The sequence below is a fragment of the Reichenbachiella versicolor genome, from assembly GCF_003171675.1.
GTDB classification, from domain to species: domain Bacteria; phylum Bacteroidota; class Bacteroidia; order Cytophagales; family Cyclobacteriaceae; genus Reichenbachiella; species Reichenbachiella versicolor.
In genome coordinates this window covers 173,014-230,684 of record NZ_QFZQ01000008.1, presented here as the reverse complement: position 1 = coordinate 230,684, position 57,671 = coordinate 173,014, and the positions used below count along the sequence as shown (strand labels likewise).

The window sequence follows — 57,671 nt, the reverse complement described above, 5'->3', positions numbered from 1 at the left end:
GATCGACTTAATATTTGAAAGCTTATAACTAATCTGAGCATCTAATGTCCCAAACTCAGGAATAACTCCATTTCCGTAGGATGATTCCCAGTAGAATGCTTGTTGCCATCTCCAAGTCAAATTGAAACCTAGATTATCTACTACCTCTCTATTACTCAATGAGACATTGAATTTGTACTTCGGTGTATTGTACTGAGCTCTGAACCCTTGGCTTTCGAGGTCTTTGGCATCTAGAAGATTGTCATAAGAGACATTACCTCCGACTCTATATCCTCCTGTCAAGAAATAGGCAGCTTCAATACCCCAGCCATGGGATTCTACTGTACCATCAGCATTGACATCAAAGCCAAATTCTTGTAAAGCTGTTCCTGTTGGTAGATTGCCGCTTGCTATATCAGACTTGCCTTCATCTGAGCTTGCATCAAAATTCTCAGGTGTGTTGTAACCATTTTCTCTTATACTAGCTTCTGATTGTGCAGGGTCAACTGATACAACTTGCTGAAACAAAATTTCTCCGATAAAGTCTTGATAAAAACTATGGTAGTAATATCCATCTAACATCAACTTGTTATCTAAATATAGTCCTCTATATCCCAATTCAAATGTGTTGACCTTCTCTGTCGTAAGTCCTTTGGCGATTTTATCAGATGTCTCTAATAGCGACGCGTCATTGTTTGCTTGAGCAGCTACTATACTAGCTGTAGAATAAACCAAAGACTGAGAATTTAAAAAGCCATATCTATCGATTAGCAACTGGTTACTACCTACTAGTCTTCTCACTGCTACGTCTAAGTCAATGAACTGATCTTGTGCTGTTGGGATTCTGAACCCTCTTTGGAATGACCCTCTAAAATTATGATCCTTAGCTACCGTTCCTACTACTGATACTCTTGGAGAAAACTGCCCATCAAAATTATCATTCTTGTCATATCTTCCTGATGCTTGAACTTTCAGTCGATCGTCTAAAAATCTTTTAGTGACCTGAACATATCCTCCATACTCATTATAAGATTGTTCATCTCCATTATCCTCCAATGCGAATAGCGTACCTTCAGAATTTAGATTGTATCTTCTAAAATTGGCTCCCACTTGAACCTCTGCCCAATCAACCAAATCCGAAAAACTATATCCCCCTTCTGCGTGAATTAGGTTAGAGTTATCCTTGAATTTTGAACCGCCATCTTTAATGGATAGACTATTCAATGAGTCAAACTTCTGTTGAAATACTGCGGTTCCTGGTGCATAAGCTTCTTGTCTTCCATCTGCATAGGCTCTAGCTTGTGCATGAGCAGCTTCATAACTTAAACCATTGTCTCTGCCTGCTTGAAAAGCACCTACATAGTCTGGAACATAGTTTTCGACGTTAATCAATGATGCAACTGTATTGGCTGCGTAAGAATCTCCTGAAGCTTCTTGAGTCATATAAGCACGACCATAATAATTTGTCCCTTTTACTTCAAGTTTTCCTGTCCATATAGAGAACCCATCCAAAACGAATCTGTCATTGGCTGTATATACTGTAGAACCATTACCCCAGTTAAATTGACCGATGACTTCCATGTCATCATTGACTCGGTAATGCAACGCTCCACCTAGCTTCACACTTGATATGGTATTATCCACAAATGAGCTTTCAGTAAATCCTGTTGGAGAGAATTGGCCTCTTGATCCATAGTGACCTAATGATTCTAAACCAATGGTAGGATCACCATATACATTGACTCCCTCATAAGCGCGGTTGCTTTCTCTATTTCTACCCTGAGTCTCGACCACATAGCCCTGTCCATCTCCTCTATTCGGCCAAACTGAACTTTTATCTCTTTCATCAACTCCTCTGAAATCCTGTGCTGTCAAATATGAGGCTGTTACTTTGACTGCCAATTTGTTATTAAAAGCCTTAGCGTATCTGATTCCGTAATCCTGATATAATGCAGGGTCATCATCTTCACCATCCACATGATTGACTCCCAGTTTGGTGTATGCACTTAAACCTTGATAATCAAATGGGCTTTTTGATCTCATGACCAATGCTCCATTTAGGGCATTGGGACCATACAGCGCAGAAGAGGCTCCAGGTAGAAGTTCTGCACTTTCTAGATCTAGATCGTTGATACCGACAATATTCCCTACCGCAAAGTTGAGACCAGGGGCAACATTGTCTATTCCGTCTATGGTCTGTACCAACCTTACGTTACCATTTGCACCAAACCCACGAATGTTAATAGACTTGAAGGTCATACTCTGCGCACTAAGGTCTACACCTTTAAAGTTTTGCATAGCATCATAGAAACTTGGAGCAGCTGTCTCCCTTATGGATAGGACATCCATTTTTTCTACAGAAACGGGGGACTCCATCACAGATTCTTCAAATTTGGATGCTGAAACTACCACTTCCTGTCCCATAATCGCACTCTCTTCCATCATCACTTCTAGACCTTGAATATTGGCCTGATTGACATCTAATTCTACAGTAGTATAACCTACCATAGAGAATACCAATGTCAAAGGAGGGGCGGAAGAAATATCAAGACTGAAATTACCTTGTGTATCGGATATCGTTCCGATTACTTTTCCCTTGACTAGGATACTTACTCCCAATAAAGGTGCGTTAGATTGGCCATCGACTACACTACCAGAAATGCTTGTCTGAGCGACGGCACTATAGCCCAACATCACCAAGCATAAAATACTCAGAGCGAACTGCTTAGTTAATCGTATCATCATATAGTTTGAATTAATAGAATTAAACGACCTGTGACTTTTAGGCCGTATTAGTTTTTATTAAAGTATTAGAAATTAATAAAAAAAAGGCTTAAAGTAGTACTTCAAGCCTTTTTTATCCTAGAATAAATAGTATTCTTATTGTTTTTTCAGATACTCAACAAATTTCTCACACATGTTGGCAATTTCTGTAGACATAAATTCGTCACCCGTGGCATTCAAAAGTGTATTAGATGCAGTCCCCAAGAGATTAACATAAAATTTCTTCATCTCTACTACATCCATTTCTTTGATCCAAAGATCAAGATTCAACGCCTCAGATTTTTCACCATCCCAAAATGATAAAGAAATCGCCTTGGCTTCCATCTCCTTACCTCCTTGATTGTCCTCGGCTGACCATGTGATCTTTTCAGGTATATTTTGGTCGTCTAATTCAACCTCAACATTAATTTTTGATTTTCTCACCTTCCCTCTTTTTTTGGTTTTTCAAAATTTCTTTAGCTGAATCCAGATCATCCTTTAATTGAGCTTTTAATAACTCAACTCCCTCAAACTTCTTTTCATCTCTGATCCGCTTGATAAAGCTCACTTTAATTTCTTCATTATAAATATCTTGATCCATATCAAAAATATTCACTTCTATAGACCTACCTGCTCCTTCAATAGTCGGTCTTTCGCCAATATTCAACATGCCTTCCCACACCTGTCCAGCTACTTCAACATTGACTGCATACACACCATCTTTAGGAACAAGCTTATAGGTTTCCTTTATTTCAATATTGGCAGTTGGAAAACCTATACTTTTCCCAACCTTTTGACCTTCAACCACTTTACCTGTTAACGAATAATTTCGACCTAAATAGTGGTTAGCATGATCAACTGCTCCAAATAATAATGCCTCTCTTACCTTCGTAGAACTAACACCTACATGATCAATATCTTGACGCTTGATTTCTTCGACATTGAAACCATAGTTACCACTATTTTCTTTTAGATAATCAAATCCTCCAGTTCTGTTTTTACCAAATCGATGATCATACCCTATTACCAATTCTTTAGTCCCTATTTTGTCTACTAAGATCCCTTGAATAAACTCTTCGGATGATAATTGGGAAAATTCTTTAGTGAAATTGATCTGTATTAAATAATCGATTCCAACTTGCTCAAGTAACTGAGCTTTTTCATCAAAAGTGGAGAGAAGTTTCAAATCCGACTTCCCATCTGATAATACGAATCGTGGGTGTGGCCAAAAGGTAAGGACCACACTTTTGCCATTAGACTTCTTGGCATGTTCTACTACTTGTCTGAGAATCTTCTGATGACCAAAATGTACTCCATCAAAAGTGCCACTGGTCACTACAGCCCCTTCTATACTAGGAATATCCTCAATGCCATAAATGATCTTCATCTCTCTTTTAATCGTAGGGCAGTAGCCATTTGGGTTGATTCCTCACCTCTTGGTCTTGAGCTGAGGAACTTAATTTGGCCGCAAATCTAGTCGCTTTTCAATTTCGCTATGAATTCTTCTAGATTATATGCGTCGTCTATTTTATGTTCACCTATCGCAGTTCGTCTTAGCTCAGACATATATGCTCCACATCCCAGTTTTCTCCCTATATCTCTCACTAAGCTTCTTATATAAGTCCCTTTGGAGCAATCGATTTCAAACTTGACTTCTGGCAAGTTAATTTCCGTGATTTCAAACTTGTCTACTATGACAGGACGAGGGTCAAGTTTTACATCTTCTTTTCTACGAGCCATTTTATAGGCTCTCTGACCATCTACTTTAATAGCACTGTATTCAGGTGGGACTTGCATCTGCGGTCCAGACAGTTCTTGAGCGGCTTTTTTTATTTGTTCTAATGTGACTTGAGAATAATCTGATTCCGAATCAAACTCTGTTTCAAGATCTATAGAAGGAGTTGTTTTACCTAAGACTAATGTTCCAGTATAGGACTTAGGCTTACCTTGAAATTCATCAATTTTTTTAGTGGCCTTACCTGCACAAACTATGAGTAAACCTGTCGCTAATGGATCTAAAGTACCGGCATGTCCTACTTTTTTGATTCTGAGTGTACCGCGAACTTTTTTCACAACATCAAATGATGTCCACTCATAAGGCTTATCTAACAAAAAAACCTCTCCCTTCTCAAAATCTAAGGAATCTCTAGAAATGTCTATCACAATACCAACCCTAAAATGATAGCCAAAGCACCGACTAAACCACAGTAAACCGCAAAATAGATAAGCTTACCTTTCTTAACGATGCTAATCATCCATTGACAAGCTAATAACCCTGATATAAATGCGGCTACAAAACCGACTACCAAATTCATGACTGATAAGTTTTGAATCACTTCAGGTGCTTCTATGACATCTTTAGTCTTCAAAAGCATCGCTCCGAGAATCGGTGGAAGTACCATCAAAAAAGAAAACTTAGCAGCTTTTGCTTTATCTACTCCTAATATCAATGCTGTAGATATGGTCGCACCTGATCTCGATACTCCAGGTAAAATAGCTATGGTCTGGGCTATACCGATGATGAATGCTTTAAAAAAACTCACATCACCTTCATTCTTCTTACTATAATAAGTTATTGAAAGAAGCACAGCGGTAAACAACAAATTACATCCTACCAAGATGACTTTCCCTCCAAAAAATGCTTCTACTTGATCTTCAAAAAAAACGCCTACTACTCCAACTGGTATCATAGACACTACGATCATAGTGGCATATTGCCATGATTCGTTCCACTTGAATTCTAATAAACCCTTGAAAATATCTCCAATGTCCTTTCTGAAAACTATTATCGTACTGAGGGCTGTTGCGCCATGCAATAGAATAGCAAATAATAGATTGTCTTCAGACTGAATACCAAGCAGGACAGAACCTAATTCTAGGTGACCGCTACTGCTGACTGGTAAGAATTCCGTAAGTCCTTGTATGATTCCAAGGATCAAGGCTTCTATAAAACTCATCTAGATTTCGGCTTGAGAAGTATCGCAAAGAATTCAATAATAAACCCTATCATAACTACGATTGGTCCCAAGGTCAATCCCATAAACCCAAAACCGTAGTCATCACTATCCAATGTCATAATAAAAAAGCCTACTATAATAGTAACTACACCTGCTATCATAAGCATATAGTTCGTTTTGCCAAAGGCCAATTTTTCTTTGTCGTTCATATCATTAATATAATTCATCAAGAGACATCTTCATATACTTTTTCATTGCCGCAAAAGTACTGAAGAATCCAACCATTGCACCAATAACTAGCAAGGTAGCACTTAGAATGCCTAATTGCTCTAATTTAACTAAGCTTAACAGTCCTTCGATTTGTGCATCGGCATAGTGGATTACCCCGGCTAACAGAACTATTGAAATAAATCCAGCAATTAATCCAAAACCTATTGCTCTATTTAAAAATGGACTGCGAATAAACCTAGCAGTAGCACCTACAAGCTGCATACTCCTAATTAAGAACCTCTGTGAAAAGAGTGCTAATTTGATAGTATTATGAATCAAAATCACAACAATCAACAGGAGTAAAATGGCAAAACCAACGAGCACAAGACCAATCTTTTGCACATTTTTATTGATACTATTAATCAAGGTCTGCATATACGATACTTCATATACACCTCGAATGAACTGTATCTCTTTTTTTATTTCTGACAAATTTTCTTCCTGATGAAATTCAGGACTTATCTTAACTGTAACTACATCTCGAAGAGGGTTATCTCCCAAGAAAGCCACAAAATCTTCACCTGTCTCTTTTGCAAATTGCTTGGCTGCTTGCTCTTTGGTGATGAGTTGTACTTGAGCTTCTCCGTCTTTTCTGACTACATAATCTTTAACGGAAAGTGTTTTTATAATTTTCGTCCTTTCGTTTGTACTCAGATTCTTATTGAGAAATACTTGAACCTCGACATTCTCCTGAATAATCTTTGACAAGTTGTTGGTTAGAAGTAGGAGTATACCAAATAGTCCCATGACGAAAAGAGCTAAAGTCACACTGAACACCACGCTAACGAATGGATAACTACCTAGCTTTTTCTTTTTGATTCTCTTCTCTCTGGACATGATTTGTCAAAAGTAGTTGTTAATGGTTTAATTATGAAAATAGCGAATAGCTATTCCCCTTCCATCTAATAGACAAAAAATTTTTAGTACTAGACCTTTTTAGAAAAATTCCTCTAACAGCAAAAAGGCTTGCTAGAAACAAGTCTTTTTAATTCTTTTAATTTTCCTTAGTTATTGTAATTGGATTTGAGCAAATCGAGCCTTTGAATCATATGGGTATCATTGATTCTGGAAAGTTTAGTAATGTCTGTAGCTCCTTTCCTCAAATGAAAAAAGTCTCCATTATAATAGAAGTAAATCTTCTTGTCATAGCGCCCGTTTACTTCTATAATCTCATATGGTGACTCATCAAATTTACCATATAGAAAAAGTCTGTTGTCTTCAATTCTATAGTGAAAATGGTACTTTCTTGAATTTACTTGATTGATACTAATTTTTTCAGGAACTGTAACTACTGTTTCTGTCTCTACTTTCTCTGTTGATTCTATTCCTAGATTAGGTGCATTAAAATCTTCTTCTTGCTCAGTTTCCATGTTTGGAATCTCAAATACTAAAGCTTGAGGTGCATCTATCTGATTCAGCACTTCTTTTTCTTCTTTAGTGGGAACATTCTTTATATCAACAGCCATCGATGCAATAGCTGAATACTCAATATCATTCTTGACAGGAGAAGGGTTATAGACAAAGTCTATTTTTTCTTTGAAGTCTATATTGATATTACTAGCTGTCAAGTACTCCATCTTTCCTTCAACAGCTTTCAGATGGATATTAGTTGCAGCCTTTGTATTATAAAATAAATATGTTCCGGTAACAAGCGTTAAAGATGTCAAGCCATAAATAACTGGCTTAACTAAACTACTTTGAAGAAAAGCCCCTATAAGTGTAGGCTCAACAGATATGTTGCTCAATCTAGTCTTGAGTTCCGACTTACGTCGCGACTTTAAGCTCTCAATGATATCCATTTGATAATCAAACTCTGCTTTGAGAATAGGATTGCTCTCCACATGCCCTTCGAAGACAAGTCTGTCTGCACCCTTCATTTCTCCACTAATGTAGGCTTCTAACTGTTCGTTGAATTGGCTCCTTATAGACATATCAATCTAAAAAATCACTCGAAGTGTATGTTCGTTTGATCATCATATCAAGCTTCTTTTTACACTTATATTTTTTTGTTTTAGCAGTATCTGCATTGGCAAAACCTAATTTTTCGGCGATATCTGGCATCGACAGTCCATCGAAATAATGATAGGTCAAAATCTTTCTGCATACATCTCCTAATTGATCTATACATTCATGAATTATTTTGACTTTTTCATTTCTTTCAAAATCCTGAAAAGTCACTTCCTCCACCATCTCACCAGAGTTTCTGGTTTTACGATCTAATTCTTTTCTCCAGAGATTTAAACAAATACTATAGAGATAAGTAGAGATTTTGGAGGTCAACACTAAATTTCCTGAAATGGCCTTTTGCCAAAAAACTAACAAAGCATCCTGATAAACGTCCTTAGCTTCGTCTTCAGTCCCGTTATTGTTTAGTACAATACGAGTCATCATCCGATAATGCTTAGTGTACAAGTAGTCAAGTGCACTTTCGTCTCCTCTACTTACTTTTTCTAGTATTTCGTGATCCTTCATTAATTAAAAAGCTCTCGCTTTGATTTTAAATACATCAAAATAATAAAATGTAACCTCTTTCCTTAAAGATTTTCTATGAACATACTGATAATGAGCTACCAATAAACGAATTTCTTTAGATAAATAAAGAACCAAACCATTACAAAAACCTTTCTTGAGATAAAAATGAAATACTAGTTTGGGTAAACTCTAGAAAAACAGCGAGCATTCTCAATACTCTATATTAAGTACAATCATTTCTGTGCTATTCTTTTACAGCTTTCCATCTCTGAGTCCTGTAGAAAAACGCAACATACCCTCTTAGCATTAAGTCTCCGTCTTCCATCCAAAGTTTACAGTTATATTCTGTGCCGTTCTCGGGGTCAAGAATTTTACCATTAACGTATTCATTGCCTTTCAAGACACACCCACGGAGGATTTCCATTCCTAAAACAGGTTTCTTGTATCTATCATCGTCTTCGTCACATTCTTTACAAATTGGGTTTGGTTCAGTTGGTTCAAGGATTTCGGCAACTTTACCATAGAACTTTTCCCCTTTTTTATAGATTTCAATAATGGATTTAGCTTTTCCAGTGTTATCATCTATAGTTTTCCAACTTCCGACTATGTCTTGAGCCATCATAAATTGGCATGAAAATGTCAAAATAAGACCTAACAATACTCTCTTCATAAAACTTGACTTTTGAAAAAATAACAAATTGACCAATTGTAAATGCAAAAAAGATACATCTAGCGCCTATGCATAGACAACTGTTGCGAAACTGCTAAAAATAGACAAAAAACATGACCTAAGTCGTCTCAAATGCCTGATCTTGTTTGGTATTCAATAGTTTGTTTTAGCGGTGTAGAATGTTAGTTTTGCTGCAAAATTTAAGAAACAAATTAAAGATTAAATCTAATGATCAAAGTTGCTATCAACGGTTTTGGGCGTATCGGTAGATTGGCGTTCCAAGCACTATTGAAAAAAGAGAATGTTGAGGTTGTTGCAATCAACGACTTGACTGACACTAAGACGCTTGCGCATTTGTTGAAGTATGACTCTACCCAAGGTAAATTTGACGGAACTGTAGAGGCTGCTGAAGATGGTATCGTAGTAAACGGAAAAAAAATCGGTATTACTGCTGAAATGGATCCTGCAAACCTACCATGGGGTAAATTAGGTATCGATGTTGTTTTAGAGTCTACTGGTAGATTCGTAAATGAAGAAGGTGCTGGTAAACACTTGACAGCTGGTGCTAAAAAGGTTGTTATTTCTGCTCCTGCAAAAGGTGATATCCCTACTGTAGTATTAGGTGTAAATGAAGATATCTTGACTGGAGATGAGACTATCATGTCAAACGCTTCTTGTACGACTAACTGTCTAGCTCCGATCGCTAAGGTTCTTCATGACAACTTCGGTCTTGAGCAAGGATATATCACTACTATTCACGCTTATACTGCTGACCAAAGACTACAAGATGCTCCTCATGCTGATTTGAGAAGATCAAGAGCTGCAGCTATCAATATGGTTCCTACTTCTACTGGTGCTGCTAAAGCTGTAGGGTTAGTTCTTCCTGAATTGAAAGGTAAATTGGATGGTAACTCAATGAGAGTTCCAACTCCTACTGGTTCTATTACTGACTTGGTTGCTACGTTGAAAAAAGAGGTAACTGTAGAAGAAGTAAATGCTGCTATGAAAGCTGCTGCTGAAGGACCAATGAAGGGTATTTTGAAATACACTGAAGATCCAATCGTTTCTAGCGATATTGTTGGAGATTCTCACTCTTCTATTTTCGATGCAGGTATCACTTCTACTAATGGTAAAATGGTAAAAATTGCTTCTTGGTACGATAATGAAGCTGGATACTCTAATAGAGCTGCTGATTTGATTGCTAAAATCGGATAATTCTCTCTTAGAATTTAAAATAACACAAAGCCTTGATTCTAAATCGAATCAAGGCTTTCTTATTTTAGATCGACTTTCAAATAATAACCATTATGCAATTGGTTATTATTGATCATTTCATAAAGATTCTTGTTCCTAGAATTCATTTCTATTGATACACTAAAAAAGAATCTAGATAGTTATTAAAAGTGACACTTGCTCAAATAAAAACCTTGGCGTAACGATCAAGAAGCAAAATTGTCAAACCAATAAGCACTAGTATTAGACTTTGCTTAACGAAAGTATCTACTATTTTTGCAATCCTCCTGAAATAAAATTTGTCGTAGATAGTTTTTACAAAATATACTTTGATAGCCAAGATTTAAATCCATTATTCTTTGGCATAAGATTTTTGAAACTCTGTCTCCCTATCAACTGCCCTATCCCAACAGAGATTTTTAGCTAATTCATAATTTAGTGATATGTCAAACAGCTTGAGGAAATTAAGAAACAAATGGCTGAATCAGACATTAATCATGATTTTGATTCTTTCATGTGTAGCTCAGGTTTTTCACCTCATAAGAGCCATTGAACAAAATGATTTTCTGCTTTTTGGAATTCAAATATTCGTTATTTCCTTATTGTTTTTAGTTACAATTCGAAGGAAAAAGATTCCTCTTGAATATAAGTTCTGGATGTTGCTAATTGTTTCATCTATTATGGTTTTCATAGGCTTATTTAAGTTCGGGTTCTTCTCTGCTGCCAAAGTCTGTGTACCACTTTTACCTATCTATTTTTCATTTATTATATCTTATCGAAAAGCTCTAATCATATTGACTGTCTATATATTAGTTTTTATGGCAGCAGGTACACTTTATGATCTAGGCTGGATACAATATAGCTTTGACACAAATGCTTATGCTAGTAATTGGTCTATATGGGTACTAGAGGCTTCAGTTATAGTATTGATGTCTTGTGGAATACTATACTTCTCCTATTCATATGGAAACTTTATTGATTCAAATCACATTAAGCTTCAAACGCAACACAATGAATTAATAAATAGTGGTGTAAAATTTAAAGTCCTTTTTGAAAATGCTTTTGAAGCTATAGCAGTATTTGACGATGAAAAAATAGTTGACTGCAACCTCAAAATGTGTGAATACTATGGGTATACAAAAGATAAACTGATTGGTCAAAAGCATAACTTTCTCATTTCATATCTCAGTGATGAAGGAGCCTACTTTATAGAAAAAGTTGAGAGTATGTTCAAAAACAACATTGATGAAGCACAGCAGTTTGAATGTAAGCATAAGCATCAATCTGAGAAATTATTTGATGTATCTGTCTCATTGAATATGATAAGTCTAAAAGACAAAAGACTGATGCAAGTAGTGATACGAGATATTACGGAAAGAAAAAAAGTAGAAAAAGAATTGGCTCTATATAGGGAGGATCTTGAGAAATTGGTAAAATCTAGAACCGACGAGCTAACTATTCTCAATGAAGGACTACGTTCAATTAGTCTTGATTTAGCCAACAAGTCCAAAACTATGGAAAAGGAAAATTCCGAATTGCTATCAAAAATTAATGCCCTAAAAAAAGGAGAGGTCTAGCTCAAGTTTTGATCAGCTGTATCCATATCAAACCAATATTAAGAGCATCTAGAGGTTATCTAAATGCTCTAATACTAATTATTTTTTGCTATACTATATTACTCAGCAATAAGTTCAAAACCATGAGTAAGCTCAATTTCTGGATCAAGCGATGATGCAACACTGCAGTAGCTACTTACTGCCAAATCAATTATTCTTTCCGCTTCTTTTTCAGTTAAATCAGGAGAAGTGATAATATACTTCACATGAATCTTGGTGAATTTTTTTGGATGAGTATCTGCTCTTTCAGCTGTAGTTTCAGCCTTCATATCTACGAAAGTTTTTCTACGCTTTTTGATCATCTGAACCATATCAACAGCTGCACAAGACGCTAGAGCAGATAGTACTAATTGCATAGGAGACTGTGCTTTCTTATCAGCAGGGTCATACATATCAATCGGTACAATATTTCCACTTTCATTGACGCCTTCAAACTCTTTATCGGCTTTATAATGCATTATTGATTTCATACGCTTCATATTTTAGGACGGCAAATATAGTTTCAATTTAACATCCTGAATGTTGACATCGATATACGCTAGAAGATACTTGCAAGTTCGGTACCATCAGACAATTTAACTCCTCTATACATTCCTTTTGTATTGAAGGGAAGAACCACCTTTCCTGTTTGGTCTATTCCTATCAAGCCTCCTCGCCCACCTAATTTCACTAACTTTTCATGAATAACATAGTTAGTAGCTTCTTGAAGCGTTTCACCCAAATATTCCATTCTTGCAGACACGTCATACGCTACAACTCCTCTCATGTAATATTCACCATGTCCAGTACAAGAAATGGCACAAGTTTCATTATTAGCATATGTACCTAGTCCAATTAAGGGGCTATCTCCGATACGACCGTATTTTTTATTCGTCATTCCTCCTGTAGAAGTAGCTGCCGCAAGATTACCTCTTTTATCAAGAGCTACTGCTCCGACGGTACCAAACTTCCTATCAGCTCCTTCGTCATGATCCAGTGTTGTCTTGTCAGAAGTCAGAGCTCTTTGAAGCTGCTTGTATCTAAATTCATCATAAAAATACTCTGCATCTTTTATCTGTAATTCGTGTTTCTTAGCATACTCTAAGGCTTGATCTCCGCTCAATAGCACATGACGAGATTTGTGCATAATAATTTCAGCAAGCTTAACTGGATTTTTCACAAATTGCACAGCTGCTACCCCTCCAGCTCTGAGCTTTTTGCCATCCATTATTGCTGCATCCATTTCATTTTTGCCTTCATGAGTAAAAACCGAACCTTTGCCTGCATTGAACAAGTGACTATCTTCCAAAACTATAACTGCTTCAATAACTGCATCAGTAGCCTTTCCTCCTCTGCGCAAGACTTGATATCCAAGACTATATGCATGTTTCAAAGCTTCGTAATAAGCTTGAGTTTTCCATTTATTCATCTTGGCCTTGGAGATCGTCCCTGCCCCACCATGTATTGCTATGCCATATGGGTTCATTACTTACTTTTGCTTCGTTTTCGAGGAGTGGATAGAATCTTATATAGTTCTTTGACATCCATATCTAAGCTATTAAATACAGGTATGTCAGTATATTCACTTAGCTCTTTTATATGCAAAGGGGAGCTACTACACACTCCTGATATAGCATCGGGAACCAAATCAAATTTTCGCTTTAAAATTTCTAATCCTCCAATCGCTCCGAATGAATCTGCTGCACAAAAGATCAGTTTGTGAATACGCTTTCTAACTTCTTCTGACCTAAGCAGCATAGCTGTCTCTCTTTGATTGATCCCATCTGCAAACTCAACTACCCAGTATTTATCTTTATTATTGGCGTACTTAAGATCTAGTTTATTAAAAACATCTTCTACTTCTGATTCTTTCAACATATAAGTAGAAGGATATCCTAAAAAAGAAAAATCGGAGAAATACTCTGCACCAGCATCGTTCATACTCAATATATCTTTTAAACTCGCCGTACCTGTCACCTTCGAAGCTCTTACCTCTTTGTCGTATGTAGTGAGAGAGTAGACGCATGCAGTAGCAGCAGCGCTTTTTCCCGAATTCATAGCTGTTCCTATTGCCAAAATCATCTTTGCTCTTGGTGACTTCTTTTCGGTGACTTTTGGTTTAATAATGTTAAAATTCTTAGTGTTAAGAATATTTCCACTTTTGTCACATGCATACCCTAAGGGTTTGATTTTAGTAGGCGATATGACTTTACCACTTTTAGAAAGTACAGTTCCTATCACACCCGATCTTGCTAAAAGGTCTATTTCTACGTTTAGAGAATTTGGAATAAGCCCTTCATAATAATCAGGAGCATAACGATTACCTAAAACGAATACGGCTTTAGTCCCTGGATGAATTGTATGAATTCTCCCTTCTCCATTTTCTAATGAGTTGTGTTGACCAATACTCAATACTTCTCCATAAACAACATCACCAATTTCAGGTTTTTTGTCTAAATCAGTATAACCTTTAACTGCCTTTCGTGGAAGGGTATACGCTGCACTAGGGATACGGAATCCTTTATCTAATTTTTTCATTAATAATCCATTTCTATTGCTATGCAATATTCCCATTAGAAGGGACATTGGACTAGTTTCAATTTAAAGGATCGATTAAGGAATTTTTAAATTAAACTACTTCGATTGCTCTTAGTTTACAAACCTGTTTGATAGGTAATGAGATAATAAAAGTACTTCCTTCATTAAGTTTTGATGATACTTGAAGCTCGCCTCCATGCTTTCGGATAAAATCATATGCTAACATCAAGCCTAGTCCTGTACCTTTTTCACCTTGGGTGCCTTGAGAGCGTTTTTTCACTAGAGAAGTGAACAGAGTTGATTGTGCCTCTGGTTCTATTCCAATACCACTGTCTTTTACCATAATTTTGATATGGCTTGTTGAGATTTCACTGCCTACTTTTATAAAGCCACTTTCGCTCGTGAATTTGATAGCATTATCTAACAAGTTCCTCAAGACCAGATCAATCATGTTTCGATCAGCAGATATTTCTAAATCATCATCCAGCTCATTTAAAAATGATATTGACTTGTCAGTCAAACGCTGAGATTGTAAAGATTGAATACTGTTTACTAACGACTTTAAATTGACGCATTCAAATTTTGGAATTAAAGAATCTGTCTGTGTTTTAGCCCACATAAGTAGGTTGTCAAGCAAAACCGAAATAGCGTCAGCAGAAGCAAGAATATTACTGGAGAATGTCGAAACTTCCTCCTTCGTCATGGTATTCATACTTTCTGACAATATTTGAAGTGACATAGTTAGATTACTCATAGGTCCTCTAAGGTCATGGCCAATTATAGAAAAGAACTTATCTTTTACTTGATTCGATTCTTCTAAAGACTTTTGAGACGATTCGAGTAGATTATTAATCTTAATCAACTCTTCATTATGCCATATCATCTGAGTTGTTTGCCTCTCAAGTTCATCAAACTGATTCCGAATGGTATAGAGTAATTGAATATAAGAATGATAAAGAGATTTAGTCTCCTTGGTAGCATAATTGCTAGGTTTCCAATTTGGCTCCTTAAAATTTGTTAATTGAGCTTGCTGCATAGTGGCTGCCAAACTCTTAATCGACTTAGTTACAAATCCTGCACTGAAATATCCCAAGATGATACTGGCACTTATACCACAAAACACGAAAATGACGAAGTTCCTAATTAATGCGGTAATTAACCGATCAGTCTTTGCATTTACTAGTGTCGAAACATGTTGAAAGGAAGATGTAACTGCAAAAGAGGCCTCATTTAATTCCCAAATTGCACCATAGTTTTCATTTCCAATAGCTTGTTCAGTTTTAACTATCTCTTGAAAGGAAAGCTGATAATTCTCTAATAGGACGAACAACTCCTGTCCGTCTTTAGACTTTGACTTTTTAAACTTCTTCTTAAGCTTATCTGCTTTTTGATTCAGAAGGTTAACATAAGCTAAATCCTTTCTAAGTATGTAATCTTTTTCATGCCTTCTTAAGGTTAATAATTCACTCAACTCAAGTTCACTAGGGTGATTTTCAAGCTCATGTGCAAACCTTCGCATCTGACCTTCCAAACCAAAATCTTTAAAGCCTTTCATTCTATAAAGAGCTAAAAGTCTCTGCTGACATTGATTGTATCGATTGATTTGATTTATTATTCCTTCAATTTCTTTTTGTAATTCAAAGGCTCCAGCGATCTTCCCGGTATTTACCTCTTGTAATTCTTTAATTATAGCATCAAATTTTTTATTTCTAATAGCTACACGCTTATAACCATCTTTATTATAAAAAGCTGCTTTATTGACCTCATCTCTCCTAATCATTTGATCTTCATTGATCAAAGTCATCATTTTAGAGTTAGTCAGGAAAAAATTACTCTGCAGGTCTCGAATTTTTGATGCTTTGTGAAGAAAGTTGAAGGTAAGAGTAGATATAGTTAGGAGTATAAGAAAAAAGATAGCATGACTAAAAAGTATGCGGTTACCAAGAGTGTTCATACCATTGCTATTAAAAACGCAAATGTATGATCAATTTGTGGCTTTTTGATTATCAGCTTTTTACCTCTATGTTAAAAGCTTCAAATTCATTTATCTCGAATCCATAACCACTTCCACAATGTCCTATAATTTACTTTGGTACCATGAACAAAAATACCTATCCGATAGATTTTACTAGCGATCATGGCAGTACCTATAAACCCTACACATAGCGCAAGCATCGAGACTACAATATGCCAAAGCGGAACATCAAAAGGTAGTCGCATCATCATAACAACTGGTGAAGAAAATGGGATAATAGAAAGCCAAAATGCAAGTGAACCATTAGGCTCTTGAAGTATAGAGGTCATCATGATCACAGACAAGATTAATGGAGCAGTAATGGGAAGCATGAACTGCTGTGTATCGGCGTCACTATCTACTGCCGAACCGACTGCTGCGAAAAGAGACCCATAGAACAAATAGCCTCCAATAAAGTAAAACAAAAAACAACCTATCAAAAGCGGGAAATCGAAATTAGAGACTGTCATCAAAGATTGCTCTAATACCTCATAATCGGCATTAGGCACTTTGCTCTCTAACATCGCTTGCTCCACAGCTTTCTGATCAGAAGAGTTTAATAGAAATGACGAAACCCCATAGACCAATCCAAAAGATAATAATAACCAAATCAGAAATTGAGTCAACCCAACCGCAGCAACTCCGACAATTTTTCCAATCATTAGCTCAATGGGTTTGACAGAAGCAATAATCACTTCAATAATCCTACTGGTCTTTTCTTCAATCACACCACGCATAATTTGTGCTCCATAGAGAAAGATGAAAAAGTAAATTAGAAAAGATCCTATATACCCAGCAGCTGTAGTCGCCTCAGCGTTACTCTGACTTTCATCCCCTGCTTTATTAAGTCGAATGGTCTTAAGTTTAAGTTTTTTCTTGAGGTTTTTAATTACACCTTCAGAAACTCCTGATTCTTTTAGACGAATATTCTCTATTCTAGACTGTAGTTTCCAATTCAAAGCATTCACTATTGAAAGACCAGGGTTTTGATATGAATATAGTTTTATGGCTTTAACATCATACATTCCCATTTTAGGAATATGTAAAAGGCCAAAAGCTTCATTTACCTCCAAACTTGATTTTGCAGACAACAAGTCTTCCTCTATAAAGTCAAAGTACAAAGTCTTATTCCCTTCGAGTTGACCTTTAAACATTCCTGTTTCATCAATAACTTGAATAATTTTTTGATCATCCGTACTGGTACTTGCCATCCAAACTGGGACTATAAATAGCGCAGCAAATATGAATGGTCCCAATACACTCATAATAATAAAGGATTTCTTACGCACCCTTGACAAGTACTCCCTAACTATGATCAAACCTATCTTATTCATGAGAAGATGATTTTACAGTTTGAACGAAAATATCGTGAATAGATGGAATCTTTTCATTAAATGATGTGATCTCCAAATCAGTTACACTTTTTAACAAATCAGTTGTTGTGTAGCCATTTTTTAATCTAACATGAGCTTGATATCCTTCTTCCAATTTAGCGGTAGATATCAAGTCAAAACAATCGGGTGAGGAATTAATTTCTCCTGATAAGTAGTCAATCAAATAGCTTCTATCTCTGTGCTCGTCTTTGATATTTTTCTTGGCACCATTTAATACCAATGAAGATTTATTAATTAAAACTATATGATCGCACAATTCCTCAACCGCCTCCATTCTATGTGTAGAATAAACAATCGTAGTTCCTTTCTCCTTGATTTCTTGAAGCTCGTCTTTAATGAGATCAGCATTAACAGGGTCGAAACCTGAAAATGGCTCATCTAAAATCAAAAGGTCTGGTTCATGTGCCACTGTTGCTACAAACTGCACCTTCTGTTGCATTCCCTTAGATAGATCTTCTACTCTCTTATTGATCCATGTACGCATGTCCATTTTATCTAACCAATAATTAATTTTTTTAATGGCTTCAGATTTTGACAGCCCTTTTAGTCGAACGAGGTAAAGTAGGTGCTCAGCTACTTTCATCTTTTTATAAAGACCACGCTCTTCTGGTAGGTATCCAATTCGTCGTACATCTTCATGGGTCATTGGCTGACCTTTAAAAATCACCGTTCCTTGGTCCGCCAAGATAATTTGAGTAATTATTCTAATTAAAGTGGTTTTACCTGCACCATTGGGGCCTAATAGACCTAATACTGCATGTTCTGGTATTTCAAATGAAATATCATTCAACGCAATATGATCATCATATCTTTTAGATACGTTCTGAATTTGAAGTATGCTCAACTGTAATGAATAAGAGTAGTTTACAATCGTTAGTAACAGATCAAAACTAAATATTACAACTGGTTATTCTGGATATAGAAAGATGATATTTCCTAGTGCTACATCTAGGTCAAAGGTTACGAGATTATCTGCTCCTGAAGTATATGCCGAATTAACAAATACTCCTTTCTCTGATTCTTTAAAATCTTGCTCAAAGGAAATTTTACAAAGAGGACTTGTTTTAAAATTGACTTTGGCGGGTACACCTTTATCTGGCATTAAAACTTTCAACTTCCCTGCACCGATCATTGCTTTAATAGTACAATTGGAGACTGGAGCTTGACGCAAGTCCAAAACCACAGTCCCAAATCCGACATCGGTAGTGACATACTTGGCTCTTGCCGCATGCATTTGATCTATTACAACCGTACCCATATCAACACTGACTTGCAGAGTATCCATTTCACAGCGGTTTTTTCTATCCGTATCGTATGTCAATTTAACATCTGCACTTCCAGTCTCTAATTTTAATCTAGACACGGCTACGTTAGACAAATTAACATTGGCATCACCTACTCCATATTGAAGGTTGAGATCATAAATTTTATCATTAGTTAGATATACCTTCCAGTAATTTTCCTCTATGTCTTCGCTACCAAACATAGAATAAGATATAGCTTGGCTTAGGCCTTTTTTATTGTAATCTTCAAGTTCTAAGGATACAAGTTGAGACTTTCCTGATTGAATGGCTGAAAAGCTAGGATTAACGTCTGAGAAGTCAGGATTACCATAGATGGTAAGTGGGTCGTCGTGATGAGATGGCTTGATAAAACAGGTGCCTGAGGTAGCCTTGAGCGAAAACCTCACTGTGTCATATGAAGTATCGTCTTTGACAGCGTAAAATTTTTTAAGCTGACAACTTCCTTCTAACCAATAACAACAGACCAACAACGTGGTCAACAAAATCCTGTTCATGTGCTAACCTTACGGTAATACCTTCAATGAAGTTTGAAACAAAGTCGAAAATATAGCTATTCGGTCAAAAACCGAAATTTTAGTTGCTTTCTGCTTTGTTGGTGACATTATATCAATCTTTCCAATCTGAATACCTTCCTTAATTTTTGGTCATTTCTTTTGATTTTGACCACAATCTTTTTCCCTGGTTTTTCTCTTAATATGGCATTGGCTCCAGCCAATTTAATTGACTCATAGTCTAGACCATTTATGGTTTTGATGATATCTCCTTTTTGGATCCCTGCCAAGTGAGCTGGTGAGTTTTCGCGAACGGAGCTTACTTCAAAATTTTCATATCTAGATCCATTTCTCCCATTTGCTACTATATATAACCCACTCATATCATGCTCAAAATGTGAATCGTAGTAACGATTCTTTTTTAGATAAATACCCTCATTGTGATAATCGATTATGACATCAAACCTAGATAGAAACTCTCCTCCTAAAGTACCATATTTGCTGCCGCGCTTCACCGTCTCAGGAGTTGTATTAGGATCAGGGAAAGTCGCAATAGTCTTATTGATCTCAAACTCATCAACCTGAATGGCATCAACCCTCCCTAAAAAACCATAAAAATCTCCCGCTAATCCTCGTCCAATAACAGATGCAACATTGATCTCAGGTACAATAATATCGTCATGTTGTGGGTCGAGAAGGATGGAGTGACTAGCTCCTGTATCTACCATTAACGGCTGAGTAACTTCAGCATTTTCACCATCTTTGATAGTCACTGTCATATAAGGTTTAGTGTTAATAACCTTAATAGGAACTTTTGTAAATCTTCTTCTAGGCTTGAAGGCTTCTGGTTCAATCAGTGTAATGTAACCTTCCTCATAGTCAATTCTAACCACAAACCTCTTAAACAAATCATACCCTAAAACTCCATAAACATCTATTCCTAAATTTTTCTCGAGTTCCAAATAATCATGCTCCAAGACCAAAAAAGACTGCGTAAAATCCGAAACTACTCCTCCCGGTAATTCTAGATTAATATCTTTGACAACAAGTGCTCTGATACTGTCTACAGATCCACGCCCGTATATTACAATCTCACGTGTATATTCCAAACCCAAATAATCTCCAATAGCTTTTTCGGTAAGAATAGGATACTGAACTCCTGTATCAACTATAAAGTTCATCTCCATACCTCCGTTAACTTTCACTGGTACGACTATGAGATTATCATAAAGCTTGAAAGGTATTCTAATACGAACTCTATCCTCTGGAACCTTAAATCCGTGATGAATATTAGCTTGCGATATACCTAGAAAAGGTATAAAAGAAAGTAAATAGCATAGTATTATTCTTTTTCGCATGGCTGCACTCAATTGAAATGAATAAAATTACCTCAATCTAAAAATCAGATCTATTGAAATCGTTGATTGTATTTTTTTGAATTTTACGAAAATCTAACCGTATTTGTTTTTAAGTCTATATATGATCTTATCACTTAAAGTAATTCTATTGAGGTCTTTAGAGTAGATTTGCTCAAAATCATAATTATATGCTAAGAAGACCTCGTAGAAATAGAAAATCTACTGTGATCAGAGACATGGTAGAAGAAACTAGGCTATCCGTCAATGATTTCATGTTACCGTTATTCCTTCTAGAGGGAAATAGTAAAAAAGTTGAAGTAGATTCAATGCCCGGGGTTTACAGACTTTCCTTAGACAATATGCTTCGTGAAGTCGAAACGTGTTTAAAACTTGGCATAAGAGCATTTGACGTATTCCCTGTGGTAGATGAAAAACACAAGGACAAAATAGCTACTCAAAGCTATAATCATGACTTCTTCTATTTGAAAGCTCTCACAGAAATCAAAAAGGAGTTTCCAGAAGCTTGCATCATGACAGATGTAGCTATGGATCCATATAGTACGGACGGTCATGATGGTATAGTGGATGATGAAGGAAACATCCTGAATGATGAGACGCTGGAAATACTTGGAGAAATGACTTTAAGTCAAGCACAGACTGGAATAGATATCATTGGCCCGTCTGATATGATGGATGGACGTGTAGAATACTTGAGAGATGTCCTTGATGAAAACGGTTTTGAAAATACTTCCATCATGTCTTATACTGCCAAGTATGCAAGTGCTTTCTATGGTCCATTCCGAGATGCCTTAGACTCGGCACCTAAATCTGGTGATAAAAAAACATATCAAATGAATCCTGCTAACCTTCGTGAAGCCATCATTGAAGGAGAGTTAGATGAAGAAGAGGGAGCAGATTTTCTAATGGTAAAACCAGCTCTAGCTTATTTGGATGTAATTAAGCTTCTAAGAGATAATTTTGATCTTCCAATAGCTGCCTATAATGTATCTGGCGAATATGCTATGATTAAAGCTGCAGCTCAAAAAGGATGGTTAGACGGAGATAAAGCCATGATGGAATCATTGCTTAGTATGAGAAGAGCTGGTGCCAAAATTATTTTGACATATTTTGCTAAAGAAGCTGCCATTCTTCTAAAAAGTTAATGAATTGCGTAATTCTGACACTTATTAAAACAATAATAGATGAACCGCTAAACCTATAATTTCTAGTATGAAAAAATATTGTTGGTTACTTACACTCTTGCCTTTATTAGCTATTAAAGTAGAATCTTTTGGACAGACTAAAGGATTCAAACCTTTATTTAACGGTAAAGACTTTTCTGGTTGGTACCTTAAAATCAAATCAGATAACGATTCATTAGCTCAAGAAGTATTTGCTATTGACAATGGAACGGTCCATGTATTCAATGAATCTTTTCCTGATCAATATGAAACCGATATAAAGACTCACAATACGCATGGTCTATTCTATACAGATAAAGAGTATAGCAGATACATTTTAAAATTTGAATACAAATGGGGAAGCAGAGTAGCGAACAATTTCAAAGCTTGGCAATATGATGCTGGTGTGTATTACCATGTTACAGATGATAAAATCTGGCCTACAGGAATTGAATATCAAATTAGATATGATCATACTAAAGAAAATAATCACACTGGTGACCTAATCCGCCCAAAGGGAGTAACATACAATTGGTTTTGTACTGAAGATGGTAAATTCTATTTACACCCAAATGATGGAGGAATCCCTGAAGTAAAAAAACACTGGATGCATCGAGCTAAGCAAACAAACAATTATCATGCACTAGATGGTCAATGGAACAATTGTGAAATTATAGTAATGGGAGATAAATATGCCATCCACAAACTGAATGGTGAAGTAGTGAACATGGCTTTTAATTTAAACCCTGCAAAAGGAATCATTGGATTTCAGAGTGAAACAGCTGAAATTTTCTACAGGAACATCGAAATAATGGAATTCAAAAAGGATATTCCAGCTAAGAAGTTTCTTTAATGAAATCCGAGTAAACTAAAGCTTGCAAATAATCTCCTCTAAATTATCTTCTTTTGAGAGATTCATTTTTTTTCTAATTCGATAACGAGAACTATTTACACTCTCACTAGAGATACCCAAAAGTTGAGACATCTCTTTACTTGAGAAGTTCAATTTTATTAGGGCACATATCTTGTGATCACCCTTTGTAAGTTCTGGATAGGTATCACTTAATGCAGAGTAGAAACTTTTGTTGACAGAACTAAATCTGGCATCGAACTCTTTCCAGTCATTTTTCCGATTGACAGTAATTTTAGAGATCAGGGAACGTTTAATTTTTTCTTGTTTGTCTTTATCACTTTCGTTAAGAGTGTTTTTGATTTCAAGAAGCAATTCATCTTTTTCTATCAACTGCAAGGCAAATGAGGTAAGCTCCTTATTCTTTAGTTCTAAGATCTGCTGATTGTTTTGCTTGGCTAATTTGTGGTTACTCTTTAATATTTTCTTTTCTGTACGGTGTCTGTTTCTTAAGTAAAGAATGATTGTAAATGAAACTACAACTAAGAATGCTACTGCAATACTAAGAATGACTGTTTTGAGATTTAAAATACTTCGTTCCTGTTCTAATTCTGTAAGTCTAGCTTGTTCTATTATCTGTCGTTGTCTTTCAGTCTCTATTCTAAACTCATCCTTAATTTCGAACAGGCTTCTGTTCGTTGGACTTGATGCACCGAAATATTGATCTGCTACATCTATAGATTTCAATAAGTAAATATAAGCCTCCCGTTCCTTTCCCCAGATAAAGTAAAGGTTCGCCAGCTTGCGATACACTTGGGGTACAAAATTTTGATGTCTATTATAACGGTCTGCTATTTCGATAGATTTTAAGAAGTACTCTTCACTCCTCTTCAAATTATTCATAGCCAAACAGACTTCACCCAAAAAAGAATACAATATGGTTAAATACGCTCGTTTTCCTCCAATGAAGGTTTTCTCATTTTTTAGCAATAGTTCAAGAGCCTGATTTGGTTTTCCTTGATATAACAACAATATACCTTGGACTCCATCCACATACTGACCATCAATATTTGGGTCTTGTCTCATTATAGCATGACAGCTATCCACATAATGCTGTGCTATTCCATAATTGCCATTTTCTCTATGATGATTGGCATAAGTCGTGTAAACTCTCATTAAAGCTATTAAACCTTCTTTTCCATCGTGGATTAGCTTTTTATTGACTGCGACAGACTTCTCGAAGTATTCCTCCGCCTCTGGGTTTCTCTCAAACATGCTATAAAGAATGGCTAAACCTGAATAGATTTTTGCTAGTTGTCCTTCATTTCCCTTAGCATTAGCCAAAATCAAAGCTTCCCAATATCCATCATAAGCTTTAGGGTAATTCGCATTTCCAGATTGCATTTTCGCAATCTCTATAAGTAGTTTAATAGTTCTGGTTGTATCCCCATTTACAAGAGACAGTTCCTTTGCATTATTGAATACAGAGATTAAACTATCCTCATTAGCAAACTTCAGTTTTTCAGTAATTTGCTTCAGGTCATCAGGTGGGTTATCCTGAGCATGACCAGTAAAGGAATAGTTCAAAACCCAAACTAGAACCACAAAACTCCAAGTCCTCACAACAACCGATCTTCTCTTATTCATATCTATAGTAAAAATAGACATTGTCATTAATCAAAACACTAAATCATTTGATTTTGGCTGAATCAAGCACTATTCTCACTCTAATATCTATACAAAATCTATCACAAATCTATTCCTGTCTATCGTTCATCCATAGTCTTCATTAGCACTCTCACATTTTCATCATCCACATTTGTATAATCAATTTGACAAACTTGTATGAAGAGTTTTTCAAACTATAAGAATGGTAATGAATACAGACACTGAAAGGCTTAATGCTAAAAAGTGTTCAACTATTAAAATCTAAATTATGTACAAATCAATTCAAAAATTGAAATCACTCGCACTCATATTTTTGAGTGTTCTAGCGTTATCAACATTTAATGCTTCAGCCAAAACAAAAGCCGATTCCAAAGTGGCCATTATCACAGGATCTAACAGAGGGCAAGGATTAGGATGGACAAAATATTACTTAGAGAAAGGCTATACAGTGATAGCTACTGCTCGTAAACCAGAATCAGCAGACCAGTTACAAGCATTAAAGAAACAATACAAGAAAAAATTAATGATCGAAAAACTTGATGTAACAAGTTTGGAAGATGCGAATACTCTCAGTAACACACTTACAAAGAAGAAAATTAAAATCGACATAGCTATCAGTAATGCTGGTGTGACTGTGAAAGAAAACTTTGGTGAATGGACAGAAAAGTCTCTGATCGGTAATTTCAAAGTCAACACCATGGGAGCGGCTTTCTTTGCACAAATGCTAGATCCGCACCTTAAAAATGGTGCTAAAGTGATTCAACTCTCTTCAGGTGCAGGATGTATAGCTTGTCAAAAAAAGAGCAACGAAATTGATTCATACGCAATCAGCAAAGCTGGTTTAAATATGTTGACAAAGAAATTATCTTTTATCTGGGCAGATCGCCAAATTATAGTAGTGTCTATGACTCCAGGAGGTGTGAAAACTGATATGAACCCTACAGCTAAACGAACGGTAGAAGAAGCCATTCCAATGATGGCTGCAACTGTAGAAGCATTGACTATTGAGCAAACAGGAACCTTTATCAACTTCAAAGGCAAAAATATGCCTTGGTAAGGCTAAGCACTATCACACTTTAATATTAAAATCATGGTAAAAAAAGCTTTAGGCTGGTTTTCAGAAATTGAAAACCACGAAGTAAAAGCCACTGCCTTATCTTTCTTGTTTGCATTTATATTAATGCTCTCCTATTACATCCTGAGACCGGTCAGAGATGCAATGGCTAGTGACTGGTCAGATGCAGAGGTGAGTCAACTCTGGACAATGAATTTCTTTATTAGTGCAGCTGTAGTAGCAATCTATGGAGTAATTGTTTCCAAAGTAAGATTTCAAAGATTAGTGCCAGGTGTATATGCATTCTTTGCGATGTCCTTTATATTGTTCTATTTATCAATGTGGACAATTAGTGATGCCGTGATCATTGATAAAGCATTCTACGTATGGCTTAGTGTTTTTGCCATGTTTCACCTCTCTGTCTTTTGGAGTTTTATGTCTGACCTTTTCAACAAAGATCAGGCGAGAAGGTTATTTGCAACAATTGCTGCAGGAGCAAGTGCAGGGGCATTAATTGGACCAATGATTCCCACTTTTCTTGCAGGAGTGTCTGGTATTGATAATCTAATACTTACAGCTTCAATCATTTTACTACTTCCTATTCCATTAGCCATCAAACTAACGAGAATTAAGAAGAGTGAATTACATAATGATGATCAAGTTATTGACTCAGGCAAATTCATCCTTGGAGGAAATCCGTTTGCTGGATTCAAAACCTTTGTGACAGATCCTTATTTATTAGCTATTGGTGCATTCATCTTGCTTTATACAATGATTAGTTCATTTGTGTATTTCGAGCAGAAAAACTTACTAGCTGCCTATGATCGAGCTACAAGAACACAAATTCTTGGCAGCATTGATTGGATAGTTAATGTACTGACATTTGGGATAGCATTTTTCGCTACCTCTCGCATCGTGAAAAAATTAGGAATGGGGTTGACATTGGCATTATTGCCCTTAATAATGAGTGTAGCAGTTCTACTATTAGCATTTGCTCCAATAGTAGTCATCCTATTAGTTGTTCAGGTGCTAAGAAGGTCCGGTAACTATGCAGTAACTAGACCTGCCCGTGAAATGCTATTCACAGAAGTCAGTAAAGAGAAGCGTTTCAAGACAAAGCCTGTTATTGATGTGGTTGTATATAGAGGAGGTGACTCACTCACAGCTTGGATATTCACTGGCTTAACTGAAGGTATTGGTCTAGGTTTAGCTGCTGTGGGAGTAATAGGAGCAGGTATAGCTGCTGTTTGGGCTTGCGTAGGGTTATACCTTGGTGGAAAATACAATAATATTCAGGAAGAAATTGATCCGAAAGGAGAGAACATAGAACCCATACGACAGAGTGTATAAACCTTGAAAATTGTCATTGTTAGATTTTAGCTACAGGCTGACATCTGATAATTCAAACCGTAACCCAAATCATTTTTTCAAAATACGATCAATCATACGGTAAATAAAAAACCGCTGTCATGTATATGATAGCTCTAAAAAGAAATAAAATGAAAGAAATATTGAAAACGACTTTAAGTCTAATAGTAATACTATTATTCTCAACACTAACCCTAGAAGCTAAAACACCAAAATCTAAAGGCTCTAAGACGTCTGTACTTGTAGTCAGAGGTGGACATCACTATGACTCTCCAGCATTCGAGAAAATGTGCGAAAGTTTGAAAGGCGTAGACGTTGACTTGATGCTCAATGCTCACCTATACGCTATGAAAATTGACGAAATCAAAGAGAAATACGATGCGATCCTATTCTTTGACCAAAATAAAAGATACCCAGAGTTGAAGAGGAATAAGAAACTTTACATGGATCTAACTGATGCTGGTATCGGTATGGTATTTCTTCATTTTACGCTTTCATCTCAACCAGATTGGGATGAATATCACGAATTGGTTGGAGGTAAGTGGTTCTTAAGAAGTCACACCAAAGACAAGTCTAAAGTCTCAAAATATTATCCTGAAAAGACAGTAGATATTAAAATCGTAGACCCTGAACATCCAATCACAGCTGGAATATCAGATTTTACATTAACCGACACATATTACGGTAAGATCTATATGAGAAATGGTATCACCTCATTATTAACTTCAGATGATACTGACGTAGCACCTTCTATCGCTTGGACTCAAAAATATAACAACTCCAAAGTCGTATATATCATGCCTGGCTTCTCTAAAGGAGCATTTGAAAACCCATCTTATAAAAAACTAGTAGCAAACGCGCTGAAATATGTAGGTGCACAGGATTAACTCCTAATTACAAGTTGAAGTAGAGTTTGAAAAGCTGGTTTTATTAAATCAGCTTTTTTGTTTAAATGAATAACTTTAAAATAGGCAATGAAAGAAAAAATGTCACTTCGTTAAACTATTCCTAATATTTTACTATCCATTTTTCGATAGAGTCCTTCAATATTGACTGGCTATCATTTATTTTGCATTTTTCACTGAATTATAGATTACATGAGCCAATCGAATGAAGCCGAAGTGATGTTGACCCTAGAGGAATTTGGCATTTTATGTTTTACTAACTCCTATTATCTTGATGATGAACTGAAAAACAAGGTAGAGGTAATATTAACCTCCAGCCAAACCTATTTTTGGGTACCTGTAATTTCACACTTGATCAAATCCACTGAACTGAGTATTGAGGATATTCGGGTATTTGTAGAGTTATCACTTAACAACCTTGTTACTAAAAATGAAGCCCGTTGGAATAATCGTGCACTAGGAGTAGAAGGCATGCTAGCTACCCTTGAAAGTGTATTATTTTATACCACAAGACTTAAATTCGATAATCCAGTACTCGAGCATCAAAGTTTATTTGGTTCATTCATTGATGAAATTTCCGAAAGACTGGAAGATCACAATCTTATCGAAGCCAATCAAATCGAAGTTCTTAATGGAGCTCCAGGAGTAATGATGGGACTTTTACCTTTAGGTTTTACAAAAAGAACACGAGTAGGAGAGGACATTTTCACAAAGTTTCAGAATCAATTCCGTGACATGGAGGTGAACAAAACAATTAAGGATTCACCCTATGAAAATCACTATAGATTCTTTAGGGTCTATGAGCTTTTCAGATCAGCAATATTTACTATGGAAGAAGAATTTGGGACATACAAAAACAAAAAGTCCAAACAAAAGTAATTCCAACAGTAGTTTAACGTGAATTCTGGATAATAACTGAAAAATATTAGCCGATGAAATGCATCACTGGTAAGAAATGTCACGAAACTGAAGAGCTTGCTGAGGAGGCATTAATCGAAAATCATATTCACTTCAACCACCCAAAAGGAAGTGGACCAATCAACATTTATTTGTGTGAACACTGCGGGCACTACCATTTTACTTCACAAGGCGAACCACATTATATTCTTGAGGAAAAAGCTTCCTATATAGCTGCACAAAAACGCGCTAGAGATTGGGAATATCGACTGAGATAGGGCATTGATCGAATTATCCCAATGGTTCAGGTTTAGAATGATGTTCTAAATCAAGATTTATACTATCTTGATTTTTACCATGAACCGATTCCTTGAAAAACATGGCTATTTCCTTGAGAGGAAAGGGCAAACAGTATTAGTGCATCACAAAAAGCTGAATTATGGATGTATACACGTCCTATTCGTGTTTCTTTTAATTCCTTGTGTAGCTTTGACTTTCCTTCACTTAGGTTTTAGTCTCTTTCTTGTCCCACTTCTATTCTTCTATTTCATGGAGGTCGACAAGAGAAATAAGCATGCTGATTATACTATTATCAACTACGGTAAGAAATGCTTTGAAATAACTGATAAAAAAGGAAAAGTCATTGAGACTTTTGAGTTCAAGAAAGCAACTTCTGTAGTAAGTACTGACGAACATATTGGAGGCTTTGCTTCTGCTGACAAAGAAACTACTGAGGAATATAGAAGGGAGATTAATATATTTTTTGATGCTGGACAGATTCTCACATTATTTTCTTTCGTATCAGATCATGATGATGAGGAAATAGAAGTACAAGAATTAGTAACATGGTTGGAAAAAATCCTAGAAGATTATCTTTTCTCAAGCACTTCACTACGCCCAACTAGTTTAAGCTGAGAAAATACTACTACCTACAGGATAAATAAGTGACAACTCTACAACAACTCCTTACTTTTTGAAACTCATTGTACTTTGAATTCGATAGAATTATATTTGTTTTAACAAAATTCAGCAAATGGGATTAGCAGAAGATATTAAATCAAGCAGTTTTGAAAGTTATCGTGCCAAGGCTTTGGTCAACATTTTATACACTTCTAATTACTTTCGTGACGTATTCAAATCCCACCTTAAGAAGTTTAACCTCCAGCATCAACACTATAACGTACTTCGCATCATAAATGGAAAATACCCAGAACCGATCTCTCCAGGTCAGATCAAAGAAGTAATGTTGGATAAAGGGCCAGATGTAACTCGACTAGTAGATAAGTTAGTCAAATTGGGTTTGGTAGATAGATGTCTAAGTGAGTCTAATCGTAGAATGGTCGAAATTAAAATGACGGAAAAAGGACGCGAATTTGCACTGAAACTCATTGAAGACGGGAAAGCAATTACTGACAAATCAATGGGGCTTTCGGAAGAAGAAGCCCAACAACTTAGCGACCTTTTGGATAAAGCCCGAACTAAATAGTTGTTGCAACAAATATTATTTCGATACGTTTATTTCTGTTAAAAGGAGGTAAGCATGCAACGAAAAGTATTAAAGGTGATTAATACACCTAAAGTAATGATGGGTAATATTGAAATAGGTCAACCTATTCCTTCAAGCCCTATCGAACAAATAAGCCCTTTTATATTATTGCATTATGCGGAGCCTAAGTATATAGCCCCTGGTATGAAACCAATGGACATTGGCCCACACCCTCACCGCGGATTTGAGCCTGTTAGCTTCGTTTTTCAAGGGTATATTGGTCATAAAGATTCTTTAGGAAACGAGAGAGTCATCGGACCTGGTGGTGTTCAATGGATGACTGCTGGTAGAGGAATCGTCCATAGCGAAGGAGCTCCTCAATCATATTTTGAAGAAGGTGGCAATCTTGAAATGATCCAACTTTGGATCAACCTACCTGCTGAACATAAAATGACAACGCCCAAATATCAGCCAGCTTCAAAAGAGGAAATTCCTTTTGTAGAAACTGATGGTACTAGAGTAAATATAGTATCGGGGAATTACAAGGGAATAACTGGCCCAATTGATTCTATCACTGATATTGAAGCGTTTACCTTAGAAATGCGAAAAGATGGAAATGTCTCTATTCCAAGTTATGGAAATAGGAACATCTTACTTTATCAATTAAGAGGAAAAAGTATTATCAATAATCATCAGGTTGGAAATCAGCAGCTAGTCTTATTTGATAATCAAGATGGGGGCATTGAAATCAAATCAAGCGAAGAAACCGTTATTCTTTTCTTATCAGGAGAACCAATTGATGAGCCTATGGTATCACATGGACCTTTTGTAATGAATAGTACAACTGAAATTATGGAAGCAATGCGCGACTACTCTACGGGTAAAATGGGTGTAATGACTGAGTATTAAAATAGAAAAGGTCACCAAGTAAATTAGAGATTTTGTATTCATAAATCACTTTTGGCACAGGAATTGATATTAAGCTACTCAAGTTTAGTCAATTCAATATTAGAGAAAAGTAACCTTGACTAGACAAGGATAATGATTAGGTTTGTTTTGAGTTATAGGCTCTGGGGTGGTTCCCAGAGCCTTCTTATTTTAAAGTAAAAGGTTAATTAATCTCCGTTGGTTTGAAGATCTTTTGATCAGCATAGAAAGTACCAAAAGGAATCAAAGAAGCTACTAATCCTATAGCTAGATCTCTTTTCCTCCAATGATGCAACAAAGCGTTTTGAAAACATAAATAGATATACAAAATAAAGAACCAACCATGAGCCATCCCCACTACATAGTTTGGCTCAGGAATATCCAGTAAATATTTCATTGGCATTGTCACGCCAAATAACAGGTAGCTAATTCCTTCGGCAATAGCCATTATTCTAAGTCTTCCTATTGGTGTTTTAAAATTCATTTTCCTATTTTCAATGTGACATCATGCAATGATAAACCAATTAAAGACCTTAGATCAAGTCTCTTATTTATGATAGATAAACTACCAGAATTTAATAAACTCAATATTGCCCTTTTAATGGAGGTAAATCATACTCACTGAAAATATTGTCTTGTTCGATGAGCTCTTCTATTGCCTTTATTGTTCTAGGTGCTTTATTTGAAAGAAGCTCATACCCATCTTCAGTAATCAATATATCATCCTCGATACGAACAGCGATACCCCACCATTTTTCATCACAATCGCTTCCAATCGGAATGTAGATTCCTGGTTCAATAGTAATGACCATATTTTCTTCATATTTCTTATACTGACCTGGGTCATGGACATCTAAACCAATATGATGACTTAAACCATGAGGAAAATAAAAGTGTTCATGGTCTTCTGATTCTATGATGCCTAGTTTAGCTAAACCTTTATTGATAACGTCTCTAGCTATCCAACCTGATTTACTAAATGTATTACCTGGTTTACAATTCTTAAAAGCGGCTTCTTGAGCTTTCAATACCAAATTATATATAGCGGCTTGCTCCTTTGTGAATTTACCATCGGCTGGTATAGTCCGTGTCACATCAGCTGTGTATCCATGATATTCAGCTCCTAGATCCATCAATACTAAATCATCTTTTACCTTCATTTTATCATTTTTGATATAATGCAGTATGCATCCATTATGACCTGCACCTACGATCGATGGATACCCTTCATATTCTGCACCATATTTTTTGTAAACGAACTCATGTATGCCTTGAATCTCAGATTCTGACATCCCTGGATGCAGACCTTTCATGACTTCACGTTGGCCGATACAAGAAATATCAATTGCTTTTCGCAACATATCAATTTCCTCTTTGAGCTTTATTTCTCGCAATTCAGTCATGATCTCTCGAATACGAGTTGTATTGACACTCATTTTGTATTCACCCTCACTCACTATTTCAAGATTCTTTGCTGATTCAATCTTTTCTTTGAATTGCTCTATTAAACTAAATAAATCAGCAGGGTTTGATGGGTTATCACGAACATCGTTGAAAAACTTCTCTTGAAGTACAAAATCAAACTTTGAGAAATCAATTTCAAACTTGTCAAACTTCTGAGCATCTAAAACAGCTTCAAACCCTAGACTTTTTACACCTTCTGGCCCTAATACTTCTCCATCGAAAACAGGTCGTTTATTTAAAGAAGTCTGGGAGAAAACAATTTCATCATATTCACCAATTTCTTCGCTATGTTGAAATTCCTTAAACAATAAAAGTACCGCACCTGGCTCTCTATACCCTGTCAAATAAAAGAAGTTTGAAGCTTGGTGATAAACATAATCCACATCATTAGATCGATTTCGAATTGGATTAGCAAAAAACACTGCAACTGAGTTATTAGGCATTTTATCTCTGAATACTTGACGTCTACCTTCATGAAAATCAGGTTTTAAGAAGTCATTGAGATAATCACTTTCTTGTGCATATGATGAGGCTGATATAATTAAAAATAAAAATGTGATGCTTTTCATATTGATAAGGTAATAAAACCAAGTAATGAACGAAGATAAACCTACCTCTTCTATATAGGTTGAAAATTAATTAGATTTGAAATAAGCGTTTACATGACGTTTGTATATTTAGCTCAATATAAGAGTTGAGAAGCTAGAACTAATGGGCGATTGCCTTTTGTATAATAACATTTTTAACGCATGACAATACTCGGAATAGATATAGGAGGATCAGGAATAAAAGGAGCAATAGTAGACGTTGAAAATGGACAACTAATTACAGATAGACATAGAATTCCTACACCTCAACCAGCTACTCCTAAGGCAGTTGCCAAAACTGTCAAAGAACTCGTCGAACATTTTAAATGGAAAGGTACAGTAGGTTGTAGTTTTCCAAGCGTAGTTAAAGAAGGCAAATGCTTCACAGCTGGCAACATTGCTCAGGAATGGATTGGAACTCAAATCGATGATCTTTTTAGTAAAACTTGTGGTGGGATAAAATTTGTAGTTGGTAATGATGCAGATCTTGCTGGCGTTGCTGAAATGAGAATGGGAGCTGGAATTGGTCTCAATGGAAAAGTCATGATGGTAACTATTGGTACCGGGCTTGGATCCGGTTTATTCTTCAATGGTGAATTAATCCCCAATATCGAATTGGGGCATTTGTTTCACACTGATGGCCGACCTATTGAAAAATATGCTGCTGACTCAGCTAGAGAAAGAGAAGGTTTAGAATTAGAGGAATGGGCAAAACGGTTTGATTTCTTCTTGAATCACCTCAATAGAGTAACAGCACCTGATCATATTATAATTGGTGGTGGAATAAGTAAAAAGTTTGATAAGTTCGAGAAATATTTGACAGCAGACATTCCTATCACTGTAGCTAAGTTTAGAAATCAAGCAGGAATCATTGGTGCCGCAATGTATGCACTTGACATGTCAAATTAAGGATTTGATTTTATTGACTACACTATTTTTACAGTAATCGATATAGTGTAGACTAGTGGCTTTTAGTAAGGGGTCACCAACAAACCAATGCTTCATAAGATATATTGCTCCTACATAGGGAAACACTGCAATAAGAGCGTCTAACCATGAAACAGCATTTCTAAGCCTTGATTTAATAAATGTGAGCTTTAAGAATGCATTGACAAAAGTCCAACCTATCAATATTGTCAATGGATAATTGATCTCTTCTGGAGATGTGATAAACGAGACGAGCATCATTGGCATCAAGACTAAATCAATCCAAACAGCTATCATACTCCATATAGCCAAAGTCGCACATACGGATATAATTTGACCTAAACGTCGGCTAATAATTAATGATTCTAGATGCTTTTTTTGCTCTATTGAATATTCCTGTTGATTTATAAAGTAGAGAAAATGGCTCATCTTTTTCTAACCTCATTATTAGATACTTGGTTCAGTAGTGAAACAAAGTTCCAATAGGTCTTCCACTTCTTGAACTTCTCCTGACTTTAATTTACCTAGAAAAATATTTCCAATTCTTATTCTAACCAATCTCAATGTTGGAAAACCAACTGCAGCTGTCATTTTACGAATCTGTCGATTTTTACCTTCAGAAATAGTTATAGAAATCCATGACGTATCACCATGCCTTTCATCTCTTATTTTATGACCATCACCCAGATATAATGGAGGGTTAATTCTCTCAACTTTACATGGGGCAGGTTTAAAGGTTTTTCCTTTAACTGTAATCTTTGGACAGTCAGATAAGAGCGCTATTGACTCATTATTGATTTCTCCATCCAGCTGAACGTAGTACTCCTTTTCGATTTTATTGTCTCGCACTTCATAGCTCACTTTTCCGTCAGTGGTCAACAGCAGTAAACCTTCTGTATTTTCATCTAGCCTACCTATTGACATTGTTCCTTCTGGAAAGTCATTGATATCTCCAAGCATTTTTTTGTTTCGTCGTTTACGGTGTTGATGTGTAAACTGTGAAAGATATCCTGAAGGCTTATGAATAATAAAATGTCTGTGCTTCATCCAAATTAAACTATTATCTTAAGCTAAAAACCCAACTATTAATAAAACCTTTTCTTACAAAAACTTGATCTTTTAGCTTAAAACCATTTCGCAAAAGGACACTTTCTAGGTCGGCAAATCGCTTTCTTTTTAACTGAGTGGTTAACCTAAAAAAAGTATGCATTGAGTAGGACAGCCACGATTGATAGCATGTTTTTGGTACTCCAAAGTCTTTTACAATTAATCTTCCGGTAATTCTCAACATTGACTTTATTAGATCAATTACTTTAGCTAGATCTTCGTCACTGAATAAATCGAGAAAAAAATCGGAGATGATGTAGTCATACTTTACAATCGGTTTGAGTTCTTCTAATCTACAACAATGAAATGTAACTGAGCTTCTAGTGTCTCTCCGTTGTGCACTTCTTATCATTCTATAAGAGGAATCAACATAGTCAACATTGGCATGTAAATGTTCCAATAAATACCCAGTTCCTCCTCCAATAACTAACACCAAGTCCTCCTGTTGAATCTCTGATAACTGAGCTTTTTGAATCTTAAAAATGGGCTTACCAAAAACACAATTTTTGAGCAGGTCATAAATTGGTGCAATGCTGTTGTAGTTTAACATTACCTAAAAAAATATTACCGCTGGAATAAAGAAAATCATATCTGCATATATACGATACCTTTCGTACTGTTTGAACCAACTTGGGCGATTGAGAATCATATACAGCACTGCTACCATTGCAAAAAATACAGCGTAAAGTACCCAAGAGGACGAAGGTAGATAAATAGCACTTACTACTATCAAAACAAGTAATATGTAAATCAGATAACTTAGTAAATAATACGATGGTTTGTATCCAAACCGAATAGCCCAAGAATGACTTCCATCCTTGCGATCATTAGACATTTCATACATGGTTATAAGTATCAGGTTAATAAAGGCTATCCCAAATACGATAATCATGCAAAGTAAACCACTTAAAGAATTAGCAGCACCAAGTGAAACGGGCCCTACAAAGACACCAATAGTATAAATGGAAGCAATAAGAAGTTCTTTAATCAAGACTACCTTAAATAAAAGCGAAAATAGAAAGTAAACTCCTACAGATATACTTACAACAATTCCAATATATAATGTTTGAACTGGTAAAAATAATAAACTGAATAAACCTATCAGAATTTGGCAAATCATCAGAACTATCATTTTTCTAGAATGGTCCTGATGAAACCTGTGCCTATGCATACTGGGTCTATACATATTGAGGCTATTGCCCACTCTTCTTGCGTCTATCCAATGATCCAAAGTATAGATAAACCAAACTGCAAGAAATAATGAAATCGATATAGACGCAGGAAGTAATAACCCAAAAGTATGAGAAATAGCATTAGTCATTACAATAGAGCCAAAGGCTACATCAATTGATAAAATTCTTAGCCAGTAATATATGCTCTTCAGTGCTTTCAATATAAGTACTAATTTTTAAGGGGCGTAAAGATAAAACTCCCTACATAAGACTCCATTACGAATCATAGCTATCGTTGGATAATAGAGTAAAAAGAGAATTGGCCAGATAATTGTGAAGACCAACAAATTACATAACGAAATAAACCATAATTAATCATGAAATATTCAGGACTATTTTTTGTAATCATTCTTTTCAGTGGTTGTTCTGAGCTAGTTGAAGACTGTATTTTCCCATCTAAACCTGAGTTTGAAACTCATAGCTTAAAAACAGGAACTTTAAACAAAGAGTACAATACTTCGATATTAGGTCGTGTAAAAAATGAGTCTAGCGGTTCATATTATACCTTTTATTTTACTTTGTTAAATGACCTTCCAGATGGTCTCAAGCATTATACAGAAGGTCGAGAATTAGTAATTTATGGTACTCCCAAAACTACTGGTAAATTCAATATCAAAGTGCAATTAGAAATTGATGAGTCTTGTGATGAAGAGTGGGACGATGAGTACGCTGAGTTCGACTGCGATAATGTATGCTTTGCAGGAAAGATTATTGAAAAGACATACACTTTAAATATCAGTGGCGAAGCTAGGTAATAAAAAAAAAGGCCGTTTACCTCGTCTAGGTGAACGGCCTTTGTATATGAATGATAAGACTAAATTATGTGCTTTTCTAAGTAGTTAAGAAAATCGGACTTCGGGGTGCAGCCCGAAGTCCAAGATTGATGTTTACCTCTTAAACTTCAAACCTTTTATTATGATTATTAACTATGATTCAAAAGTAGCCTGAGAATAAGAAGAGCAAAAGTCAAGATCGGTGAACTGACATATTTCGCTGGTGAAATGCACAATTGGTTTGGTGGGATGATTCATCTCTTCGATCAATAAACGTATTTTACATGTAAACTCATCTAGATTATAAAACAACAGCATAAAAAAGCCTTGATCCGAAACCGAATCAAGGCCATACTTCTATAAACTCTAACTTCTAACTAATTACTTAAAAGCACTTAATTACATTATCACATATGGATCGCACCGGCATCAGAAGCTGCTAAGCAAGCTTCTTTTACAGCCTCCATATAAGTTGGGTGTGCATGAGACATTCTTGAAACATCTTCGGCTGATGCTCTGAACTCCATGGCAGTAACCCCAGCGGCTATCATATCAGCAGCTCTTGCACCAATGATATGTATTCCTAAAATCTCATCTGTATTCTTATCAGCAAGCACTTTGACCAATCCATCGGTATCCATACTTGCTCTAGCTCTACCTAGCGCCTTGTATGGAAAGGAACCAACTTTATAATCCATACCTGATTCCTTTAACTGTTCTTCAGTTTTCCCCACTCCTGCTACTTCAGGCCAAGTATAGACAACACCTGGAATCAAATTGTAATCTATATGAGGTTTCTGACCAGCCAATTGCTCAGCCACCATTACACCTTCTTCTTCAGCCTTATGTGCTAGCATTGCACCTTTTACTACATCACCAATTGCGTAGATATTATCAACGGAAGTTTTCAAATGAGCATCAGTCTCTATTCTTCCTGCTTTATCTGTGGTAATACCAATATTTTCAAGTCCAAGTCCATCAGTATAAGCTCGTCTTCCTACTGATACTAAACAATAATCACCTTTAAGTTCCAGAACTTCCCCTTTTGGAGTATCCGCTTTAACCGTTACAGTTTTAGCTGTCCCTTTTACTTCAGTCACTTTGTGTTTAGTGTAGAACTTCATCCCGAGCTTCTTCAATGACTTAGTTAATTCCCTTGACATAGTACTATCCATGGTAGGAATTATTTTATCGAAGTATTCTACAACGGATACCTGAGACCCTAATCTTGCATAAACAGAGCCGAGTTCAAGACCTATTACACCTCCTCCGATAATAATCAAATGCTTCGGGATTTCTTTCAAAACCAAAGCCTCAGTTGAAGTAATTACTCTCTTCTTATCTATCTCGATAAAAGGTAAGGTTGAAGGCTTTGAACCAGTAGCTATAATCACTTTATCAGTAGATATGGTTTCTTCTTTCTCACCAGCTACTTTAATAGTGTTTTTATCCACGAAAGATCCATGACCAGTGAAGACATCGATCTTATTTTTCTTCATCAAATAAGCAACACCTTCTACATTTTGTTTTACTACTTCACCTTTTCGAGCAATCATTTGCTCGAAATTGATTTTAGGCTTCGCGATTTCAATACCGTGTTCTTTGAAAGTGTGCTCTGCATCATGGTAATGATGAGATGAATCTAATAAAGCCTTAGAAGGAATACACCCTACATTAAGGCATGTTCCACCAAGTGTATTGTATTTTTCTACTACGGCTACTTTCATGCCCAATTGAGCGCATCTAATGGCTGACACATATCCGCCAGGTCCTGAGCCAATAACTGTTACGTCGTATTTCATTTTTTTAGTAGTTAATACTGGTTTAGATCCCTAACATCAATCTAGCTGGATCCTCTAGTAATTGCTTTATTCTTACCAAGAAGCTAACAGACTCTCTACCATCAATAATTCTATGGTCATATGATAATGCTAAGTACATAATTGGTCTGATCTCTACTTGCCCATTAATCGCAACAGGTCTCTCAACGATGTTATGCATACCAAGTATAGCCGACTGTGGAGCATTAATAATAGGAGTTGACAACATAGAACCGAATATACCTCCATTGGTAATCGTAAAAGTTCCTCCTTGCATTTCTTCCATGCTGAGTTTATTGTCTCTGGCCTTCTTCGCTAATCTAACTACCTCACTTTCGATTTGATTGAAAGACATAGATTCTGCATTTCTTATTACTGGAACTACCAATCCTTTAGGAGCAGATACCGCAATAGAAACATCACAAAAGTCATTGGTCACCATTTCATTTCCATCAATGAAAGCATTAACTGCTGGCCACTCTTGTAGAGCCATGGTAGAAGCTTTAATAAAGAAAGACATGAATCCTAAGTTCACTTCGTATTTCTCTTTGAAAGACTCTTTATATTTCTTTCTCAAATCCATGATTGGTTTCATATCTACTTCATTGAAAGTAGTCAACATAGCTGTCTCATTTTTCACAGCGACCAATCTTCTCGCTACAGTTTTTCTCATTGGAGAAAGCTTCTTGCGAGTAGTTTCTCTTGAGATACCAGCAAATACAGGTGCAGCAGGTGAAGGAGCAGCGGCAGCAGGTTTAGCGGCTGGAGCAGGCTTTTGTGCTGCAAGAGCATCTTCTTTAGTGATTCTTCCATCTTTACCAGTTCCTTTGATACCAGTAGCATCAATTCCTTTTTCAGCTAGAATTTTAGCTGCTGCTGGTGATGGATGCCCAGCGGCATACCCATCTGTACTTTCAGATGTGGTAGACTCAGAAGATGAAGTAGTACTAGTTTCGATTGGTGTTCCACCTTCCATCACATCGATACTAGCAATGATGGCCCCGATAGAAACAGTATTACCCTCTTCTTCTTTGATCCTTAATATACCTGAAGAAGTAGCTGGAAATTCGAATGTAGCTTTATCAGATTCAATCTCACAAATTTCTTCATCCATGTTGACAAAGTCTCCATCTTGCTTTAGCCAAGTTCCTATAGTGACTTCAGAAATAGACTCCCCAACTGGAGTAATAATTTGATCAGCCTTTTCTCCAGTAGCTTTTGGTTCTACAGAAGATGGCGTTTCAACGACAGGGGTTACTATAGGAGTAGATGCATTAGCCGAAGTATCTATTTGAGCAATTACGGCTCCTATTTCTACAGTCTCTCCTTCTTCAACTAGTATTTTCAATGTACCGGCTGCCTCAGCTGGAAATTCCTGAGTAGCCTTATCTGTTTCAAGCTCTACGAAGATTTCGTCTAACTCTACATATTCTCCGTGACCTTTGATCCATTGTGATATAGTCACTTCAGTTACTGACTCACCAACAGCTGGTATTTTAACGTCAATCATTTTTTTATTATTTGAATATTTTGAATCTGATTAATGAATTAAGAGAAAGATTTTTCAATGATTTCTTCTTGCTCTTGTTTGTGGACTTTAGCGTATCCAGTGGCTGGAGATGCAGCAGACTTTCTAGAGATTACATCCTTCTTCACTTCTCTGAATGATCTCAAAATGAATGACCATGCTCCCATGTTCTCTGGCTCCTCTTGTACCCAATGAACCGTATCAACTTTGTATTTATCCAGCTCAGCCATAACCTGCTTCTTAGGGAATGGGTGTAATTGCTCCATTCTAATGATGGCTACATCATCACGTTTGTCCTTCTGTTGCTTATCCAATAAATCAAAATATACCTTACCAGTACACAGCAACACTTTTTTCACTTTCTTAGGATCAACATAATCATCGCCGATTACTTCTTGAAACCTTCCGTTTGTGAATTCATCTAATTTAGAAACTACTAATGGGTGTCTAAATAAGGACTTAGGAGACATCAAAATACATGGCATTCTGAATGGCATAGCTAACTGTCTTCTAATCATATGAAAATAGTTAGACGGCTTTGTCAAATTGCAGATATACATGTTATTACCAGATGCCAACTGTAGGTATCTCTCAGGACGAGCATTCGAATGCTCAGGCCCCTGACCTTCATATCCGTGAGGTAATAAAAGAACCAAACCGTTCATTCTCTTCCACTTAGTGTAAGAACAAGAAATGAATTGGTCAATCATTACTTGAGCACCGTTGGCGAAATCTCCAAACTGTGCTTCCCAGATAACTACCGCGTTTGGATCTGCCATTGCATAACCAAATTCAAACCCCATGCATCCGAACTCTGATAAGTGAGAGTTGTAGATTTTAAATGGAGTCTGGTACTTATCAACATGATCTAAGAAGCTGTAAGCCTCGTTAGTATTCATGTCTTTTACTACTGCATGTCTATGAGAGAAAGTACCTCTTCTTGTATCCTGTCCAGAGATTCTTACGTCTTTCTTTTCGAGAAGTAATGAACCATATGCTAACAACTCAGCAGAAGCCCAGTTCAGTTCTTTTTTGTCAAAGAACATCTCTTTTCTCTGCTTCATTACTTTCTCAATTTGCTTAATAGGTTTGAAGCCTTCAGGTACTTGAGATAAAGCAGTTCCAACTTTCTCTATAAAATCTTCCGGAATTGACGTATCAGGAGATTGATCAAAATCTGATGGTTTTGATAATCTCATCTGAGAAAACTCTTTTTCAGACTGCTGAAGGGTATAAGGTAATTTTTCTTGCTTGACCTGATTCAATCTATCTTGAAGCAGTGCTTTAAACTCCTTATCCATATTAGCCACCAAACCAGCTTCTACCTCTCCTTTGCTGATCAAATACTGGCTATAGACCTCTCTAGGGTTCGCGTGCTTAGATATGATATTATAAAGAGATGGCTGAGTGAATTTTGGTTCATCAGATTCATTATGCCCGTGACGTCGGTAACATACCATATCTACGAAAATGTCTCTATGGAAAGTTTGTCTCCATTCCGCCGCCAATTTCATGCAGTAAACAACTGCTTCCGGATTGTCCCCATTTACATGAAGTACTGGGCAGTCAACCGTTTTTGCTAGATCCGTACAATAAATAGAAGATCTGGCTTCCTCAAAGTCAGTTGTAAAACCAACTTGGTTGTTAATCACAAAATGGATCGTTCCCCCTGTCTGATATGCCTCAAGTTTAGACATTTGAATTAACTCATATCCAATACCCTGACCTGCCACAGCAGCATCACCATGAATCAGAATCGGCATACATTTCTTCGGGTTGTCTTCGTATAGGTTATCAATCTTCGCCCTTACGAATCCTTCAACAACTGGATTTACAGCCTCAAGGTGAGATGGATTAGGAGCAAGTTTTAGATTTACTTTATTTCCTTCTGGAGTCACTACTTCAGATGAGAATCCCATGTGGTACTTAACATCACCGTCTCCCATCGTCATCTCTGGAGTTACAACTCCTTCAAATTCGTTGAAGACTTGATCATAAGTCTTACCCATGATATTTACCAAGACATTTAAACGGCCTCTATGAGCCATGCCAATCACAACTTCTTCCACCCCTAGTTCTGCTGACTTATTAATCAATGCATCCAGTGCAGGAATAGTAGTCTCACCTCCTTCTAATGAGAATCTTTTTTGACCGAGATATTTAGTATGAAGAAAGTTTTCGAATACTACAGCCTCATTTAGTTTAGATAGGATTTGCTTCTTTTCTGCGATTGGAGGATTGAAGTTCAGAGCGTCCTTTTCAATTTTTTGTTTGAACCATTCCAATCTATCTGGATGTCGAATGTACATATACTCAAATCCTATATTTCCTTCATAGCAATCTGTAAGGAAATCAACAATTCTTTTGAGCGTAGTTCTTCCAAGTCCTAACTCTTTTCCTCCTTCGAACTCAGTATCAAGGTCAGATTTACTTAGTCCAAAATCTTCAAGCTCAAGTAGGGCCTTTCTATCTTTTCTTTTTCTTACAGGATTTGTGGTTGATCTAAGGTGGCCTCTGGATCTAAAAGCGTGAATCAATTTGCTAACCGCTATTTCCTTACTAGAAACAGGGGCACTAGATGATGCCACAGTGTCTCCTTCTCCATTTTCTCCATACTTGGCTAGTGAGAACTCATAACCTTCGAAAAATCTCTGCCAAGTAATATCTACGGATTGTGGATCTTCTTTGTAGGATTGGTACATATCATCAATGGCACTCACGTCAGCATTGGCGATATAACTAAATTTGTCCATCTATACTCTCTTTTAGTAATGCGAAGACAAATGTATGTTAATAGTTTTTCAATTAAAAACCGTATAAACGGTTACAAGAATTACGTAGTTGCTAGTGCGATTACCCTTGTTTAAACATTCTCTTACAGAATGAATTAGCAGCCTAACTTATCTCTATAAAATAGAAAAGCTTCCTTAAAATTTTGAGGAAGCTTTTCTATTTCAAGATCTAAATGTTTTTGACTAATTAAGAAGTAGTTTCCGCTACTTCTTCTACAAAGAACTTCTTTTGAAATATCAAGATCGCGAATACACCGCAAAAAATAGAAGCATCTGCCACATTAAAGACCGGCCATAAAGACATGTATCGTCCTCCCATCCCAGGAATCCAATCTGGAAGTCTGCCTTCCCAAATATCAAAATAGAACATATCTACAACCTGACCATTGAACCATGGAGTAGGCGCGTCATAAGGAGCATTGTCCAGCCAAATGCCATAGAAGGTAGAGTCCACTACGTTTCCAATAGCCCCGCCAAGAATCATAGCGATACATACCAATAATCCAGGATGTGCTCCTCTTTTGATCATATTCAATAAGTAATAGCTAATACCTACCATCGCGACTAGTCTAAAAAGAGTTAGGAATAACTTGCCGTACTGTGATCCAAACTTCATTCCAAAAGCCATCCCTGGATTGGTCAAGTAATGAAGCTTGAAAAATTCTCCAAGGATTTTTATCTGTCCACTTACACCCATATCCATATTGTAATGAACCAGCATCTTTACTACTTGGTCCAATATGATCACTCCAATAGCGATTCCGAAATATTTAATGATCTTGTTATTCATTAGTTCACTTCGATTTTGACCTGAATTTTCAGATCGTCGATATCCAATTCTTCACCATCTGCTAAGTTATCTACTACCAACAGATTGTTTGCTTGTGTTTCTATACACAAATACTCTTCAAATTGCTTGACTGATTCCGTCACTATAGAATCTTCGCTTGAGATCTGAATTTTGATTCGGTCTTGTACTTCAAGACCATTATCTTTTCTTAAGTTCTGCACTCTATTAACAATATCTCTAGCGATACCTTCCTTCTTGAGGTCATCAGTTATATTAATATCTAGAGCTACGGTCAATCCTCCTTCACTGGCTACCAACCATCCAGGAATATCCTCTGAAGCGATTAAAACGTCTTCTAGAGTTAACTCAATAATAGTATCTCCTAAATCAAGAGCGTACTTATTTTCTTTCTCTATCTGAGAAATGTCATCAGCAGAAAACCCTGCAATGGCCTTAGAAATATCTTTCATTCTAGGTCCATATTGCTTACCAAGCTTTTTAAAGTTTGGTTTGATAGATTTAACTAGAACCCCAGAAGTATCATCGATTAATTCTACAGCCTTAATATTCACCTCCGTCAGAATAAGTTCTTCTACAGCCTTTACTCGATCAACTGTATTCTCATTCATCACTGGAATCATGATTTTAGAAAGCGGCTGTCTTACTTTAAGTTTCTCTTTCTTTCTCAATGAATGAACCAATGAAGAAACCTTTTGAGCCATTTCCATTCTTGCCTCTAATTCTTCATCAATTAGTGATTCATCAGCCTCTGGAAACTTAGATAAATGGACAGAATCATGTTCTTCTTGCCCTGAAACTTCATTTAGATGCCCATAAACTTTATCCAAAAAGAAAGGCGCTATCGGAGCTCCTAGTTTAGCAACTGTCAGTAAACAGGTGTAAAGTGATTGATAAGCCGACTTTTTATCTTCATTATACTCACCTTTCCAAAAACGTTTTCTATTCAGACGAACGTACCAATTGCTCAAATCGTCAATTACAAAATCTTGAATTAGCCTAGCCGCTTTAGTAGGTTCATAATCATTGAAAGCGTCATCAACCTTTTTTGTCAAGCTATTAAGCTTACTGATGATCCATCGATCACTCTCTGTTCTTTTCTCGATTGGAATTGCCTGCTCCTTGAAGTCAAAACCATCCAAATTGGCATAAAGAGCAAAGAAATTATAAGTATTGAAGAATGTTCCAAAAAACCTTCTCTGAACCTCTGCAACTCCTTCTAAATCAAACTTCAAATTGTCCCAAGGATTGGCATTAGAGATCATATACCAACGTGTAGCATCAGGACCATATTTAGAAAGAGTCGTAAATGGATCAACCGCATTACCTAGCCTTTTGGACATTTTCTGTCCGTTCTTGTCTAAGACGAGTCCATTAGAAACTACATTTTTATAGGCAACACCATCAAACACCATAGTGGCGATCGCGTGTAATGTGTAGAACCAACCTCTTGTCTGATCTACACCTTCTGCTATGAAATCAGCTGTTTTCAGTCCGTCATCAACTGCTTCTTTATTTTCAAAAGGATAGTGCCATTGAGCATATGGCATTGATCCAGAATCAAACCAAACATCAATTAAGTCTGATTCTCGTCTCATTGGCTTGCCAGTTTCTGATACCAATGTGATCTGATCTACAATGTTTTTATGCAGATCTACTTTATCATAATTTTCTTCTGACATGTCCCCCACTACAAAGTCCGAATAGATATCACTATCCATGAAACCTGCAGCAATAGACTTTTGAATTTCTTCTTTTAGTTCTGCCAAAGAACCAATCATTTTTAATTCTTTGCCATCTTCTGACTTCCAAATTGGCAATGGAATACCCCAATAACGAGATCGAGATAGGTTCCAATCATTAGCATTTTGAAGCCAATTTCCAAAACGACCTGTACCTGTAGATTCTGGTTTCCAATTGATAGTTGTATTTAAATCGTACATTCTATCATTCTTATCAGTCACTTTTATGAACCAAGAATCTAAAGGGTAGTACAAAATAGGCTTATCAGTTCTCCAGCAATGTGGGTAACTGTGCACATATTTTTCAACTTTAAATGCTTTATTTTCTTCTTTTAGACGAATAGCTATCTGTACATCTACTGATTTGTCTGGGGCTTCGCCTTCATTGTAATATTCATTCTTGACATACATTCCAGCAAATTCACCTACCTCTGGTCTAAAACGACCTTGCAAGTCTACCAATGGAACTAGATTATCATCTTCGTCTTTGACTAACATCGGAGGAATCTCTGGCTTTGCCTGCTTGGCAGCCATCGCATCATCTGCTCCAAAAGTAGGTGCCGTATGCACAATTCCAGTGCCGTCTTCAGTGGTTACGAAATCACCTCCGATTACTCGAAATGCATTTTCAGAATTTTCATATGGCAATGCAAAGGGAAGTAATTGCTCATATCTGATTCCGATTAAGTCAGCACCTTTACATTCAGTGGCTATATAATACGGGATCTGTTTATCCCCTTTTGAATAGCTATCTAGTTCTGCAACACCTTCTACCTGATTGAATTTCTTACCCGCAAATTGTTTCGCAACTAAAGACTTAGCCAAAACAACCTGAATTGGTTCGAATGTATATTGATTAAAAGTCTTCACGACTACATAGTCGATCTTAGGCCCAACTGTTAGAGCTGTATTACTTGGCAAAGTCCAAGGTGTGGTTGTCCATGCTAATAGATACAGATCCTCGGATATATTCAAACTAGAGGGAACAGTCTCTGGAATGGCTTTAAACTGACCAATAACTGTAGTATCTGTTACATCTTGATATGCCCCTGGTTGATTGACTTCATTTGAGCTTAGACCAGTACCTGCTTTTGGAGAATAAGGTTGTATAGAATATCCTTTGTATATAAGGCCTTTGTCAAAAATCTGCTTTAACAACCACCATACACTTTCCATGTATTTAGGCTTGTAGGTGATATATGGATCTTTCATATCCACCCAGTAACCCATCTTTTCAGTAAGGTCGTTCCATATGTCAGTATACTTCATGACAGCTTTTCTACAAGCGTCATTATAATCTTCTACACTGATTTTCTTACCAATATCTTCTTTAGTAATTCCAAGCTCTTTTTCTACCCCAAGCTCCACTGGAAGGCCGTGTGTGTCCCAACCTGCCTTTCTTTTAACTTGAAATCCTTTTTGAGTTTTGTATCTACAAAAAATGTCCTTAATCGCTCGTCCCATCACATGATGAATACCTGGAACACCATTCGCCGAAGGAGGACCTTCGAAAAACATAAAAGTCTCTGCACCCTCTTTCTGGTCTACAGACTTATTAAAAATGTCATTTTTCTTCCAAAACTCTAGCACTTCATCCGCTACCTCAGCGTAATTGATGCCTTTATATTCTTTGTATTTCAATGCCTTATCGGAATTTACTTACTTAAATACTATTCAAAATTTAGTTTATCGGCGCTTTTTCCGCCACCTTGATCTGATCTAGATCTATCTCTTCGTCTTCCTCTTCATGATAGAATTCTGGAAACCTCTCAATTAACGGATGGCTATTGACATTTCGCTTTCCACTATCAAACCGTAATAGCAACGACGGCAAAACCGTAAGGTTAGTCAGCATAGCCATCAAAAGAGTAGTACTGGTTAAGGCACCAAGTGCTACTGTACCTCCAAAATCAGATGCTGCAAAAATTACAAAACCAAAGAACAGAATGATCGAAGTATAAATCATACTTGCACCTGTTTCTCTGATACTTCTCGATACCGCTACCGGTACAAAGAAGTTATTGGCAAAGAGTTCTTGCCTATACTTAGCCAAGAAATGAATTGAATCATCTACAGAAATCCCAAAAGCGATGCTAAAAATAAGAGCTGTACTTGGTTTTAGAGGTATGCCTGTTAACCCCATCATTCCTCCAGTGATCATCAATGGAATAATATTCGGTATTAGACATATAACTATCATCTTGAAGTTTTTGAATAATACGCCCATTATAAAAGCGATAATCACAAAAGCAATAACCATACTGGTTATCAAGTTGTCAATCAAAAACTTATTCCCCTTGATAAATAATAAGGTAGTCCCCGTAAGAGAAACATCCATTTTAGTACCTGCAAATACTTCTTCGATCTTAGGCTTGATCACTTCAGTTATTAAATGATCCATTTTAAGTGAACCAATATCTGCCATTTTTAAAGATACTCTCAACTTTTGTCCAGTAGAGTCTACGAACGCTTTTGCCAAATTATCTTCGTCAGACTCTTGCTTTAAATATCTAAAAATAAAATTCTTATCTCTATTGTTCGGAAGACTGTAATAACTCGGCTTATCTTTATAGAAAGCCTGTCGACTAGCTTTTATAAACCCAACAACGGATATAGGCTTTGATATGTGATCTAGAGAGTCCATGAAAGACTCGAATTCATCAATTTTTCTTAAATTTTTGATGTTTTGAACGCCTTTCTTTACCCCAGTATCTACAATAACCTCAAGGGGCATTACTCCACTGAAGTTGTCTTCAAAAAAAAGTAAATCTTGTTTTTCTGAACTTTCTTCAGGTAGATCATCTACCATAAATGATACGGCTTCGATCTTTGAAATCCCAAAAATGCACACTGCAATAATTATTGCTGTGACATTAAACACATAATACTTATGCCTGTGGACTAATAGATCTAGGCTTGTCAGTACTTTATCTAATGGTTTAAACTTTAAATGCTTTAGGTGCCTAGAAGAAGGTGCTTTTATATAGGAAAACACAGCAGGGATCATAATCAAGCTAACCACAAAAGTCACCATGATATTAATACCCGCAACAATGCCAAATTCTTTTAGTACAACTATATCCGTAAATGCCAATACCAAAAAGCCAACAGCTGTGGTAAAATTAGTAATGAACGTTACGATCCCGATCTTACGAATAATTTTTTCAAGGGCTTTCATCTGATCACCATGAGCGTGAAACTCTTGATGATACTTATTGAGCATGTATACAGCATTGGGAATACCTATGACTACAATAATAGGAGGGATCAACCCTGTCAATAGTGTGATCTTAAAACTAAGCAGGGACAAAGTACCCATCACCCAAACCACTATAATTCCTATTATGAAAAGAGGCACTACTACAGCCTTGACCGATCGAAAAAATAAGAAAAGAATAAAACCAGTTACTAATACCGATAGACCCAAGAACATAATAAGTTCTTGCTTAAGCTTATGTGTGTTGGTATATCTTATATATGGTAAACCTGCATATCTAAGATCTATTCCCGTCGCTTCTTCAAAGGCGTATGCAGTATTGAGAATGTCTTCTACTACAACGTCTCTTTTTTTAGAGTTCATCAATGATTGCTCTATGGTAACTAGTAACATACTGGCTCCATTTTCAGAATTCATTAATTGTCCATCATAAAATTTTATACTGGACACGAAATTCATCATGCTATCTAACTCTTCTTGAGTTTTTGGCATCTGAGCAAATATTGGCTCAAGTTCAAAGCGCTTAGACTCTGTATTTTTGACAATCTTCTTGAGGTTGGTGAAACTCAATACATCGTTTACACCACTAATACCTTCTAAAGCATTGGTCATGTAGTTCAGCTTTCTAAAATTGTCTAATTCTAGCAGAGAACTATCATTGACTCCAATGACCATAATATTACCATCTTCACCGAATTCTTGTTTGAACTCTTGGAAGTTAATCATATCTGGATCACTATCGGGCACTACATTAGCCAGCACAAATGACCACTTGACGAACTGGCTTTGATAAGCCATAAACCCCGTCGCAGCAAACACAGCTAGGATGAGGAAAAGTCTATACTTTAATATATAGAGGGAGAGTTTATACCACATTGCTAAAAAATGATCTGCAAAGGTAAGATTTTTATTGAATGATAAATGGACATAAAAAAAGGGGCTAACGGCCCCTAAAACAATTTTTCATGATCCGTATCACGCTTGATACTTCAATACTTTCTTCTTTAATAATTCTCTGTCCGATGTAATAGATGGGTCAGAATAGATTTTTGCTGATAATTCGGCTATTACAGACTTCTTATATCCCAATTTCACAGCCACATCTTCACAATATCTTACTTCACTTAGGAAGATTTCCTTATCAACCTTCATTAGCTGTACTACATTAAATAAATATTCGAATTTTTCATCATCCGACATTTGTGTTACACTTGGCAATGGCTCTGGCTTTTCAAGTAACTCCTCGATCTCAGCTTCACTTAGTCCATTAGCTTTCCCAACCATTAAAATCATGTCTCTTTCATCTTCCGCATAATCATTATCTACTTTAGCAAGACCGATCAGCATACTTAAATGAGGCTTGATATTCATATTCTTGTTTCTTTAAAATTCTGTAGTTCTAAATAAATATAATTTAAAATCTAGGTAAGCGGGATTGAGTGACTAAGATAAAGGTTCTTATTATAATATATAAGCGGAATGACACTATCTAATTGACAAATGACATTACTCTCTTTTATATAAGTGAAACTGTATACTGCTATTTCAACGGTCAATAAAAGGCACTTATAGATACGAATCTATCTATTCATCGAAAAGCCTGTTAGTAAAAGTTGCTCCTTCGCTACTAATAGGCTTAAATCAATATATTTGTGACATTAGCTGTAAATGGGAAAAAACTCTTAATTTAGACGCCAAATCAGCATAAACACTAAATTAGAACTCAAAGGCTAGGAATTGATAGTAGACTAAATCACTGCATTTTTGGCTGAAACCAAATCAATATGGGCATACTTATACCTCTAATTTTAATATCCATTAGCTGTGTAGTGATATGGAGAGCTGGAGATGGATTCATGGCCGCGTCAGAATATATAGGCCGCAACCTCTCTGAAGGTGTTCGAGGGGCTTCTATCAACGCAATCGCTAGTTCTATGCCTGAAGTCTTCACTTCAATATTTTTCTTATTCATTTTAAGCGATAAAGGAGAAGGTTTCTCGGGTGGAATCGGAACCACTGCGGGCAGTGCCATTTTTAACAGTATGGTAATTCCTGCTGTATCTGTTATCGCAGTAATTGGAATCGGTTTAGCCAAAAGAATTAAAGTTTCTAAGAAGGTAATGCTTAGAGATGGAATTGCTCTGATACTTACAGAATTGATATTCTTAATATTGATAAGCGGCTCTTCTTTGGAATGGTACCACGGCCTTATTTTAATGTGCGTATATGTAGTGTACATCAGCTACATGTTCATCTCTATGAACTTCAATAAGAAAAAAGCTGATAATGGTGAAGAAGAAGTTGAACAGGAAGAGGATGAGGATGAAGAAGATGATGAGCCACAGCCATCGTTCTTTAAAAGTCTTATTTCTTTTGACCTAGAAAATATTTTTATTCGAGGGGAAATTAATGGGCCTAAAGCTTGGCCTTTATTGGTTTTCTCTACGCTATCAATAGCAGCTGTTTGTTATTTATTGGTGGTAGCATGTGAATGGATAGGGGCAGCTGAATATACAGTTCCTTACCTCGGAACTTATAACGGCCTAGATATTCCATTAATGTTTGTAGCGTTGATCTTGGCATCTGCTGCATCAAGTTTCCCTGATACTGTGATTTCTATTAAAGATGCTCAGAGAGGACAGTACGATGATGCTATTTCTAATGCACTTGGTAGTAACATATTTGATGTATGTTTCGCACTTGGTTTCCCTCTATTCATCTTTAGTGCACTATATGGTCCAATAGAAATGGCTCCTGAAATAGTGGATCAAAGTAGTGAACTAAGACTTTTATTATTGATCTTAACTATCGTAGCTGTTATTATCTTCACCTCTTCTCAATACATTGGTAAGAAAAAGGCTTTTGTTTTATTAGGTATTTACTTTCTATTCGTAGTATACATTGTGGGTAGAAGTGCCGACAATGTTGTTGCTAACAACATTGCCGACTTTCTAGTAAACACAGTTAGGACATTTAGCATACGCTGACACTAGTTCAACTGAAAAGTTATTGGGACGACCATTCTTACTTTGACTGGTCGTCCTCTTTGTTTTCAGGGTTCCAGTCTGGAGAATTTCTAACCACTCTTACTGCCTCCTCATCGCAGCCTCCTCCTATTCCTTTGATGATTTCTATATCTGTGAGTGAACCATCTCTATCCACCACAAACTGGACAAAGACTCTACCTTCTACCCCCATTCGTTTTGCCAATCGAGGGTATCTCAGCTTTTTAGATATATGATTGTAGAATGAAGAAAATCCACCAATTGGAATAGGGTTTTTCTCTGCAGTAATTAGAATTGTTCCTTCAACTTCCTCTGGCTCTTCATAGCCAATCAAATCATTATCTTCAATTACAGGCTCATCATCTTCCCAGTCTAATTTAATCTCCTCAGCGGCTTCCGTTATCTCTTCACCTTCTTTAATAGTAGGGTTAACAATTTCCTTTTTGATCTCACGCTTAGGTTCAGGAGGCCTTCTTTTAGGTTCATGCACTGTATTCACAGCTACCATATAAGGTTCGTCTTCGATTTCCTCAGCTTCCCAAACTTGAAGCTTTGGCACTTCGGATTTCCAATTAAATGCCGTCACAACTAAGCTTAGTGCTATTACCAGACCTAGACTAAAGAACATACCTCTCTTGTTATCCAGATCGATATCTGGATTTTTTCTTAATTCCATGATTTTAAAAATTGATAGTTAAGATTCAGTAGACTATCTACTGAATTGAATTACATAGAGCCTATGAGACGATTAAACGAAACTCCATTTAGAGGTATCTTTTCGATTAACACGCACTGTCCCAATGGGCTTTTAATTAAGACTGTCCCGGGTATAGTCTATTTTTTTATTTCTATTGAGCCGATTGCTCAATCTGCTTCGCTTATTTCAGTAGTTAACCAAAATGCGCTCCTAAAAGTCTTCTTCAAATACTGTTTCGGACTTTTGACGTTCTATTTCTTTTTTGTTGTCACTGATGCGGGAGATACCCATGATGATCATAGCAATGACCAATCCGATTCCTAACAAGATTGCTAGCAATCTGAGAATTGGGAACTTTGGTTTGTCCTCATTGGTAGCTGAGTACAAACTATCAAAGTTCTTGTGACGCTGAATCTGTCCATGCGTCAACGAATCCCTTCTCAACTTGATCTTATACTTGGTCATTGTTTCGATCTATTATAGTACTCTGCAAACTTCTCCTTCAATTTATTCAATGATCTGTACAATCTCATTTTCACAGTGCTTTCATTCATTTCCATGATAAAAGCAATCTCTTCGAAGGTCTTGTTCTCAAAATATTTGAGCTCAAGAAGCCTAACTTCTTTGTCCTTGAGGGAGGAAATCATTTTACTTAGTAATTTCATTTTTTCCTCTCCATCCTCTAAGTCAGCACATGTCATAAGACTATTGACCTTGTCTGACTCTAGACTTAAGTAAGCTTTCTTTTGATTTCGAAAATGACCGTACACTTCATTATTCGCAATTTTGTACAACCAAGTTCCAAAACCAAACCCTCTGAATTCATATGTCTTTAATGACTTCATAGCATTAAAAAACACCTTTGAAGTCAAATCTGCAGTAAGATCTTCATCATCTGTCTTTCGATAGATGAAATTGAATATCTGATCGAAATAACGATTATACAGAGGTTCGAAGTGCTTAAGGTCTTTCTTCGCAGCTTCTATTTCCTCTATTTCTTTCGATAAGTTTTGATCAGCCATATTCAGACCTTTGCTATTGATTTACTTCTAGAATGTACGGCTTCGTAGATAGTCACATTTAAGATAGATTTTTTTGAAAAAAGAATTGATAACTGATCTTTACCTATTAGTACAACCTCCTCATATGGTAGATAAACAAAAACTAAAGTCCGTATTTCTTCGAAAAAGAAAAACTATCTCAAAAACTGAGTTTGAAAGACGAAATGCTGAAATTTTCTATCATTTCAGTACTTGGCTGGAACGTCATTCGAACATAAAAAACGTTCACTGCTTTCTACCTATTGAGAAGCAAAAAGAAATAGATACTCGCATTTTCATTAAATATTTGAAAGCTCTTGATTTTCAAATTGTGCTTTCGCAAAGTTCTCTTGAGACTAATGATATGACTCATTATTATTTTGAATCAAAAGATCAGTTGGAAGAAAATAAGTGGGGGATCTTAGAACCGACAACTGGCCAGGTCTGTGCATGTGAAGAGATAGATATTGTTCTTGTTCCTCTTGTCGTTTTTGATCGAAATGGTCATCGAATCGGCTATGGCAAGGGATATTATGATAAATTTTTAAATCAATGTAAACCATCTTGTCTGAAAGTAGGGGTAAGTATGGCTCTTCCCTTAGATAAAATCCCTTATGTAGAAGATCATGACATACCGCTCGATGTTTGTATCACTCCTTATGGCATTTATGAATTCGGATCATAACTTAGCCTCATGCAGAAGCAATCTTATGATGTAGTAATTATCGGTGCTGGCCCTATTGGCTTAGCATGTGGAATCGAAGCTAAAAAGAAGGGTTTATCATATATAATAATAGATAAAGGGTGTTTGGTAAATTCTCTTTACAACTATCCTAAAAACATGACGTTTTTCTCTACTTCTGAAAAACTTGAGATTGGGGGAGTACCTTTCGTATCACATAATCCGAAGCCTACCAGAAGTGAGGCTCTTGAATACTATAGAAGAGTAGCTATGAATTGGGAGCTAAATATCGGGCTCTACGAAGAAATAGTTTCTGTAGATAAAGAAACCAACTTCAAAATAGTAAGTAGTAAGGCTCATTATGAAGCCAAGAATCTAGTGATTGCAACTGGCTTTTACGATTTACCTTTCTTGTTAAACGTACCTGGAGAAAGCCTAACGAAAGTAAAACATTACTATGATGAGCCTCATCCGTACTTTGGTCAAAAAATAATAGTGATAGGAGCGGCTAATTCTTCTGTGGATGCTGCATTGGAGACATACAGAAAAGGTGCTGAGGTAACTATGGTTATTCGCGAATCTGAGATCAATGATCGAGTTAAGTATTGGGTAAGACCAGATATCGATAATCGAATCAAAGAAGGTTCTATCAAGGCTTACTTTAATTCTACCATTACTGAAATCAAAGAACATAGTGTGTCAGTCAATACTCCTGAGGGAAATATGGAAATTGAAAATGACTTTGTCCTGGCAATGACGGGCTACCAGCCCAGCTTCGAATTCCTTGAGTCATTGGGTATCGAAATAGGTACAGATGAGATGAAAACTCCACGTCACGACCCCGAAACTATGGAAACTAATGTTTCAGGTATCTATTTGGCTGGTGTAGTTTGTGGCGGTCTTCAGACCAATAAATGGTTCATAGAAAACTCCCGTGTACACGCAGAAATCATAGCTAATTCAATAAAGAACCTGTCCTGAGTCATAGACAAGCGGTTCTGAGTGATTTTTGACTGGTCCTCAACGATTTTTTTGTGGTTCTGAATGAATTTTTGATGGTACTGAATAAAAATCTTGTGGTTACCAGTCATTTTATAGCGGTTACCAATGATTTTCTTGTGGTACTAATTGATTTTGGTATGGTTCTGAATCATTTCTGAACGGTTCTGAGTCAATGACTGAAGGGACTGAACGAAAATTTTCACGTACTCTTTAAATATTTAATGGGAATTAGCCATCCAGAATAAAGTTGACTGTTTTTTTAACAACATTTTGTTCTTAGCTGTCTTTACAGGGATATTCTTAAACCTGAATTGAGTCAGCAAATACTTTTTCCCTTCTCAATAGTAAAACCTTGGGCTCACTTATTGCCTATACTAGCTATCAAGCCTGATAGCTAGGTAAACTAAAGTAAAAGGTACTTCCCTCATTGGGCTTACTCATCACTCGTATAGTAGAGTCATGTAGCTCCATGATTTTTTTAACGATCGCCAGACCTAATCCGACTCCTGATTTAGTAGCTTTTTCGCCTTTGGCTTGTCTATACCTTTCAAAAATTTGAGCTTGTTCCTCTTCAGGTATTCCTGGGCCTGAATCCTTTATATTAACTACGACACTATCTTTTGTAGAATCCACCACCACTTTGATTACTCCATTTTCAGGAGTGAATTTCATGGCGTTGTCCATCAAATTTTGAATGGCTCTTTCTACTAGACTAATATCTGCAAACACAAGTGGAACGGTCTCATGCTGTCCCACTTCCAATGTTATGTTCTTTTCGTTGGCTATGACTTGGTACTTGGCATTTAGGTCATATACCAAATCCAATATCGAAAATGGTTCTTTAACGGGTTCAACTTGTTTGGCTTCGAGTTTAGAATATTCAAATAACTGGCTTACCAAAGTCGACAACTGTTCACTACTGGTATGAATGATATTGAGATATTTTTCTTGATCTTCCTTAGATAAGGAATCACCTTTTATCTGAAGCGTTTCAATATAGCCTCGAAGTACTGCTAGTGGAGTTCTTAGATCATGGCTGACGTTTGCGATTAGCTCTCTTCGGAGCAAATCGACTGATTTTATCTCATCGATATTTCGTTCAATAGTATCAGCCATGTCATTGAATGTAGTAGCCAATACGGATAGGTCCGAGTTATCTGATTCGGTAACTCTTACTTTGATGTCACCTTCTCTGAAACGCTGTACCTTATCAATGATTACTCTTAAGTTTTTGGTCAAGAACCAAATGGCTAGGAATCCACCCAGTCCCGAGAATATCATGGTCAAAAGTCCTGCTCCTATTCCCAATTGAAAAGTCAAACTTGATAGGAGCTTATTATTGACATCTGTCAATGCCTGACCGGCTAATACGATGTATATAAAGCCTGTTTTGTCACCTACTTTGTATGGGGCAGCTGAGAATATTTTCTTTTCATTTTGGTTTCTAGGATCGTCTCCGAGTATTAAATGCTGACCACCGCATTTCATGAAGTCTTCGACTGGTGCTAAGTCTACTCTGCTCATTGGATTCTTCGCATCATCCTCATCTAGTACTACTGAATACAGTATCAAACCTTCATCATCTAGCAAATAGACTTCGATACTTGGGTTGACAGCCATCATATCATGCATCAAGCCTCCAAAAAGGGCTTTGTTTACACTACCATCTTCTAAGAAGGGGGCTTCATTTTTAAACTTTTCAGTAATCAGATGGTCTGCCAAATGTGCATTGAGCTTTTGAGAAGTCTCTGCCACATATCTATTCATGAAGAATACTGTGGTGAATATGTAGGCTGCCCCCATGAGCAACACTACAAGGAAAAAAGTCAGAACTAATTTTTGTATTAGTTGAATGGATACGGATCTAGTCTTAG

The 57,671-nt window shown here is 36.5% G+C and carries 54 protein-coding genes (3 of these 54 cut by a window edge); 17 read left to right on the top strand and 37 right to left on the bottom strand.

Going from position 1 to position 57,671, the window contains the following annotated elements; translation table 11 throughout:
* The 10 genes from DKG80_RS17080 to DKG80_RS17035 form a co-directional block, all read right to left on the bottom strand.
* Positions 1-2,724: the 5' portion of a TonB-dependent receptor gene (locus DKG80_RS17080; protein WP_245907032.1), read on the bottom strand. It extends 114 nt beyond the left edge of the window; 2,724 of the gene's 2,838 nt are visible here — the first part of the coding sequence; its start codon is at positions 2,722-2,724; its stop codon lies off the left edge, out of view.
* A 135-nt stretch (positions 2,725-2,859) separates the two neighbouring features.
* A complete protein-coding gene (gene gldC / locus DKG80_RS17075; RefSeq protein ID WP_109832584.1) occupies positions 2,860-3,186 on the bottom strand; it encodes a gliding motility protein GldC in 327 nt (108 codons plus the stop codon).
* Positions 3,167-4,129: a bifunctional riboflavin kinase/FAD synthetase gene (locus tag DKG80_RS17070; RefSeq protein ID WP_109832583.1), complete on the bottom strand. Its 963-nt coding sequence runs from the start codon at positions 4,127-4,129 to the stop codon at positions 3,167-3,169. Before DKG80_RS17070 ends, gldC begins: the two co-directional genes overlap by 20 nt.
* A gap of 86 nt (positions 4,130-4,215) precedes the next feature.
* The gene (gene truB, locus DKG80_RS17065) at positions 4,216-4,896 is read right to left on the bottom strand and encodes a tRNA pseudouridine(55) synthase TruB (RefSeq protein WP_109832596.1); all 681 of its coding nucleotides are present in this window, start codon (positions 4,894-4,896) and stop codon (positions 4,216-4,218) included.
* A 5-nt stretch (positions 4,897-4,901) separates the two neighbouring features.
* Complete coding sequence (locus DKG80_RS17060; RefSeq protein ID WP_109832582.1) at positions 4,902-5,699, bottom strand: undecaprenyl-diphosphate phosphatase; 798 nt, start codon at positions 5,697-5,699, stop codon at positions 4,902-4,904.
* Positions 5,696-5,908: a DUF3098 domain-containing protein gene (locus DKG80_RS17055; RefSeq protein ID WP_109832595.1), complete on the bottom strand. Its 213-nt coding sequence runs from the start codon at positions 5,906-5,908 to the stop codon at positions 5,696-5,698. The genes DKG80_RS17060 and DKG80_RS17055 overlap by 4 nt, the downstream gene beginning before the upstream one ends.
* A gap of 4 nt (positions 5,909-5,912) precedes the next feature.
* Positions 5,913-6,806 carry a cell division protein FtsX gene (locus DKG80_RS17050; protein ID WP_109832581.1) on the bottom strand — a complete coding sequence of 298 codons (894 nt, stop codon included), beginning with the start codon at positions 6,804-6,806 and terminating at the stop codon, positions 5,913-5,915.
* Positions 6,807-6,973: 167 nt separating this feature from the next.
* Positions 6,974-7,900 (bottom strand): hypothetical protein, encoded by a 927-nt coding sequence (locus tag DKG80_RS17045; RefSeq protein ID WP_109832580.1) that lies wholly within the window; start codon positions 7,898-7,900, stop codon positions 6,974-6,976.
* A gap of 1 nt (position 7,901) precedes the next feature.
* Positions 7,902-8,441 carry an RNA polymerase sigma factor gene (locus tag DKG80_RS17040; protein WP_109832579.1) on the bottom strand — a complete coding sequence of 180 codons (540 nt, stop codon included), beginning with the start codon at positions 8,439-8,441 and terminating at the stop codon, positions 7,902-7,904.
* Between the two features lie 244 nt (positions 8,442-8,685).
* A complete protein-coding gene (locus DKG80_RS17035; protein WP_109832578.1) occupies positions 8,686-9,111 on the bottom strand; it encodes a DUF2147 domain-containing protein in 426 nt (141 codons plus the stop codon).
* A 228-nt stretch (positions 9,112-9,339) separates the two neighbouring features.
* Between DKG80_RS17035 and gap the strand changes: the two genes are divergently transcribed.
* Both gap and DKG80_RS17025 read left to right on the top strand, forming a co-directional pair.
* Positions 9,340-10,326 (top strand): type I glyceraldehyde-3-phosphate dehydrogenase, encoded by a 987-nt coding sequence (gap, locus tag DKG80_RS17030; RefSeq protein WP_109832577.1) that lies wholly within the window; start codon positions 9,340-9,342, stop codon positions 10,324-10,326.
* A gap of 461 nt (positions 10,327-10,787) precedes the next feature.
* The gene (locus DKG80_RS17025; protein WP_109832576.1) at positions 10,788-11,921 is read left to right on the top strand and encodes a PAS domain-containing protein; all 1,134 of its coding nucleotides are present in this window, start codon (positions 10,788-10,790) and stop codon (positions 11,919-11,921) included.
* Between the two features lie 98 nt (positions 11,922-12,019).
* Here DKG80_RS17025 and DKG80_RS17020 read toward each other — a convergent pair whose 3' ends face one another.
* The 8 genes from DKG80_RS17020 to DKG80_RS16985 form a co-directional block, all read right to left on the bottom strand.
* Positions 12,020-12,430, bottom strand: coding sequence for an OsmC family protein (locus tag DKG80_RS17020; protein ID WP_245907030.1), 411 nt, complete (start codon positions 12,428-12,430; stop codon positions 12,020-12,022).
* Between the two features lie 68 nt (positions 12,431-12,498).
* On the bottom strand, positions 12,499-13,425 hold the full coding sequence (locus DKG80_RS17015; protein ID WP_109832574.1) for an isoaspartyl peptidase/L-asparaginase family protein: 927 nt from the start codon (positions 13,423-13,425) through the stop codon (positions 12,499-12,501).
* Positions 13,425-14,477: a hypothetical protein gene (locus tag DKG80_RS17010; RefSeq protein WP_109832594.1), complete on the bottom strand. Its 1,053-nt coding sequence runs from the start codon at positions 14,475-14,477 to the stop codon at positions 13,425-13,427. Before DKG80_RS17010 ends, DKG80_RS17015 begins: the two co-directional genes overlap by 1 nt.
* Before the next feature lie 91 nt (positions 14,478-14,568).
* A complete protein-coding gene (locus DKG80_RS17005; RefSeq protein WP_162555941.1) occupies positions 14,569-16,281 on the bottom strand; it encodes a sensor histidine kinase in 1,713 nt (570 codons plus the stop codon).
* 236 nt (positions 16,282-16,517) lie between these two features.
* Entirely contained in the window at positions 16,518-17,825 is a 1,308-nt protein-coding gene (locus tag DKG80_RS17000) for an ABC transporter permease (RefSeq protein ID WP_109832572.1), read from the bottom strand.
* The gene (locus DKG80_RS16995; RefSeq protein WP_109832571.1) at positions 17,818-18,729 is read right to left on the bottom strand and encodes an ABC transporter ATP-binding protein; all 912 of its coding nucleotides are present in this window, start codon (positions 18,727-18,729) and stop codon (positions 17,818-17,820) included. Before DKG80_RS16995 ends, DKG80_RS17000 begins: the two co-directional genes overlap by 8 nt.
* A gap of 63 nt (positions 18,730-18,792) precedes the next feature.
* Positions 18,793-19,683 (bottom strand): DUF4097 family beta strand repeat-containing protein, encoded by an 891-nt coding sequence (locus DKG80_RS16990; protein WP_109832570.1) that lies wholly within the window; start codon positions 19,681-19,683, stop codon positions 18,793-18,795.
* A 107-nt stretch (positions 19,684-19,790) separates the two neighbouring features.
* Positions 19,791-21,038 (bottom strand): PDZ domain-containing protein, encoded by a 1,248-nt coding sequence (locus DKG80_RS16985; protein WP_109832569.1) that lies wholly within the window; start codon positions 21,036-21,038, stop codon positions 19,791-19,793.
* Positions 21,039-21,226: 188 nt separating this feature from the next.
* Here DKG80_RS16985 and hemB point away from each other — a divergent pair, with 188 nt between their 5' ends.
* Together hemB and DKG80_RS16975 are read left to right on the top strand one after the other, a co-directional pair.
* Complete coding sequence (hemB, locus tag DKG80_RS16980; RefSeq protein ID WP_109832568.1) at positions 21,227-22,201, top strand: porphobilinogen synthase; 975 nt, start codon at positions 21,227-21,229, stop codon at positions 22,199-22,201.
* A 67-nt stretch (positions 22,202-22,268) separates the two neighbouring features.
* Positions 22,269-23,072, top strand: a complete 804-nt coding sequence (locus DKG80_RS16975) for a 3-keto-disaccharide hydrolase (protein ID WP_109832567.1) — start codon at positions 22,269-22,271, stop codon at positions 23,070-23,072.
* Positions 23,073-23,087: 15 nt separating this feature from the next.
* On the opposite strand, the gene DKG80_RS16970 is transcribed toward DKG80_RS16975, so the two are convergent.
* The gene (locus tag DKG80_RS16970) at positions 23,088-24,716 is read right to left on the bottom strand and encodes a tetratricopeptide repeat protein (protein ID WP_162555940.1); all 1,629 of its coding nucleotides are present in this window, start codon (positions 24,714-24,716) and stop codon (positions 23,088-23,090) included.
* Between the two features lie 289 nt (positions 24,717-25,005).
* Between DKG80_RS16970 and DKG80_RS16965 the strand changes: the two genes are divergently transcribed.
* The 8 genes from DKG80_RS16965 to DKG80_RS16930 all read left to right on the top strand — a co-directional run bounded on the left by DKG80_RS16965 (position 25,006) and on the right by DKG80_RS16930 (position 31,356).
* The gene (locus DKG80_RS16965; protein ID WP_109832565.1) at positions 25,006-25,794 is read left to right on the top strand and encodes an SDR family NAD(P)-dependent oxidoreductase; all 789 of its coding nucleotides are present in this window, start codon (positions 25,006-25,008) and stop codon (positions 25,792-25,794) included.
* 33 nt (positions 25,795-25,827) lie between these two features.
* Positions 25,828-27,141, top strand: coding sequence for an NTP/NDP exchange transporter (locus tag DKG80_RS16960; protein WP_109832564.1), 1,314 nt, complete (start codon positions 25,828-25,830; stop codon positions 27,139-27,141).
* A 149-nt stretch (positions 27,142-27,290) separates the two neighbouring features.
* Complete coding sequence (locus tag DKG80_RS16955) at positions 27,291-28,046, top strand: ThuA domain-containing protein (protein WP_162555939.1); 756 nt, start codon at positions 27,291-27,293, stop codon at positions 28,044-28,046.
* 210 nt (positions 28,047-28,256) lie between these two features.
* Entirely contained in the window at positions 28,257-28,943 is a 687-nt protein-coding gene (locus DKG80_RS16950) for a hypothetical protein (protein ID WP_109832562.1), read from the top strand.
* 53 nt (positions 28,944-28,996) lie between these two features.
* Entirely contained in the window at positions 28,997-29,239 is a 243-nt protein-coding gene (locus DKG80_RS16945) for a hypothetical protein (protein ID WP_109832561.1), read from the top strand.
* Positions 29,240-29,318: 79 nt separating this feature from the next.
* The gene (locus tag DKG80_RS16940; RefSeq protein WP_162555938.1) at positions 29,319-29,876 is read left to right on the top strand and encodes a hypothetical protein; all 558 of its coding nucleotides are present in this window, start codon (positions 29,319-29,321) and stop codon (positions 29,874-29,876) included.
* Between the two features lie 118 nt (positions 29,877-29,994).
* A complete protein-coding gene (locus DKG80_RS16935) occupies positions 29,995-30,447 on the top strand; it encodes a MarR family winged helix-turn-helix transcriptional regulator (RefSeq protein ID WP_109832559.1) in 453 nt (150 codons plus the stop codon).
* Between the two features lie 54 nt (positions 30,448-30,501).
* Positions 30,502-31,356, top strand: a complete 855-nt coding sequence (locus tag DKG80_RS16930; RefSeq protein ID WP_109832558.1) for a pirin family protein — start codon at positions 30,502-30,504, stop codon at positions 31,354-31,356.
* A gap of 202 nt (positions 31,357-31,558) precedes the next feature.
* On the opposite strand, the gene DKG80_RS16925 is transcribed toward DKG80_RS16930, so the two are convergent.
* Positions 31,559-31,858 (bottom strand): DUF3817 domain-containing protein, encoded by a 300-nt coding sequence (locus DKG80_RS16925; RefSeq protein WP_109832557.1) that lies wholly within the window; start codon positions 31,856-31,858, stop codon positions 31,559-31,561.
* Between the two features lie 100 nt (positions 31,859-31,958).
* The gene (locus DKG80_RS16920) at positions 31,959-33,407 is read right to left on the bottom strand and encodes an aminopeptidase P family protein (RefSeq protein WP_109832556.1); all 1,449 of its coding nucleotides are present in this window, start codon (positions 33,405-33,407) and stop codon (positions 31,959-31,961) included.
* 180 nt (positions 33,408-33,587) lie between these two features.
* Here DKG80_RS16920 and ppgK point away from each other — a divergent pair, with 180 nt between their 5' ends.
* Positions 33,588-34,334, top strand: a complete 747-nt coding sequence (ppgK, locus tag DKG80_RS16915; RefSeq protein WP_109832555.1) for a polyphosphate--glucose phosphotransferase — start codon at positions 33,588-33,590, stop codon at positions 34,332-34,334.
* On the opposite strand, the gene DKG80_RS16910 is transcribed toward ppgK, so the two are convergent.
* Genes DKG80_RS16910 through DKG80_RS16895 form a run of 4 tightly spaced genes read right to left on the bottom strand, consistent with a single transcriptional unit; the run spans position 34,326 to position 36,852 of the window.
* Positions 34,326-34,781 (bottom strand): hypothetical protein, encoded by a 456-nt coding sequence (locus DKG80_RS16910; protein WP_162555937.1) that lies wholly within the window; start codon positions 34,779-34,781, stop codon positions 34,326-34,328. The two genes, ppgK and DKG80_RS16910, sit on opposite strands and share 9 nt — an antisense overlap.
* 18 nt (positions 34,782-34,799) lie before the next feature.
* Positions 34,800-35,399 carry a pseudouridine synthase gene (locus DKG80_RS16905; RefSeq protein ID WP_109832553.1) on the bottom strand — a complete coding sequence of 200 codons (600 nt, stop codon included), beginning with the start codon at positions 35,397-35,399 and terminating at the stop codon, positions 34,800-34,802.
* Between the two features lie 13 nt (positions 35,400-35,412).
* The gene (locus DKG80_RS16900; RefSeq protein ID WP_109832552.1) at positions 35,413-36,009 is read right to left on the bottom strand and encodes a class I SAM-dependent methyltransferase; all 597 of its coding nucleotides are present in this window, start codon (positions 36,007-36,009) and stop codon (positions 35,413-35,415) included.
* Positions 36,010-36,012: 3 nt separating this feature from the next.
* Positions 36,013-36,852: a UbiA family prenyltransferase gene (locus DKG80_RS16895; protein WP_109832551.1), complete on the bottom strand. Its 840-nt coding sequence runs from the start codon at positions 36,850-36,852 to the stop codon at positions 36,013-36,015.
* Positions 36,853-37,008: 156 nt separating this feature from the next.
* Between DKG80_RS16895 and DKG80_RS16890 the strand changes: the two genes are divergently transcribed.
* Positions 37,009-37,446 carry a hypothetical protein gene (locus tag DKG80_RS16890; RefSeq protein WP_109832550.1) on the top strand — a complete coding sequence of 146 codons (438 nt, stop codon included), beginning with the start codon at positions 37,009-37,011 and terminating at the stop codon, positions 37,444-37,446.
* Positions 37,447-37,871: 425 nt separating this feature from the next.
* Here the strand turns inward: DKG80_RS16890 and lpdA are convergent, their stop codons facing one another.
* The 7 genes from lpdA to DKG80_RS16855 all read right to left on the bottom strand — a co-directional run bounded on the left by lpdA (position 37,872) and on the right by DKG80_RS16855 (position 50,742).
* The gene (gene lpdA, locus DKG80_RS16885; RefSeq protein ID WP_109832549.1) at positions 37,872-39,266 is read right to left on the bottom strand and encodes a dihydrolipoyl dehydrogenase; all 1,395 of its coding nucleotides are present in this window, start codon (positions 39,264-39,266) and stop codon (positions 37,872-37,874) included.
* Positions 39,267-39,288: 22 nt separating this feature from the next.
* Positions 39,289-40,794 (bottom strand): 2-oxoglutarate dehydrogenase complex dihydrolipoyllysine-residue succinyltransferase, encoded by a 1,506-nt coding sequence (odhB, locus tag DKG80_RS16880; RefSeq protein ID WP_109832548.1) that lies wholly within the window; start codon positions 40,792-40,794, stop codon positions 39,289-39,291.
* Positions 40,795-40,832: 38 nt separating this feature from the next.
* A complete protein-coding gene (locus DKG80_RS16875; RefSeq protein ID WP_109832547.1) occupies positions 40,833-43,565 on the bottom strand; it encodes a 2-oxoglutarate dehydrogenase E1 component in 2,733 nt (910 codons plus the stop codon).
* 226 nt (positions 43,566-43,791) lie between these two features.
* The gene (locus DKG80_RS16870; RefSeq protein WP_109832546.1) at positions 43,792-44,394 is read right to left on the bottom strand and encodes a lipoprotein signal peptidase; all 603 of its coding nucleotides are present in this window, start codon (positions 44,392-44,394) and stop codon (positions 43,792-43,794) included.
* Positions 44,394-47,795 (bottom strand): isoleucine--tRNA ligase, encoded by a 3,402-nt coding sequence (gene ileS / locus DKG80_RS16865; RefSeq protein WP_109832545.1) that lies wholly within the window; start codon positions 47,793-47,795, stop codon positions 44,394-44,396. The genes DKG80_RS16870 and ileS overlap by 1 nt, the downstream gene beginning before the upstream one ends.
* A gap of 40 nt (positions 47,796-47,835) precedes the next feature.
* Positions 47,836-50,247 (bottom strand): efflux RND transporter permease subunit, encoded by a 2,412-nt coding sequence (locus tag DKG80_RS16860; RefSeq protein ID WP_109832544.1) that lies wholly within the window; start codon positions 50,245-50,247, stop codon positions 47,836-47,838.
* Positions 50,248-50,346: 99 nt separating this feature from the next.
* The gene (locus DKG80_RS16855; protein ID WP_109832543.1) at positions 50,347-50,742 is read right to left on the bottom strand and encodes a tellurite resistance TerB family protein; all 396 of its coding nucleotides are present in this window, start codon (positions 50,740-50,742) and stop codon (positions 50,347-50,349) included.
* A 413-nt stretch (positions 50,743-51,155) separates the two neighbouring features.
* On the opposite strand from DKG80_RS16855, the gene DKG80_RS16850 reads away from it, so the two are divergent.
* Positions 51,156-52,358, top strand: coding sequence for a sodium:calcium antiporter (locus DKG80_RS16850; RefSeq protein ID WP_109832542.1), 1,203 nt, complete (start codon positions 51,156-51,158; stop codon positions 52,356-52,358).
* A gap of 37 nt (positions 52,359-52,395) precedes the next feature.
* On the opposite strand, the gene DKG80_RS16845 is transcribed toward DKG80_RS16850, so the two are convergent.
* The 3 genes from DKG80_RS16845 to DKG80_RS16835 all read right to left on the bottom strand — a co-directional run bounded on the left by DKG80_RS16845 (position 52,396) and on the right by DKG80_RS16835 (position 54,095).
* Positions 52,396-53,052, bottom strand: a complete 657-nt coding sequence (locus tag DKG80_RS16845; RefSeq protein WP_109832541.1) for a TonB family protein — start codon at positions 53,050-53,052, stop codon at positions 52,396-52,398.
* A gap of 231 nt (positions 53,053-53,283) precedes the next feature.
* Complete coding sequence (locus DKG80_RS16840) at positions 53,284-53,538, bottom strand: hypothetical protein (protein ID WP_109832540.1); 255 nt, start codon at positions 53,536-53,538, stop codon at positions 53,284-53,286.
* On the bottom strand, positions 53,535-54,095 hold the full coding sequence (locus DKG80_RS16835) for an RNA polymerase sigma factor (protein ID WP_109832539.1): 561 nt from the start codon (positions 54,093-54,095) through the stop codon (positions 53,535-53,537). Before DKG80_RS16835 ends, DKG80_RS16840 begins: the two co-directional genes overlap by 4 nt.
* Before the next feature lie 73 nt (positions 54,096-54,168).
* On the opposite strand from DKG80_RS16835, the gene DKG80_RS16830 reads away from it, so the two are divergent.
* A complete protein-coding gene (locus DKG80_RS16830; protein ID WP_162555936.1) occupies positions 54,169-54,798 on the top strand; it encodes a 5-formyltetrahydrofolate cyclo-ligase in 630 nt (209 codons plus the stop codon).
* Between the two features lie 9 nt (positions 54,799-54,807).
* Positions 54,808-55,776 carry a YpdA family putative bacillithiol disulfide reductase gene (locus tag DKG80_RS16825; protein ID WP_109832537.1) on the top strand — a complete coding sequence of 323 codons (969 nt, stop codon included), beginning with the start codon at positions 54,808-54,810 and terminating at the stop codon, positions 55,774-55,776.
* Positions 55,777-56,178: 402 nt separating this feature from the next.
* Here DKG80_RS16825 and DKG80_RS16820 read toward each other — a convergent pair whose 3' ends face one another.
* Positions 56,179-57,671: the 3' portion of a sensor histidine kinase gene (locus DKG80_RS16820; protein ID WP_109832536.1), read on the bottom strand. Its footprint extends 4 nt past the window's final position; only the last 1,493 of its 1,497 coding nucleotides appear in the window; its start codon lies off the right edge, out of view; the stop codon is at positions 56,179-56,181.
* Positions 57,668-57,671: the final stretch of a response regulator transcription factor gene (locus DKG80_RS16815; protein ID WP_109832535.1), read on the bottom strand. The gene runs 713 nt beyond the window's last position; 4 of the gene's 717 nt are visible here — the last part of the coding sequence; the start codon falls outside the window, past its right edge; it ends in the stop codon at positions 57,668-57,670. The genes DKG80_RS16820 and DKG80_RS16815 overlap by 8 nt, the downstream gene beginning before the upstream one ends.

Excerpts from the sequence above, each read along its gene's own strand:
- DKG80_RS17070 (WP_109832583.1), bottom strand. The coding sequence starts at position 4,129 with ATGAAGATCATTTATGGCATTGAGGATATTCCTAGTATAGAAGGGGCT.
- DKG80_RS17060 (WP_109832582.1), bottom strand. The coding sequence starts at position 5,699 with ATGAGTTTTATAGAAGCCTTGATCCTTGGAATCATACAAGGACTTACG.
- DKG80_RS17055 (WP_109832595.1), bottom strand. The coding sequence starts at position 5,908 with ATGAACGACAAAGAAAAATTGGCCTTTGGCAAAACGAACTATATGCTT.
- DKG80_RS17050 (WP_109832581.1), bottom strand. The coding sequence starts at position 6,806 with ATGTCCAGAGAGAAGAGAATCAAAAAGAAAAAGCTAGGTAGTTATCCA.
- DKG80_RS17045 (WP_109832580.1), bottom strand. The coding sequence starts at position 7,900 with ATGTCTATAAGGAGCCAATTCAACGAACAGTTAGAAGCCTACATTAGT.
- DKG80_RS17040 (WP_109832579.1), bottom strand. The coding sequence starts at position 8,441 with ATGAAGGATCACGAAATACTAGAAAAAGTAAGTAGAGGAGACGAAAGT.
- DKG80_RS17035 (WP_109832578.1), bottom strand. The coding sequence starts at position 9,111 with ATGAAGAGAGTATTGTTAGGTCTTATTTTGACATTTTCATGCCAATTT.
- gap (WP_109832577.1), top strand. The coding sequence starts at position 9,340 with ATGATCAAAGTTGCTATCAACGGTTTTGGGCGTATCGGTAGATTGGCG.
- DKG80_RS17025 (WP_109832576.1), top strand. The coding sequence starts at position 10,788 with ATGTCAAACAGCTTGAGGAAATTAAGAAACAAATGGCTGAATCAGACA.
- DKG80_RS17020 (WP_245907030.1), bottom strand. The coding sequence starts at position 12,430 with ATGAAATCAATAATGCATTATAAAGCCGATAAAGAGTTTGAAGGCGTC.
- DKG80_RS17015 (WP_109832574.1), bottom strand. The coding sequence starts at position 13,425 with ATGAACCCATATGGCATAGCAATACATGGTGGGGCAGGGACGATCTCC.
- DKG80_RS17010 (WP_109832594.1), bottom strand. The coding sequence starts at position 14,477 with ATGAAAAAATTAGATAAAGGATTCCGTATCCCTAGTGCAGCGTATACC.
- DKG80_RS17005 (WP_162555941.1), bottom strand. The coding sequence starts at position 16,281 with ATGACTTTGATCAATGAAGATCAAATGATTAGGAGAGATGAGGTCAAT.
- DKG80_RS17000 (WP_109832572.1), bottom strand. The coding sequence starts at position 17,825 with ATGAATAAGATAGGTTTGATCATAGTTAGGGAGTACTTGTCAAGGGTG.
- DKG80_RS16990 (WP_109832570.1), bottom strand. The coding sequence starts at position 19,683 with ATGAACAGGATTTTGTTGACCACGTTGTTGGTCTGTTGTTATTGGTTA.
- DKG80_RS16985 (WP_109832569.1), bottom strand. The coding sequence starts at position 21,038 with ATGCGAAAAAGAATAATACTATGCTATTTACTTTCTTTTATACCTTTT.
- hemB (WP_109832568.1), top strand. The coding sequence starts at position 21,227 with ATGCTAAGAAGACCTCGTAGAAATAGAAAATCTACTGTGATCAGAGAC.
- DKG80_RS16975 (WP_109832567.1), top strand. The coding sequence starts at position 22,269 with ATGAAAAAATATTGTTGGTTACTTACACTCTTGCCTTTATTAGCTATT.
- DKG80_RS16970 (WP_162555940.1), bottom strand. The coding sequence starts at position 24,716 with ATGAATAAGAGAAGATCGGTTGTTGTGAGGACTTGGAGTTTTGTGGTT.
- DKG80_RS16965 (WP_109832565.1), top strand. The coding sequence starts at position 25,006 with ATGTACAAATCAATTCAAAAATTGAAATCACTCGCACTCATATTTTTG.
- DKG80_RS16960 (WP_109832564.1), top strand. The coding sequence starts at position 25,828 with ATGGTAAAAAAAGCTTTAGGCTGGTTTTCAGAAATTGAAAACCACGAA.
- DKG80_RS16955 (WP_162555939.1), top strand. The coding sequence starts at position 27,291 with ATGAAAGAAATATTGAAAACGACTTTAAGTCTAATAGTAATACTATTA.
- DKG80_RS16950 (WP_109832562.1), top strand. The coding sequence starts at position 28,257 with ATGAGCCAATCGAATGAAGCCGAAGTGATGTTGACCCTAGAGGAATTT.
- DKG80_RS16945 (WP_109832561.1), top strand. The coding sequence starts at position 28,997 with ATGAAATGCATCACTGGTAAGAAATGTCACGAAACTGAAGAGCTTGCT.
- DKG80_RS16940 (WP_162555938.1), top strand. The coding sequence starts at position 29,319 with ATGAACCGATTCCTTGAAAAACATGGCTATTTCCTTGAGAGGAAAGGG.
- DKG80_RS16935 (WP_109832559.1), top strand. The coding sequence starts at position 29,995 with ATGGGATTAGCAGAAGATATTAAATCAAGCAGTTTTGAAAGTTATCGT.
- DKG80_RS16930 (WP_109832558.1), top strand. The coding sequence starts at position 30,502 with ATGCAACGAAAAGTATTAAAGGTGATTAATACACCTAAAGTAATGATG.
- DKG80_RS16925 (WP_109832557.1), bottom strand. The coding sequence starts at position 31,858 with ATGAATTTTAAAACACCAATAGGAAGACTTAGAATAATGGCTATTGCC.
- DKG80_RS16920 (WP_109832556.1), bottom strand. The coding sequence starts at position 33,407 with ATGAAAAGCATCACATTTTTATTTTTAATTATATCAGCCTCATCATAT.
- ppgK (WP_109832555.1), top strand. The coding sequence starts at position 33,588 with ATGACAATACTCGGAATAGATATAGGAGGATCAGGAATAAAAGGAGCA.
- DKG80_RS16910 (WP_162555937.1), bottom strand. The coding sequence starts at position 34,781 with ATGAGCCATTTTCTCTACTTTATAAATCAACAGGAATATTCAATAGAG.
- DKG80_RS16905 (WP_109832553.1), bottom strand. The coding sequence starts at position 35,399 with ATGAAGCACAGACATTTTATTATTCATAAGCCTTCAGGATATCTTTCA.
- DKG80_RS16900 (WP_109832552.1), bottom strand. The coding sequence starts at position 36,009 with ATGTTAAACTACAACAGCATTGCACCAATTTATGACCTGCTCAAAAAT.
- DKG80_RS16890 (WP_109832550.1), top strand. The coding sequence starts at position 37,009 with ATGAAATATTCAGGACTATTTTTTGTAATCATTCTTTTCAGTGGTTGT.
- lpdA (WP_109832549.1), bottom strand. The coding sequence starts at position 39,266 with ATGAAATACGACGTAACAGTTATTGGCTCAGGACCTGGCGGATATGTG.
- odhB (WP_109832548.1), bottom strand. The coding sequence starts at position 40,794 with ATGATTGACGTTAAAATACCAGCTGTTGGTGAGTCAGTAACTGAAGTG.
- DKG80_RS16875 (WP_109832547.1), bottom strand. The coding sequence starts at position 43,565 with ATGGACAAATTTAGTTATATCGCCAATGCTGACGTGAGTGCCATTGAT.
- DKG80_RS16870 (WP_109832546.1), bottom strand. The coding sequence starts at position 44,394 with ATGAATAACAAGATCATTAAATATTTCGGAATCGCTATTGGAGTGATC.
- DKG80_RS16860 (WP_109832544.1), bottom strand. The coding sequence starts at position 50,247 with ATGTGGTATAAACTCTCCCTCTATATATTAAAGTATAGACTTTTCCTC.
- DKG80_RS16855 (WP_109832543.1), bottom strand. The coding sequence starts at position 50,742 with ATGAATATCAAGCCTCATTTAAGTATGCTGATCGGTCTTGCTAAAGTA.
- DKG80_RS16850 (WP_109832542.1), top strand. The coding sequence starts at position 51,156 with ATGGGCATACTTATACCTCTAATTTTAATATCCATTAGCTGTGTAGTG.
- DKG80_RS16845 (WP_109832541.1), bottom strand. The coding sequence starts at position 53,052 with ATGGAATTAAGAAAAAATCCAGATATCGATCTGGATAACAAGAGAGGT.
- DKG80_RS16840 (WP_109832540.1), bottom strand. The coding sequence starts at position 53,538 with ATGACCAAGTATAAGATCAAGTTGAGAAGGGATTCGTTGACGCATGGA.
- DKG80_RS16835 (WP_109832539.1), bottom strand. The coding sequence starts at position 54,095 with ATGGCTGATCAAAACTTATCGAAAGAAATAGAGGAAATAGAAGCTGCG.
- DKG80_RS16825 (WP_109832537.1), top strand. The coding sequence starts at position 54,808 with ATGCAGAAGCAATCTTATGATGTAGTAATTATCGGTGCTGGCCCTATT.